Origin of the sequence: Reichenbachiella versicolor (genome assembly GCF_003171675.1) — a bacterium.
GTDB classification, from domain to species: Bacteria; Bacteroidota; Bacteroidia; order Cytophagales; family Cyclobacteriaceae; genus Reichenbachiella; species Reichenbachiella versicolor.
This window is the reverse complement of record NZ_QFZQ01000005.1, coordinates 288,357-346,027: the sequence shown is the minus strand read 5'-3', so window position 1 is coordinate 346,027 and position 57,671 is coordinate 288,357. Positions and strand designations below refer to the sequence as shown.

General features: G+C 36.2%; 46 protein-coding genes (2 of these 46 cut by a window edge). 31 read left to right on the top strand and 15 right to left on the bottom strand.

Translation table 11 applies throughout. The features are described 5' to 3' along the window. Together DKG80_RS11965 and DKG80_RS11960 are read right to left on the bottom strand one after the other, a co-directional pair. On the bottom strand, positions 1 to 6 hold the start of the coding sequence (locus DKG80_RS11965; protein ID WP_109831579.1) for an NAD-dependent epimerase/dehydratase family protein. 981 nt of this gene lie to the left of the window's left edge; only the first 6 of its 987 coding nucleotides appear in the window; it begins with the start codon at positions 4 to 6; the stop codon falls past the left edge of the window. A 22-nt stretch (positions 7 to 28) separates the two neighbouring features. Continuing rightward, positions 29 to 1,129, bottom strand: a complete 1,101-nt coding sequence (locus tag DKG80_RS11960) for a DegT/DnrJ/EryC1/StrS family aminotransferase (RefSeq protein ID WP_109831578.1) — start codon at positions 1,127 to 1,129, stop codon at positions 29 to 31. Positions 1,130 to 1,318: 189 nt separating this feature from the next. On the opposite strand from DKG80_RS11960, the gene DKG80_RS11955 reads away from it, so the two are divergent. Genes DKG80_RS11955 through DKG80_RS11915 form a run of 9 tightly spaced genes read left to right on the top strand, consistent with a single transcriptional unit; the run spans position 1,319 to position 11,469 of the window. Next, positions 1,319 to 2,569: a hypothetical protein gene (locus DKG80_RS11955; RefSeq protein WP_162555849.1), complete on the top strand. Its 1,251-nt coding sequence runs from the start codon at positions 1,319 to 1,321 to the stop codon at positions 2,567 to 2,569. Positions 2,570 to 2,577: 8 nt separating this feature from the next. Beyond that, positions 2,578 to 4,329 carry an ABC transporter ATP-binding protein gene (locus tag DKG80_RS11950; protein WP_109831576.1) on the top strand — a complete coding sequence of 584 codons (1,752 nt, stop codon included), beginning with the start codon at positions 2,578 to 2,580 and terminating at the stop codon, positions 4,327 to 4,329. Continuing rightward, positions 4,313 to 5,380, top strand: a complete 1,068-nt coding sequence (locus DKG80_RS11945) for a DegT/DnrJ/EryC1/StrS family aminotransferase (RefSeq protein ID WP_109831575.1) — start codon at positions 4,313 to 4,315, stop codon at positions 5,378 to 5,380. The genes DKG80_RS11950 and DKG80_RS11945 overlap by 17 nt, the downstream gene beginning before the upstream one ends. Before the next feature lies 1 nt (position 5,381). Then, positions 5,382 to 5,945, top strand: a complete 564-nt coding sequence (locus DKG80_RS11940) for an acyltransferase (RefSeq protein WP_109831574.1) — start codon at positions 5,382 to 5,384, stop codon at positions 5,943 to 5,945. Positions 5,946 to 5,969: 24 nt separating this feature from the next. Further along, on the top strand, positions 5,970 to 7,142 hold the full coding sequence (locus DKG80_RS11935) for a TDP-N-acetylfucosamine:lipid II N-acetylfucosaminyltransferase (RefSeq protein WP_109831573.1): 1,173 nt from the start codon (positions 5,970 to 5,972) through the stop codon (positions 7,140 to 7,142). Further along, positions 7,139 to 8,320, top strand: coding sequence for a glycosyltransferase family 4 protein (locus DKG80_RS11930; RefSeq protein ID WP_109831572.1), 1,182 nt, complete (start codon positions 7,139 to 7,141; stop codon positions 8,318 to 8,320). The genes DKG80_RS11935 and DKG80_RS11930 overlap by 4 nt, the downstream gene beginning before the upstream one ends. Before the next feature lie 38 nt (positions 8,321 to 8,358). Then, complete coding sequence (locus DKG80_RS11925; RefSeq protein WP_109831571.1) at positions 8,359 to 9,492, top strand: glycosyltransferase family 2 protein; 1,134 nt, start codon at positions 8,359 to 8,361, stop codon at positions 9,490 to 9,492. A gap of 9 nt (positions 9,493 to 9,501) precedes the next feature. After that, the gene (locus DKG80_RS11920; RefSeq protein ID WP_109831570.1) at positions 9,502 to 10,356 is read left to right on the top strand and encodes a hypothetical protein; all 855 of its coding nucleotides are present in this window, start codon (positions 9,502 to 9,504) and stop codon (positions 10,354 to 10,356) included. A 9-nt stretch (positions 10,357 to 10,365) separates the two neighbouring features. Next, positions 10,366 to 11,469 carry a glycosyltransferase family protein gene (locus DKG80_RS11915; protein ID WP_109831569.1) on the top strand — a complete coding sequence of 368 codons (1,104 nt, stop codon included), beginning with the start codon at positions 10,366 to 10,368 and terminating at the stop codon, positions 11,467 to 11,469. Here DKG80_RS11915 and DKG80_RS11910 read toward each other — a convergent pair. Both DKG80_RS11910 and DKG80_RS11905 read right to left on the bottom strand, forming a co-directional pair. Beyond that, positions 11,466 to 12,305 (bottom strand): D-alanyl-lipoteichoic acid biosynthesis protein DltD, encoded by an 840-nt coding sequence (locus DKG80_RS11910; RefSeq protein ID WP_162555848.1) that lies wholly within the window; start codon positions 12,303 to 12,305, stop codon positions 11,466 to 11,468. The two genes, DKG80_RS11915 and DKG80_RS11910, sit on opposite strands and share 4 nt — an antisense overlap. 88 nt (positions 12,306 to 12,393) lie before the next feature. Further along, positions 12,394 to 13,836 carry an MBOAT family O-acyltransferase gene (locus DKG80_RS11905; protein WP_109831567.1) on the bottom strand — a complete coding sequence of 481 codons (1,443 nt, stop codon included), beginning with the start codon at positions 13,834 to 13,836 and terminating at the stop codon, positions 12,394 to 12,396. A gap of 287 nt (positions 13,837 to 14,123) precedes the next feature. On the opposite strand from DKG80_RS11905, the gene DKG80_RS11895 reads away from it, so the two are divergent. The 6 genes from DKG80_RS11895 (at position 14,124) to DKG80_RS11870 (ending at position 23,122) form a co-directional block, all read left to right on the top strand. Then, the gene (locus DKG80_RS11895; protein WP_162555847.1) at positions 14,124 to 15,155 is read left to right on the top strand and encodes an acyltransferase family protein; all 1,032 of its coding nucleotides are present in this window, start codon (positions 14,124 to 14,126) and stop codon (positions 15,153 to 15,155) included. Then, the gene (locus tag DKG80_RS11890) at positions 15,152 to 15,970 is read left to right on the top strand and encodes a glycosyltransferase family 2 protein (RefSeq protein ID WP_109831564.1); all 819 of its coding nucleotides are present in this window, start codon (positions 15,152 to 15,154) and stop codon (positions 15,968 to 15,970) included. The genes DKG80_RS11895 and DKG80_RS11890 overlap by 4 nt, the downstream gene beginning before the upstream one ends. Before the next feature lie 84 nt (positions 15,971 to 16,054). Further along, positions 16,055 to 16,882, top strand: coding sequence for a class I SAM-dependent methyltransferase (locus tag DKG80_RS11885; protein ID WP_109831563.1), 828 nt, complete (start codon positions 16,055 to 16,057; stop codon positions 16,880 to 16,882). Between the two features lie 289 nt (positions 16,883 to 17,171). Further along, a complete protein-coding gene (wecB, locus tag DKG80_RS11880) occupies positions 17,172 to 18,290 on the top strand; it encodes a non-hydrolyzing UDP-N-acetylglucosamine 2-epimerase (protein WP_109831734.1) in 1,119 nt (372 codons plus the stop codon). Beyond that, entirely contained in the window at positions 18,287 to 19,516 is a 1,230-nt protein-coding gene (locus tag DKG80_RS11875; RefSeq protein ID WP_109831562.1) for a glycosyltransferase, read from the top strand. Before wecB ends, DKG80_RS11875 begins: the two co-directional genes overlap by 4 nt. 33 nt (positions 19,517 to 19,549) lie before the next feature. Beyond that, a complete protein-coding gene (locus DKG80_RS11870) occupies positions 19,550 to 23,122 on the top strand; it encodes a PKD domain-containing protein (RefSeq protein WP_109831561.1) in 3,573 nt (1,190 codons plus the stop codon). 10 nt (positions 23,123 to 23,132) lie between these two features. Here the strand turns inward: DKG80_RS11870 and DKG80_RS11865 are convergent, their stop codons facing one another. Beyond that, on the bottom strand, positions 23,133 to 24,479 hold the full coding sequence (locus tag DKG80_RS11865) for a DEAD/DEAH box helicase (protein WP_109831560.1): 1,347 nt from the start codon (positions 24,477 to 24,479) through the stop codon (positions 23,133 to 23,135). 200 nt (positions 24,480 to 24,679) lie between these two features. Here DKG80_RS11865 and gatC point away from each other — a divergent pair, with 200 nt between their 5' ends. Beyond that, positions 24,680 to 24,970 carry an Asp-tRNA(Asn)/Glu-tRNA(Gln) amidotransferase subunit GatC gene (gene gatC / locus DKG80_RS11860; protein ID WP_109831559.1) on the top strand — a complete coding sequence of 97 codons (291 nt, stop codon included), beginning with the start codon at positions 24,680 to 24,682 and terminating at the stop codon, positions 24,968 to 24,970. Positions 24,971 to 24,976: 6 nt separating this feature from the next. Further along, positions 24,977 to 27,688: a tetratricopeptide repeat protein gene (locus DKG80_RS11855; RefSeq protein ID WP_109831558.1), complete on the top strand. Its 2,712-nt coding sequence runs from the start codon at positions 24,977 to 24,979 to the stop codon at positions 27,686 to 27,688. Positions 27,689 to 27,697: 9 nt separating this feature from the next. Here the strand turns inward: DKG80_RS11855 and DKG80_RS11850 are convergent, their stop codons facing one another. The 4 genes from DKG80_RS11850 to rpsT all read right to left on the bottom strand — a co-directional run bounded on the left by DKG80_RS11850 (position 27,698) and on the right by rpsT (position 30,344). Then, positions 27,698 to 28,672, bottom strand: a complete 975-nt coding sequence (locus DKG80_RS11850; RefSeq protein WP_109831557.1) for a hypothetical protein — start codon at positions 28,670 to 28,672, stop codon at positions 27,698 to 27,700. Next, positions 28,669 to 29,277 (bottom strand): DUF1684 domain-containing protein, encoded by a 609-nt coding sequence (locus tag DKG80_RS11845; protein WP_109831556.1) that lies wholly within the window; start codon positions 29,275 to 29,277, stop codon positions 28,669 to 28,671. Before DKG80_RS11845 ends, DKG80_RS11850 begins: the two co-directional genes overlap by 4 nt. A 5-nt stretch (positions 29,278 to 29,282) precedes the next feature. Then, positions 29,283 to 29,978: a RadC family protein gene (gene radC, locus DKG80_RS11840; protein WP_109831555.1), complete on the bottom strand. Its 696-nt coding sequence runs from the start codon at positions 29,976 to 29,978 to the stop codon at positions 29,283 to 29,285. 114 nt (positions 29,979 to 30,092) lie between these two features. Continuing rightward, entirely contained in the window at positions 30,093 to 30,344 is a 252-nt protein-coding gene (gene rpsT / locus DKG80_RS11835; protein ID WP_109831554.1) for a 30S ribosomal protein S20, read from the bottom strand. Positions 30,345 to 30,607: 263 nt separating this feature from the next. On the opposite strand from rpsT, the gene DKG80_RS11830 reads away from it, so the two are divergent. The 4 genes from DKG80_RS11830 to DKG80_RS11815 all read left to right on the top strand — a co-directional run bounded on the left by DKG80_RS11830 (position 30,608) and on the right by DKG80_RS11815 (position 35,078). After that, positions 30,608 to 31,300 carry a DNA alkylation repair protein gene (locus DKG80_RS11830; RefSeq protein ID WP_109831553.1) on the top strand — a complete coding sequence of 231 codons (693 nt, stop codon included), beginning with the start codon at positions 30,608 to 30,610 and terminating at the stop codon, positions 31,298 to 31,300. Continuing rightward, a complete protein-coding gene (locus DKG80_RS11825) occupies positions 31,291 to 32,574 on the top strand; it encodes a serine hydrolase domain-containing protein (protein ID WP_109831552.1) in 1,284 nt (427 codons plus the stop codon). The genes DKG80_RS11830 and DKG80_RS11825 overlap by 10 nt, the downstream gene beginning before the upstream one ends. Before the next feature lie 159 nt (positions 32,575 to 32,733). Then, positions 32,734 to 34,287 carry an OmpA family protein gene (locus tag DKG80_RS11820; RefSeq protein ID WP_162555846.1) on the top strand — a complete coding sequence of 518 codons (1,554 nt, stop codon included), beginning with the start codon at positions 32,734 to 32,736 and terminating at the stop codon, positions 34,285 to 34,287. Positions 34,288 to 34,325: 38 nt separating this feature from the next. Further along, on the top strand, positions 34,326 to 35,078 hold the full coding sequence (locus DKG80_RS11815; RefSeq protein ID WP_109831550.1) for a Bax inhibitor-1/YccA family protein: 753 nt from the start codon (positions 34,326 to 34,328) through the stop codon (positions 35,076 to 35,078). An 86-nt stretch (positions 35,079 to 35,164) separates the two neighbouring features. On the opposite strand, the gene DKG80_RS11810 is transcribed toward DKG80_RS11815, so the two are convergent. The 3 genes from DKG80_RS11810 to DKG80_RS11800 all read right to left on the bottom strand — a co-directional run bounded on the left by DKG80_RS11810 (position 35,165) and on the right by DKG80_RS11800 (position 38,374). Further along, positions 35,165 to 36,385, bottom strand: a complete 1,221-nt coding sequence (locus tag DKG80_RS11810; protein ID WP_162555845.1) for an LVIVD repeat-containing protein — start codon at positions 36,383 to 36,385, stop codon at positions 35,165 to 35,167. Positions 36,386 to 36,597: 212 nt separating this feature from the next. After that, positions 36,598 to 37,839 carry an outer membrane beta-barrel protein gene (locus DKG80_RS11805; protein WP_109831548.1) on the bottom strand — a complete coding sequence of 414 codons (1,242 nt, stop codon included), beginning with the start codon at positions 37,837 to 37,839 and terminating at the stop codon, positions 36,598 to 36,600. Beyond that, positions 37,826 to 38,374 (bottom strand): RNA polymerase sigma factor, encoded by a 549-nt coding sequence (locus DKG80_RS11800; RefSeq protein WP_109831547.1) that lies wholly within the window; start codon positions 38,372 to 38,374, stop codon positions 37,826 to 37,828. Before DKG80_RS11800 ends, DKG80_RS11805 begins: the two co-directional genes overlap by 14 nt. Positions 38,375 to 38,522: 148 nt before the next feature. Between DKG80_RS11800 and DKG80_RS11795 the strand changes: the two genes are divergently transcribed. Then, a complete protein-coding gene (locus tag DKG80_RS11795; protein WP_109831546.1) occupies positions 38,523 to 39,791 on the top strand; it encodes a type IX secretion system plug protein in 1,269 nt (422 codons plus the stop codon). Positions 39,792 to 39,794: 3 nt separating this feature from the next. On the opposite strand, the gene DKG80_RS11790 is transcribed toward DKG80_RS11795, so the two are convergent. Then, positions 39,795 to 40,622 carry a sterol desaturase family protein gene (locus tag DKG80_RS11790; RefSeq protein ID WP_109831545.1) on the bottom strand — a complete coding sequence of 276 codons (828 nt, stop codon included), beginning with the start codon at positions 40,620 to 40,622 and terminating at the stop codon, positions 39,795 to 39,797. 158 nt (positions 40,623 to 40,780) lie between these two features. Between DKG80_RS11790 and DKG80_RS11785 the strand changes: the two genes are divergently transcribed. The 4 genes from DKG80_RS11785 (at position 40,781) to DKG80_RS11770 (ending at position 44,904) form a co-directional block, all read left to right on the top strand. After that, positions 40,781 to 42,424: an acetolactate synthase large subunit gene (locus DKG80_RS11785; protein WP_109831544.1), complete on the top strand. Its 1,644-nt coding sequence runs from the start codon at positions 40,781 to 40,783 to the stop codon at positions 42,422 to 42,424. A gap of 18 nt (positions 42,425 to 42,442) precedes the next feature. Then, positions 42,443 to 43,834, top strand: coding sequence for an aldehyde dehydrogenase family protein (locus DKG80_RS11780; RefSeq protein WP_109831543.1), 1,392 nt, complete (start codon positions 42,443 to 42,445; stop codon positions 43,832 to 43,834). 100 nt (positions 43,835 to 43,934) lie between these two features. Beyond that, complete coding sequence (locus DKG80_RS11775) at positions 43,935 to 44,258, top strand: Dabb family protein (RefSeq protein ID WP_109831542.1); 324 nt, start codon at positions 43,935 to 43,937, stop codon at positions 44,256 to 44,258. Next, complete coding sequence (locus DKG80_RS11770) at positions 44,248 to 44,904, top strand: peptide deformylase (RefSeq protein WP_221409116.1); 657 nt, start codon at positions 44,248 to 44,250, stop codon at positions 44,902 to 44,904. The genes DKG80_RS11775 and DKG80_RS11770 overlap by 11 nt, the downstream gene beginning before the upstream one ends. Here the strand turns inward: DKG80_RS11770 and DKG80_RS11765 are convergent. Together DKG80_RS11765 and DKG80_RS11760 are read right to left on the bottom strand one after the other, a co-directional pair. After that, positions 44,884 to 45,951, bottom strand: a complete 1,068-nt coding sequence (locus DKG80_RS11765; RefSeq protein ID WP_109831541.1) for a DUF4421 domain-containing protein — start codon at positions 45,949 to 45,951, stop codon at positions 44,884 to 44,886. The genes DKG80_RS11770 and DKG80_RS11765 overlap by 21 nt on opposite strands. After that, on the bottom strand, positions 45,952 to 46,560 hold the full coding sequence (locus DKG80_RS11760; RefSeq protein WP_109831540.1) for an HAD family hydrolase: 609 nt from the start codon (positions 46,558 to 46,560) through the stop codon (positions 45,952 to 45,954). 190 nt (positions 46,561 to 46,750) lie between these two features. Here DKG80_RS11760 and DKG80_RS11755 point away from each other — a divergent pair, with 190 nt between their 5' ends. The 5 genes from DKG80_RS11755 to DKG80_RS11735 all read left to right on the top strand — a co-directional run. After that, entirely contained in the window at positions 46,751 to 47,299 is a 549-nt protein-coding gene (locus DKG80_RS11755; protein ID WP_109831539.1) for a GNAT family N-acetyltransferase, read from the top strand. Positions 47,300 to 48,436: 1,137 nt separating this feature from the next. Further along, positions 48,437 to 52,813, top strand: coding sequence for a beta strand repeat-containing protein (locus DKG80_RS11750; RefSeq protein ID WP_109831538.1), 4,377 nt, complete (start codon positions 48,437 to 48,439; stop codon positions 52,811 to 52,813). 11 nt (positions 52,814 to 52,824) lie between these two features. Then, positions 52,825 to 54,726: a hypothetical protein gene (locus DKG80_RS11745; RefSeq protein WP_109831537.1), complete on the top strand. Its 1,902-nt coding sequence runs from the start codon at positions 52,825 to 52,827 to the stop codon at positions 54,724 to 54,726. Position 54,727: 1 nt separating this feature from the next. Beyond that, entirely contained in the window at positions 54,728 to 55,765 is a 1,038-nt protein-coding gene (locus DKG80_RS11740; protein WP_109831536.1) for a PorP/SprF family type IX secretion system membrane protein, read from the top strand. Positions 55,766 to 55,769: 4 nt separating this feature from the next. Next, a protein-coding gene (locus DKG80_RS11735) for an OmpA family protein (protein ID WP_162555844.1) crosses the window boundary here: on the top strand, positions 55,770 to 57,671 show its 5' portion. The gene runs 237 nt beyond the window's last position; only the first 1,902 of its 2,139 coding nucleotides appear in the window; the start codon lies at positions 55,770 to 55,772; its stop codon lies off the right edge, out of view.

The following is a 57,671-nucleotide window of genomic DNA, read 5'->3' as shown; positions in this document are numbered from 1 at the left end:
TGGCATGATTTAGTCTAAAGCTATGGTTTTAACTATAAAAGCCTTTAATGGTATCAATGACATAATCTTGCTCTTCATTGGTCAATTCAGGGTAAAGTGGTAATGATAATATCTTTTTACTCTGTTCATATGCCACTGGATAGTCTTTTGGTTTAAATCCAAGTTGTTGATAGCATTTTAAAAATGGTAACGCATTAGGGTAATGAATTTGAGTTGCTATTCCCTTAGCGGCAAGGTTGATTTTCAAGCGGTCACGATCTTTGACAGAGATGACAAATAGGTGATAGACATGATAAGATTCATCATGAACAACTGGCAATTGTATCTGAGTTAGGTCTGCTAAACCATCAAAATATCGCTGAGCCAATTCTCTTCGTCTTTCAGTCCATTCTCTTAAATAAGGTAGCTTGACATTAAGCACTCCTGCTTGAATATTATCAAGACGGCTATTCATTCCTTCTATATGATGACTATGCTTAACCAACCCTCCATGACGTGAAAACATCCTCATACGGTTTGCAAATTCTTCGTCATTAGATATTATTCCACCAGCATCTCCATAAGCTCCTAAATTCTTGCCAGGATAGAAACTAAATGTTCCAGCTATTCCTGTTGTACCAGCTTTTATTGCATCTCTTTCTGCCAAGTGTGCTTGAGCACAATCTTCAATGATAGGTAGGTCATGTTTAGACGCTATTTGCTTAATGCTTTTCATATCAGCCATTTGACCGTATAAATGCACCGGAATAATCGCTTTGGTCTTATTGGTGATTTTCTTCTCAATCAATTTAGGATTGATTAAATGATCTTCAGCTATATCAACAAAAACGGGAGTAGCTCCCGTCAGTGAAATTACTTCTGAAGTAGAAATCCAAGATTGAGCGGAGGTAATTATCTCATCTCCAGACCCAACTCCAATCATTTTTAAAGCTATAAAAATCGCATCCGTTCCATTTGCGACTCCAAGACAGTGCTTGGCTCCACAAATATTAGCCCAATCATCTTCAAAAGTGTGGATGTTTTTGCCCCCAATAAAAGTTTGTGTATCTAAGATATAATGGATTTTTGCATCCATTTCTTCCTTGAGTGATTTGTATTGCTTCTTAAGATCGACGAAGTGAACGGTCATGCATTCATTAGTTTTAGTCGAGGCAAAGATATTGGAGTACATCATTTTATAGAATAGAGTAGTAAACTGTTTTCAAATAACTAAATAGTTATAGTTTTACGATTGCAAATCAAACCCCTGTGCCCCTTGACCTATCAAGACTTAGTTATAACTCCCATTTGGTTTTTGCTGTTGCTAATACTGGCTTATGTGATTAGGCCATATGTGACTACATTAGAGACAAGGAAGTATTTCATCTGGGGACTTTTAGCCAAATTCATTGGGGCTATTTCATTAGGGTTGGTTTATCAGTTTTATTATGGAGGGGGTGATACGTTTACATACCATACACATGGAAGTGTGTGGGTATGGAAAGCTATGATGGATGATCCAAATAGTATATTTTCTCTATTGACTAATTCCATTGAAGAGAATTATCAATCTCATTTTTCTTATCTTTCAAAGATTTGGCAGTATCGGAGTACTCAATCTTACTTTGTAATTAGGATAGCTGCTTTTTTTGACTTGTTTACTGGAGCAACGTATAGTTCAACAGCGTTATTTTTTAGTTTATTTGCGTTTTCTGGTCAGTGGTCAATGTTATTGACGATCAATAAACTGTCCTTAATAGGTTCTCACAAGTTAGCCATTTCATGTTTGTTTGTACCATCTGTTATTTTCTGGGGATCAGGTATTTTGAAAGATTCCTTGACACTTGGAGCATTGTGTTGGATGACATCCATCCTTTTTGAAATAGCAGTTTTTAAAAAGTTGTCAATTTGGAGAGTTGTGCTTTTAGTTTTTATGGCTTGGGTTATTTTTTCTATCAAAGTTTATGTATTAATATGTTTTGTGATTTCATCTCTCCTTTTTCTCTTTGTTCAATACTTGTCTGATTTTAAAAATGTTTGGAAAAGGGTGATTATAGCTCCAATATTATCTATTGTTATTGTATTTATTGGGGCTTTTTTATTAAGTGAAATAGTTGGAGAAAACTCTAAATACGGATTACAGAATATAGGAGCTACAGCAAAGATTACGGCTTATGATATTAGATATGGTTGGGGTGGTAGAAATGGTGAAAATAGTGGGTATACTTTAGGGGAGCTTGATGGAACTCTATTGGGTTTAGTAAAGCTTGCACCTAAAGGTGTAATTGTTACTCTTTTTAGACCATGGTTATGGGAAGTAAGAAATACACTGATGTTTTTAGCTTCTATAGAAAGTTTAGTCATTTTTGGTATTACAGTTCGGGTGCTTTTGAAAAGTAGAACTTTCATTTTTGTAAAAATTTTTAAAAATCCAGTTTTATTGTTTTGTATAGTTTTCGCTTTATCCTTTTCTTTCGCTGTAGGGGTAAGTACCTATAATTTTGGGTCTCTAATGCGATATAAAATTCCCGTTATGCCATATTATTTAATTGGGATTTTTATCCTATCTAAGAATCGAATAGAAAGTTAAGTATTTTAATGTCTGGTTTTTTAATTACTACTCTGAGAAGAACTTATAAACTTCTTTCAAAAGAAATGAGGTCTAGAATCTATGTAGTAACAAGTCTTTCTCTTTTAAATTCCTTTTTTGACTTATTTGGACTTGCTGCTGTTTTACCAATTCTAGCTGCCTCGCTCAAAAAAAGAATGATTCATGAAAATCCATTTTTAGATTTTTTGTTTAGAAATTTTCATTTTACTAGCGAAGTGAAATTTTTATTTTTTTTATCTCTAATTCTCATTTTAGTCGTAGTAGCAAAAAATATTATTGGTTTGTATATTTATAAAAGGCAAGTGGCTTTTTCCTTAGAGGTATACCAGGATTTATCTAATCGGGCACTTGATTCAATTTATAAAAAAGGATATGGCTATTTGAAGAGGAATAATTCCAATAAATTATTAAATAAAGTAGTTGTAGTTCCTCATCAATTTGCACAGCTTTTATTAATACAATTATTTCAGTTGATAAATGAAGCTTTAATTCTTTTATTAATTTTAGTTGCAATTGCAATCTATGATTTTAAAATATTACTGATACTTTTTGTAGCCGTAGTTCCCTCGTTTTATTTCTTTTACGTTAGTAATAAGAAACAATTAAGTGTATTTAATGAAAGGCTCAATGAATTAGGTCCTGAAATAGCTAAGCCTGTTTTCGAAATAATATTCGGTTATGTGGATGTGGTCGTAACAAATACTTTTTCTTTTTTTAAAAAAAATCATTTTTTAGGTATAAACGAAGGGAAAGAGCTAAGGACCAAATTGAATGTTTTACAGCAAATACCTCAAAGGTTAGTTGAAACAAGTGTGATTATTACTGTTGTAACTGTTCTACTTTATGGTGTTGTAGCACTTGAGTCTTCAGTAGACTTGGTGGCTTTGCTTGGTGTTTTAGGCCTAGCAGCATATCGTTCATTACCTTCCATTAATAGAATGACTATGTCTTTGGTTCATATTAAAGGTCAGGCGTTCAATTTAGATGTGTTGGAAGAGATTATAGAACCCAATGAAAGGAGTGAGTCGATAGTGGACGTTTCTTTTGAAAACAGAGTAACTTTAGAATCATTAAACTTCAAGTTTTCTGATAGTGATCGATTTTTATTTTCAGGAGTGAACTTAGAAATAGAAAAGGGAGAAACTGTTGGTCTTATTGGAAAGTCTGGTTCAGGTAAATCCACAATCATTAACTTGATTTTGGGTTTTGTTAAACCAAGTTCGGGAAGGGTTTTAATTGATGGGATCGAATTAGATGGTTCTAACATTGATTCGTGGAGAAAAAAAATAGGTTATGTTAAACAAGACGTGTTTATCGTAGATGGTACTTTAGCTCAAAATATAGCTTTTGGACTCCCCGATGATCAAATTGACTATGATAGACTAAGTGATTCGATTCAGAGGGCACAACTATTTGAGCTTGTTACAGAGCTGCCTCAGGGTATTGATACGGAAATAGGAGAGAGAGGATCAAAGTTATCTGGGGGGCAAAGACAAAGAGTCGCTATAGCCCGTGCCTTATACCATGAGGCTAAATTACTTCTTTTTGATGAAGCTACTTCAGCACTTGATAGTGAAACCGAAAGAGAAATTACAGAGGCAATTGAAAAGTTGAGTGACGGTAGTCTGACTATGTTGGTAATTGCGCATAGGCATAGTACACTTAAGTATTGCAATAAAATTTATTCTTTGGACAATGAAGAGTTAAACTTATTTTCGACGAATGATATCAGTAAATAAGCCCTTTTTACCACCTCAATCAGAGTATTTAGAATTAGTAGAAGATATATGGAGTAGAAATTGGTTGACGAACGATGGCCCTTTAGTTAGAAAACTCGAAAATAAATTAAGGGAAAAGCTCGAAGTAGCAAATATGAGATTTGTATCAAATGGTACTATAGCTTTACAGATTGCAATTAAAGCACTTTCACTTTCTGGTGAAATTATTACCACTCCGTTTTCATATATAGCTACCTGCAATAGTATTTTGTGGGAAAATTGCACACCAATATTTGTTGACATTGATCCAAATACGTTTAATATAGACACCGACTTAATAGAAGCTGCTATTACAGATCGTACGACTGGCATTTTATCCACTCATGTGTTTGGGAACCCTTGTGACATTAGTTCTATTACGAAGATATCCCGAAAAAGAAATCTAAGGGTCATATATGACGCTGCTCATTGTTTTGGTACAAAATATATGGGGAAATCTGTTTTTAATTATGGTGACATAAGTACTGTAAGTTTTCATGCTACTAAAGTTTTTCATACTGTAGAGGGGGGGGGCATAGTTTGTAATCATGATGGACTTCTGAATAGAGTTACCAAAATGAGGAATTTTGGTCATGATGGACCTGAAAAGTTTACTGGGTTAGGAATAAACGGAAAGAATAGTGAATTTCATGCAGCTATGGGATTGGTTAATCTGAGATATATAGATAATATTCTAAAAGATCGAAGAAGGAAGTATTCAATTTATCAGGAAGCTTTAGCAAGCATAAGCGGGCGTTTTCAGCAAATTGAAGCAAATTCCGAGTCTAATTATTCGTATTTTCCTGTTGTGTTTTCGAGCGAAAAACAGTGTTTAAATATTAAACGAGCACTGGAGGAAAAAGACATATTTCCAAGGAGGTACTTTTTCCCCTCTCTTAATAAAATTTGCAGTGATACATCTAGTTTAAAAAATGCTGAAAGTGTTGCATCGTCTGTTTTGTGTTTTCCACAGCATTTTTATCTTACAGAGAATGAAATTAAACAAATATGTAAACTTACCTTAAGTTGTTAAAATGAGTTTTTTAACTGAAAAAGAGCTAAAAATGATGGGTTTTAAGTCAATAGGGGATAACGTTAGACTTTCAAAAAAAGCATCTTTTTATAATACCCAAAATATTTCTTTAGGAGATAATTCGAGGATTGATGATTATTGTGTTTTGTCTGCAGGTAAAGGGGGGATACAAATTGGCAATTATGTTCACATTGCAGTTTTTTGTTCTTTAATAGGCGATGGAGTCATTAAAATGGGGGATTTTTCTGGATTGTCGTCAAGGGTTTCTATTTACTCTAGCAATGATGATTATTCTGGAAATTACTTGACAAATCCTTGTGTGCCTGAACAATACACAAATGTGTTTTCAGGGAACGTTTGTTTGGAAAAGCACGTCATTGTTGGAGCTGGATCTATCATCCTGCCAAACATCCATATTGGATTAGGAACAGCCATAGGTGCATTATCTCTCGTTAGTAAAAATTGTGAACCTGACTCTATTTATATGGGACAGCCTGCAAAAAGAATAAAATCTAGAAGGACAGGTTATAAAGAACTAGAAGGTGAAATGCTTAAAGGAAACTAAAACTCTATCAACAGTAGGTAAAGTGTGAAAAATAAAGATATCAGATTTGTACATTTTCTTATAGATGAAAAGTTTAATGAATATATAGTTCGTCGGTTTGAAGAGGTAGGGGTTGGAAGACATCGCTATGTAGTTTACTGTAAACAAGAATTACCATCATTAGAAAAATTTACTGATCTGGGCCGCAAGATAGAGTTTCTTAATAAGGAAGAATGTATCTGCTTACTTTCAGAATATGAATATATTGTTTTTCATTGTGCAACGGATGAGAATCTTTACTTAATTAATCAACTATCAAAGAGAAATATATCTTGCCTAATTTCATGGGGGCCAGATAGGCATAATATAAAAAAATTAGGTACTACGCCATATGAACCTATCACACTTAGTGCCTATTTAGAAATAGCAAATAAGGGAATAAGTTGGAGTAAAAAACTAAGAAAACAAGTTTTGAAGCTTATTCCATTTTCGTTTACAGAGTACTATTATCACCTGAGGACTGGTAAGGATCATCCAGATAAAATGTATAGAAAAGCAATTGCTAAGCTTGATTATATATCCACAATCTTGGCAGATGAATTCCCAATATTATTTAAAAATGCTAAGGGCACATATCTTGATTTTTCATATGGTACAATAGAACAACTTGTTTCGGGGTTTCATGAAAAAGAGCCTGATTTAGGAGGAAGTATTCTGGTAGGACATTCAGGTTTTCTAATAAATAATCAGATGGATGTATTAGCTAAAATCAAGGAATCTGGTTTTGATAATACTATAGTTGTTCCAGTTAGTTATGGTGCAGATGATTATAACACTGTTAAGAATTATGCAAAGTGTCTGTTTTCTAAAGATTTAATGTTCCCAGAATACATGTCAAAAGAAAGTTATTTTGAACTGCTAAAGAGTTGTAATTCCATAGTGCTTAATAATATTGTTCAGCAGGGTATGGGTAATCTCTATACCGCCTTGGCATTTGGTCATAGAATTTTTTTAAACGAAAAAGGTCTTTTGTACAAATATTGTCTGGATAATTCATTGGTAGTCAATTCGTTTCAATCAGATTTTAGCAATGTGTTGGCAAAAAAACCTTTATCCAAAGAGGAAAAAAAACAAAATAGACTTACTGTATTTAAGCTCATTGGGCATGAAGTAGTGAAAAAAAGAACGCATTCTTTTATCAAGAAAATGGTCAAATGAAGATATTGATTTCAATAGCCAATTTAAAATTAGGAGGTGCACAAATTGTTGCATTAAGGTTAGCAAAGGCATTAGAAGATGAGGGGCATGTTGTGCATGTTTATGATCATTTTCCAGATGTAAGGGTTAGTGGAATGGTAGATGAACATTATCCGTGTATTAAGCTATATTCAATAACCGAAAATGAGATGTTAAGATGGTTTATCTGGAAGATAAATGTGTTTTGTATCTATTTGAGGTTTGATTTTTTTCGATGGATGAATATGGTTGTTTTTATGTTTAGGGCTAACATGGGATATGAGGTTATACATAGTCATATGTTCGATTCAGATGAGATTTTGTCTAGATGCAAATTCTGGCGTGTATCTCCCAAGTTGGTTGTAACGATGCATGGATGTTATGAAGAAAGGTTTGCCATATCTCAGTTAGACTATAGGAGGGGTTTCTTAAAGAAAGCAAAAAGAATCATTAGTAAAGTTGATAGTGTCTTCTTTTTAACTAAAAAAAATATTGCTTTCATCAATGAAATAAATCTGAAAAAATTGCCAAGGTTAATAAAAACATACAATGGTATTGATTTAGTAGGGTATAGCAATGTTGCACGAGATTTTGATATCGAAAATAAGCCTAATGTTATTTTGGGAATGACTGGGAGAGGAGTAAAGGATAAGGGCTGGGAACTAGCTATTAATGTGGTAATAAAGGCTAATGTACAGACTAATAGGTGCGTTGAACTATTTATTATATCTGATGGAGATTATATTTCTTACCTTGAACAGAAATATTTGCAATTCGATTATATAAAATTCTTAGGCTTTCAAGCAAATGTTATTCCCTATTTGAAAGAAATTGATGTTGGTTTATTACCGAGTAGAACTAAATCAGAATCACTACCTACTTCCATAATAGAGTTTATGGCTTTAGGGATTCCAATCATAGCTTCAGATGTTGGAGAAATAAAAAATATGATTTACACAGGGGTAAATAGTGATTATGCTGGAATTGTGATTTCTGAGCATGATAAGATGGAGTCAGAAATTGTTAGAGAGCTGGTCGCTCTGATAGGTTCATCATCGTATTACAAAACACTTTCGGACAATTGTAAGTTAGCAGTTAAAAAATTCGATATTAAAAAAGTCCTTAATGGTCATTTAGCCATATACACTGAAGAGCATTGAGTTGTTTGATATGCGCACAAATAATTTTCTAAAAGAGTATGAAGTTTGACCTTACAATTGTTTTCGGATATAGGAATAGAGAACTTCAACGTGTTCGAAGGTGTTTGGAATCTTTGTCTAAGCAGTCAGTAAAAAATTTTAAGGTTGTATTTATAGATTATGGAAGTGATTCCGTCATTGCAAAAGAAGTTGAGTCGTTGATCTCTTCATATTCTTTTTGTGATTATCATTATAATGATACTCGTGGATGGGTTTGGAATAGATCTCATGCTTTGAATACCGGAATTAGATTAGCAGATACAGAGTTCATAATGACTACAGATGTTGATTTAATTTATTCAGAAAAGTTTGTGGAAACTGTAATTGCTAATTTATCTAAGGATAAAGAACTACATAGCAATTCTTATGCTTTACCAAAGAGATTTAGGGAATGGGACAACTTAAATAAGGTTCAAAAAAACTTGTCTGCCAGAAACTTAACAGCCCTTGGACTTGCACAGGGAGTAAGTACTGATTTACATTATGAAATAAATGGTTTTGACGAACATTACTGTATTTGGGGTGTAGAAGATTACGATTTAAATCGGAGACTTGAAAAAAAAGGGGTTCAAACTAAATGGCTCGATCTGGATTCTTGTCCGGTTTATCATCAATGGCACCCGAAAAGTGGTGTGAGAAATAGCCAAACAATGCCGTTAGGATGGCAGAGGTATATGCAAGCATATTGCGATAGGATGAATGGTCTAGAGAAGCGAAATGATGATGAATGGGGCTCTATGCATACCAAAGCGTTAAGACCACTTTTTAACATATCTAAAGAAGTAAAGGTAGAGACTGTTTCTAAAATACCACATCAGGCAGTCTCTGATTTATTAGGGGGGTTTATGGCGTCTTCTGCCACAAGTTTGAAAAAATTCTTTTTTAGTGATAGGAATTATATACAAGGTAAGTCATCTAATGTCTTAAAGATCATTTCGGTTTTTAACAGTCTCTCGAATAGGTTTGACTTACCTGTGTTATTAACTAACGACGCCAGTTATTTTGGTTTATATTCTTCTCACTTGGAGTATTATTCAATGATAATGTATTGGTTAAGCTCTGAAAAAAAATCAATTTTAGATTATTATCTGGATGTCAAGGAGGAGGGAATAGAGTTAACATTATTGAAATAAGATAGGTTCATGAAAAAAGGAGTGCTGTATGTTGGAACTGGGAAAAGATACGTTGAAGAAGCGCTTGTTTCTTATAGATCAGTAAGAAGTATACATCCTGATCTAGAAGCAATTATTTGGACGGATATTGAAAATGTAACTTTGGCCTCTACCTTATTTAATAACGTAAAAGTTATTGAAAATCCTGTTTTTAATTTTTTGGACAAGATTGAACCATTACTCAATACTACTTTTGATAAGACTCTTTTCATGGATACCGACACTTACTTGAATGAGAGTATAGAAGGTTTATGGGAATTATTAGATACATATGATATAGCGTTTACATTTGATAATGGCCGGATAAATGACAAACTTGAAACTGTCCCAAATTGGTTTAGTGAGGTTAGTACAGGAGTATTACTTTATAACAATACGGAAGTGAATCAAGAACTCTTCAGCGAATGGAGAAAAGAATATGTTTCAATGAAGGAAAGGGAAGGGATTGTTTTTGATCAGACTTCATTCAGACAAGTCCTTTGGGAGAATAAGTCAAAAATTAATTTTTTTCTACTGCCAAATGAGTTCAATTTTTATACATTTTCGAATAACATCACAGCAAAAGGGTATCCGGTGAAAATATTCCATGGACGGTTCCATGATTTTAAAAAGGCTGCTTCATACTTAAATTCTGACAATCCAACTTTGTACGTAAATGACCTTAGGTTTTTAGAAGTAGATAACCTTAAGAGTTTTAATTACATTCAAACCCAGTCTTTTTTGTTTAGACTCTTCTTAATTGGTTGGAATTATTTTTACAGAATACTTCATAAGTTTAATTTGTCATCAAATTCTACCTATAAAAAGAAAAAAGGAAATGCCTAACCATTAGTTATGCTATTAACGGGTAAGAATATTCTTATTATTTCTCCAGAGGCTTGGGGTGTTAATTATGTTTCTAAGCACCACTATTCTGTAGAATTATCAAAAAAAAATAACGTATTTTTTTTAAATCCTCCATCTGATAGATTTGAAAGAAACGAGATTAGTTCAAATCTTGAAATTGTGGATTACGTTGCGATAAGAGGGGTGACTAGATTGCCTGATGCAATCAGTGGATTGATTATTAAATGGAGTATAGGGATTCTCGAAAAAAAACTAGACGTATCTTTTGATATAATATGGAACTTTGATAGTTCTCGTTTTTTCAATCTCAAATACCTTAAATCAAAGTTTAGAATATGTCATATTGTAGATATGGCTGAGAATATTAAAAGGCCTGTTTTAGCTGAAACAGCAGATTTGTGTTTATGTACTTCAGATTTTATTCATAGAGAATTAAGCCCTTTTAATTCTAATGTTTATAAAATTCATCATGGCTATAGTAGTGAGCGAAAAAAACAAAATGTAAAAGATGAATTTTCAGATAAGATACAAGTCGGGTACATTGGTAATCTTTCTAGGTTAGCAATTGATTGGGAGTCAATATTCAAGATGATAGAGCTTTTTCCTCATTGCCAGTTTAATTTTATAGGTAATTATGATTCGTCTAATCTGTCAAAAAAACCAATTGAAGAAAACGTATTAAAGAACTTGAAAAGTTACCAAAATGTTAGACTATTGGGAGCTCAGCAAAGCAGTTTAATTCCTAATTATTTAGAAAAATTTGACATTTTACTTTGTGCTTATAAGGTTGAAAATGAAGGCGATATAAAGCAGCATTCTAACCTACATAAGTTAATGGAGTATTTAGGTAGTGGAAAGGTAATTGTATCTAGTTACTCATATGAATATAGGAATGAAGTTCAATTGCTTGAAATGGCTAATGATAGAAAAGATATTGTTGATTGTTTTGATAAGGTCATTAATAATTTAGGTTATTATAACTCATCTGAAAAACAAAAGGAAAGAAGACTGTTTGCCCAAAGATATTCTTATGCGAACAATATTAAGAAGATTGAGCAGATATTGTCCAATTACACACCAGAAATGAACTAGTTTTTTATATAACTTAGAATTAACCTAGTTAATTCATCAGCTCCTTTAGTATTGAGATGTGTGTTATCTCTAAAAAAGTTAGGTTCTTTGGATATATAGCAATCTGATAAATCAAGTATTTCTGTCTTTTCTGTTTTTAGTTCATTTAGTTTTTGTACGAACTCAAATCTGTTTTCAATTTTTTCAAGGCCTTCTTTGAAGCATGGAGTGATTATAACGAAGCATTTAATATCCTTGCTATTCGCTATGGTAATCGCGGTTTTTAGTTTCTCAAAACTTCTTATTCCAATTTCAGTCTTGAAAGGAGGAATGTTTTTATTTGGTTTAATAGATTTATTCCCGTTTGGCTTATAACCATAATTAGTGATTTGAAATTCCCGATTGCTGTTTACTAAGGTTTTTCTGAAGTAGGGAAGTGCATGCTTATCATAACATGTAAGAGAATAAAAGGGAATGTATTTTATTTTTTTGACAGTTCTTTCTTGGATATCCAAAAAACAATTATCAATATGTTTATTACCGATGTGATGAAGCCAATTATGCAAGTCATGAAATTGGGTTCTATTTACCAGACCTCCATGAATATCAAGAGCAATAATTAAGTACTTGCTTTTTGAGGTATAGTCTAGAAATTCATATAATAAACCAGCATATTGGTCAATATTAGTACCATCTATTCCCATGTTAAATGATGTGATATTCAATGAGTCCATAATAATATGTGGATTAATGTTAACATAAGCGGTTGATGCACCCCATATGGTCAAATCAAAATCGAATTCATGAGACATAATGGCGTTAATCTTTCCTACAGTTTCAATTTTACATTTTTTCATTGTGCTCTCTAAAACAAATTCAGTAAGCCCAAGGGTGGAAATAAGACAAAAAATCAGTGTCCCGATCTTGATTAATCTATTTTTCATTTCAAAATTGAAAGTAAATGAATTCGTTTTTCTCAAAGCTTCCTAGAACCAGAATCGACCAGATACATACGGTGTAAAGAAGCAACTTGTATCTAAATCTTAGCATTTGAAAGTTGGATTTCTGAAGAAAAAAATACTCTATAAATGCTAGTGCTAGTATCAGTAATATTGATAGAAAGATGTCAATCGCGAATACAGTATTTTTTTCTGTTGGTACAATGTATAAATTCAGTTGTGAGAGGTGGTAGCCGGAAAAATCCATAATGTTGTTCAAAATATACATGGCATTTTCTAGAGAGTTAGAACGGAAGAAAACCCAACCAAGGCAAACAATAACAAAGGTTGTTGTTCTTTTTAACATGTAAACAAACGGGACTTTTGGTGTTTTTATTAGGCTAAAGTTAGCTTCTATTATCAGAGCTACCCCATGTATTGCTCCCCAAATAATAAACGTCCAGTTTGCACCATGCCAGAAACCGCTTATGATAAAGACAATCAGTATATTCATGTACCACCTTACTTTTGATGTTTTATTACCTCCCAGAGGGATATATAAATAGTCTCTAAACCACGTTGATAATGAAATATGCCAATTCCTCCAAAACTCGCTCAAGCTGGCTGAAAAATACGGGAGGTTAAAATTTTGCATTAAGTCAAACCCAAATAATTTGGCTGTTCCAATAGCGATTTCGGAATATCCAGAAAAGTCACAATAAATTTGAAATGCAAACAAAATAGTGGCTAAAATAAGGGTAAAACCATGGTATTCATTTGGAGAATTGTATATCTCATTTACGACTATGGCTAGTCGATCCGCGATAACTATTTTTTTGAATAACCCCCATAAAATTTGATTGGCTCCTGAAACAAATAGGCTATAATCTAATTTTCTTTTTTTAAGAAATTGAGGCAAAAGATGAGATGCTCTTTCAATTGGTCCGGCTACCAGTTGAGGAAAAAAGCTTACGAATGCTATAAAAGCAATGAAATTATGTGTTGGATCAATTTTTTTTCGATAAACATCTATCGTATAGCTTAAAGTTTGAAAAGTATAAAAACTGATCCCTACAGGTAAAATTACATTTAACGACTCACTTTCAAGTTTATAGCCAAAAAATGAGAATGCAGTAGTAAAGTTTTCAAGAAAAAAGTTGAAATATTTAAAGTAGAGTAAGATCCCGATGTTGAACGAAATACTTAAACCTAACAACAACTTCCGTTTTCTCTTTACGACAGATTTTACAAGGTTTCGACCAATTAAATAGTCAACTATAGTACTAGCAAATATTAATGTTAAGAATGTCCAGTTCCACCAGCCATAGAAAAAGTAGCTTGTAAAGGCTATGAAAAGATTTTGTAGTTTGAAATTGTTTCTGTCAATAATCCAATAGATAGTTAAAACTATTGGTAGGAAGATTGCAAAATCTATCGAGTTAAATATCATGAACTTGGATAGGAATACTGTTAAATGATAAGGGTAGAGTGTCTTACTCTGTCATTTTAATCAGATAGGTGAAGGTAGTTGATCTAACTGATATGATCAAGAACTGTTTTGGAGCCCTGTATAATTTTTAAAGTATCTCTTAAAGAGGTGAATTTGTTTAGTACATTTAAATCAACAAACTTAGAAGCTAGTTCGTAGTCTTCTGATTTTAACATTCTGATAATAATTTCTAGATTCGGAGATCTAAAAGAAGTGATCGATCTTTTACTATCATAACTATACATATTTTGAGAGTTGAACAGCTGACTTTTACGCGTTTCATAGCAGCTTTAATCGTTGTAATATTCCATTTCGGTTCAAATGTTTATCCTTTTAGTTTAGACTTATTTTCATTCTTATTTGAGCGTGGAGATGTTTTTGTAAGTTATTTTTTTGTGTTATCCGGTTTTGTTATGGTGTTGGCTTATAGTGAAAAAAAAATAGACTATTTCAAATATTTAAAAAGAAGGGTCGCCAGAATTTATCCTATCCATATTGTTAGCCTAGCAATATTATTTATTTCCTATCTTCTCGTAAGTAGAAACTTCCCTTTTTTTGAGTTCTTGATTCAATCAGCATTGGTGCACACTTGGTATCCTAAATATTCCCTGATTCTAAACTATCCTTCTTGGTCTCTTGCAGTGGAAGTGCTGTTTTATGTATTATTTCCTTTTATAATTCAATTTCTAAAGAATAATCAGGTTAATAATGGTGTGTTGGTTTTTGGTCTTTGGATGTCAACACAGATTATAAGCTACCTAATGGTATTATTTATGCGGGAAGATTCAGTTTGGTTATTTATCAGCTTTCACCCTTTAATGCATCTCAATGAGTTTTTGATAGGTTGTTTTACAGCATTAGTCTATTTATCTAAGCCTTCTATTTCTGATTCAATCAAAAATTTTAGCCTTATTTTTTCAGCGACAATATTATTGTTGTTGTTAAAGTATCCTCTCCTTGGAGTTAATTATAAAAATGGCTTTCTAGCGCCGGTTTTTTCAATCATTATATATGCTTTAAGTGGAATACAAGGACGGGTTAAAAAAATATTAAGTTTACCGTGCTTAGTTATATTGGGAGAGATTAGTTATGCTCTATATATATTACAGGTACCTGTTCACAACTTGTCTTATTATCTTTTTGGTCAGATTAACCTTCGAGACCCAGCGGTTAGCTTCTATCTCTATCTTCTTGTTTTGATGTTATGTTCATACTTGTCTTTCTTTATAATTGAGACGCCTGCTAAAAGATTTATTAACAGCTTGAATCTATTTAAATGACTTCTTTAGTATCTGTTATTATGCCTGCTTATAATTCAGAGAGTTTCATTGAAGAGGCAATAGAATCTGTTTTTTTACAAACTCATGAAAACTGGGAATTGCTAATCGTAAATGATGGTTCTATTGATAATACTGAAAAAATAGTTCTTTCTTTTAAAGACTCTAGGGTTCGATATTTTTCTCAGCAAAATAAGGGTGTTGGAGCTGCAAGAAATTTAGGTTTAAAACAAATGAGAGGTGATTATTTTTGTTTTTTGGATGCAGATGACATCCTTCCTAAAAGAGCAATTCAAGCTAGGTTGGATGTTTTTTTGACAAACGATGAAATAGCATTTGTTAGTGGTAAGGTTGTTCAAATGGATCAAGTATTGAATAAAGTACTTTTAACTCAAGTCCCCACTTATCGTGGGATGCCTCAAAAAGAAATCATTCGCTTGAGCTCTTCATGTTTGGTAACTATTAATTGGCTTATCAAGAGAGAAGTAGACATAGATTACATGTTTCCAACGGGTTGGACTCATAGTGAAGACATTGCTTTTTTTTTATCAATAAGTGAAGCTGGACTATATGATTTTACGGAGGAAGAAGTTCTTATATATAGAAGGAATGAAGGGTCAGCAATGAGCAACTTAAAAGGATTGGAACAAGGATATATTAATTATTACCGTTTTGTTTTGGAAAATGTCTCAAATCTTGATGAAGAAGATAGAGTTTATTTAAAAAAAAGAATTCGAAGAATAATGGTTCTATCATATTTACGTGGTTTCAAACTATGTGATGCTATTAGGTGCTTTTTTTACTTAACTAGAATGTGAAAAAGTAGATGTTATAATTAACTAGCTTACAGTTAAGAATTAAAAACGATTTCTTTGAAAGAAAGTCAGAATTAAAATTCATCAATGAAAAGCTTTATTAAGGATTTGCTTATCAATGCAGCAAGAGAAGATTATATTTGGTCTGTTTTAAAACCTCTATCCACCTTTGGTGTTTTTCTAAAAAATGCTCGTGCTCTCTATGAAAGTAAGCATGTAAACCCCAAGTATAAACAACTATTGTTCGACAGTTTACGAGTCCAAAATGGACCTTTTAAGGGGATGAAATATCCTCAAATCGATGCTGTAGGAAGCTGTAAATATCCAAAGCTTTTGGGGACTTATGAAAAAGAACTTTGGCCTGTTATTGAACGGTTTAAGTCTAGAAAATATTCTGATATTGTAGATGTAGGTTGTGCTGAAGGGTACTATGCCGTAGGGTTAGGATTGAGTTTGAAAGAGGCTAAGGTACATGCTTATGACATTAATGAGGATGGGCGAAAGTTATGTATTCAAATGTCTCGGCTAAATAACATCGAGGATAGAATCTTGATAAAGGCTGAATGCACTCCAGAGGATCTCGAAAATTTTTATTTTGGAGGTAGGGGATTGATTATATGTGATTGTGAAGGGTATGAAAAAGTACTTTTTAATCATAAAAACTTGAAAAATTTAACTAACTGTGATTTACTAATTGAAACACATGATAGTATGGACATCGAAATTTCGTCTTATATCAAGAATCTGTTTGGTGATACACATCATGTAACATCTTTAAAAAGTATTGATGATATTGAAAAGGCGCACACCTATATGGTTGATGGGCTAGAACAATTGAATCTTTATGAGCGAAAAGAGGTGGTTTCAGAAATTCGACATTCTACTGTTGAATGGGTAATCTGTGAAGCAAAGTAATGAGTAAATATTCATTGATGAATTGCACGAACTCGTTTCCGTAAGCACTCCTTTGCTAGAACCCAAAACTAACAAGCTTAATTAGCTATAATCTAGTTTACAAGGTGGGGTAAGAGTTTTGGAAGAGATTGTGCTAATTTATTGTCTTTCTACTTATAATATCTCCCGAGTCTTGTCAAAGGAGTCAGGATTTATTTAAAAAAGTAATTTGAAAAATAATGGTTCTATCATATTTGCATAGTCCCATATTTTATGATGTTATAGTATCTTTCTTTTACTTAATATGAATATGAAAAAAGTTGCAATAATTGTAGGTACAAGACCTGAAGCTATTAAGTTGATACCGCTGTTTCTATACCTGAAAAAAAACGGAGATGGGTTAGGGTTAAAACCTATACTAGTTTCAACTGGACAACATAAGGAGATGTTAGATCAAATCTTCCAATTCTTTGAGGTTGTTCCAGACGTCTCTTTATCGGTTATGTCTGCCAATCAAACGTTAGTTGATCTATCGGCATCTTTGATTAAAGCCTTGGGTAGAGTAATTGATGAAATGAGTCCAGATTTACTGATTGTCCAAGGAGATACAACATCGGCTATGATTGGTAGCTTGATTGGATTCTATTCCAGAATCAGGGTTGGACATGTAGAGGCTGGTTTGAGGACATACAATCGTTTTTCTCCCTATCCTGAGGAAGTAAATAGACAAATTATCGGCATCACTGCAGACTTCCATTTTGCTCCTACTCAAAAAGCATATGAAATATTGCTTTCAGAAAATAAAGAAATAGTGGTAAATGTGGGTAATACGGTGATTGATAGTCTAAATCTATGCTTGAAAAAGGTGTTGAAACAAAAAGGTCAATATGTTAAAAAATTCAAAAGTAAGTTAGATAAAGATAAATTAGTACTTGTTACAGGTCATCGTAGGGAAAACTTTGGTACTGGTTTTGAAAATATATGCAATTCATTAGCGATACTAGCTAAAAAGTACCAGGATACGCGATTTGTCTACCCTGTGCATTTAAATCCTAAAGTTAAAAATGTGGTGACAGAGAAACTTTCAGGGATTTCCAATATATCATTATTATCTCCATTACCATACGATGATTTAGTTTTTCTAATGAGCCAAAGCTATCTTATTCTTACTGATTCAGGAGGCATACAAGAAGAAGCTCCAACACTAAATGTACCTTTGTTGGTAATGAGGGATACCACTGAACGTCCGGAAGGTATTGATGCGGGATGTGCCATGTTGGTTGGTACGGATCAGGAATCCATAATAGGTTCGTTTGAGAAAATAGTATCAGACCGTTCATTATATGACAAAATGAGTTATGAGCCTAATCCGTATGGAGATGGAAAGACAGCTTCACGTATTGCTAAGTACTTGAGTGAACACCTATGACTTTGAAAGAGAATAAAAAACAGGTTGTTGTTTTTATATATAACAGCTTTAATGACCCTCTATTCAAAGGGCTTTTATATAAGTATATTACTAGAATATCTAAAAGCGGTATGTATCAATTTCACATTATCACATTTGAGCAAGAAAAGTATCTTATCTCAGATGATGATAAGGAGGGGATTAAAAAGAGACTAGCTGAGAATAATATTAATTGGATTCCTTTACAGTTTCACACTGGTAGATTACTTCTTCTTAAGAAGTCGTATGATTTTTTGCAGGCAATGTTTCAAATTGTACGTATCCAGTTTAAATACAGACCAAGAGCTATTCTTGCCTTTGCAAATATCGCAGGTTCTTTTTCTTATTTATTATCCTTGATTTTTAGGTGGAAAGTAATCGTTTTTTCTTACGAACCACATAGTCAATTTTTAGAGGAATTGGGTTTTTGGAAGAAAAAGTCACTTAAATACAAACTTCTTAATAATATAGAGAAGAGACTTGGTACTCGTGGGGATCATATCATCACAGGAACCCAGTATATGATTGATCAACTTCAAGAATGGGGAGCTAAATCTAAAACATATAGATTGCCGACAAGTGTAGATCAAACTGTGTTTCAGTTTTCAAAAGAGGCTAGAGTGCGTATCAGAAAAGACTTAGCAATCAATGACCGGAAAGTTGTTATATACACTGGGAAGTTTGGTGATCTATACTATAAAGAAGAGATTTTTGAATTGTGTAGTACGCTTTATCAGCAAGATGAGACCTATTTTTTTGTTTTTTTAACTGGTCATGACCGAAATGAGCTCAAAGAATTATTTGAAAAGTATAAAATTCCTTTTGGGGCTTTTCACATTGACAGGGTTCCTATGGAAGAGGTTCCACACTTTCTTTCTGCATCAGATATGGGGTTAGTAACCGTAGCCAATTTCCCTTCGAAAAAATTTTGTTCCCCAACAAAAGTTGGAGAATACTTATGTTGTGGGATTCCATATATTGTTACTATTGGTACATCTGAAGATGATTTGTATGCAGATAAGTACAATGTTGGGGTTGTTGTGGACAGTTTTCAAAAAGCCGATGTAATGAAGAAATTTCAACATATCGAATCGTTGATGAGCGAATCTAAGGATACTTTGCGCGCTAGATGTCGTGATGTAGGAGTTGAATATAGGGGGATGGGACAAGCCGTGGATACAATTTCTGGAATATTGGAAATAGTTTAGTGTTTTTATCGTTTTTTTGTGAAAGCTTAGGTTATGGCAAAATTAGCACCGCTATTTTTTTATCTTTTAATCATGTGTTTTTTAGCACATGCACAATGCCCTAGTATACTATTTTCTTCAAAAAATCAGGTTTGCTCGAACGAGAAGTTAATTATAACTAATACTTCTTCCGGCGCTGTTTCATATCAATGGGATTTATGTAGTGGTGAGTTGTTCAATGACCCAAGTATCGAAGAAATTATTGATATAAATGGTAGTAATATCCAAGGGTTGAGTATTATTAATGAAGATGGTAATTGGTATGGATTTACTACTGATCGTAATGGGAAAAAGATTTACAGACTATTTTTTGGAAGTTCGCTTGAGAATAGTCCTTCTGTTACAGAATTAAACCTGAATGGTGCAACACCTAATTTGGCGGTTACTATTCAAATTGTAAAAGATCATGACAATTGGTATGGGTTAATTCATGATGCTGCTAACATAATAAGGGTTGACATTGGAAGTAATCTAGATAATAATGATGTGACTCTTGTTACTGTTGTTGCTGGGATAGGGGCAAATGATGATCGCTTAGAACTTAAGAAAGATAATGGGGATTGGATAGCTATTTTAGCTCAAAATACTTCCTTTTCAGTAATTAATTTTGGTAATGATTTGACTAATATCCCTAATCCGATTACGGATATTATATCCTCTTCTAGCTCAGGAGTGGCTAGGTTCCTTGATTTGACTTTAATCAATGATTGCGGCAATTGGTATGGGTTTGCTGTTGGGTTTTCTGATAGAGGATTTTATCGTCTGGAATTTGGAGCTAACCTTTTTTCCTCTCCCGTAATTACTAAGCTGAGTTCAACAGTTTTTCAAGATCGGCCTGTTGGAGTAGATATAGCATTGCATAATGGTGTATTTATTTGCTTTGTTCAGGATTTTAGCGGGAATTTTTATCGGTTAGAATTAGGAAACGATTTGAATAATATTCTGATTACATCAGCTTCATATTTAGGATTTACAAATACTGGTGTCGTAACTGGGCTTTCCCTAGTACAAAATGAAGTGGGGCAGTGGATGGGAATGCAGGTGAGGAATTCAGGAGAGTTATATAGGGTTAACTTCCCCAATTCATGCGATGCTAATGTGGAGTATTCTAATTTGACATCAAACCCGATTGTTAAGTATACAACCTCAGGGTCTTATACTGTTTCTTTGAGAGGGTGTGATGCAGAAGGAAATTGTTCAGAGTATTTTCAGAATATTCAAGTTTTATCTGATAATGCGCATTCGGTTGGTTTCTCAGTGGAGAATAATGAATGCCAAAACATCGATATGGCTTTCACATCCACATTTACTTCTCAACCAGATCGAGACCCTCCAACCTACTCATGGTCCTTCGACGGAGGAACTACAATAGGAAGTACTGATCCCAACCCCGCTCACACCTTCTCACAGCCTGGTGACAGTGTAGTAATACTCACAGTAGACGACGGAACTTGTCAAAATACTGCGATAGATACCGTTAGCATTTATCCAGTGCCTCCAAAACCAACTTTTTCAGTTGAAACGGGACCTTATTGCTCAAACGATGAAATCTCCGTTTCAAACACAACCAATGACGATGCTTATGAAGGAGCAACATTGACCTATACTTGGCTTGATGGATCGACAGAATTAGTACAAGGTGAAACAGCTGATTTAGTATTTGATACGGATGGAAACAAGAACCTTACACTAAAGATGTCAATTCCAGGCTGTGGGACAGATTCAGATCCACAGGTACTGAATGTTGTAGAAGGACCAAATCCAAGTTTTAGTTTCGAGAATGACTGTTTTGGAGAAATACAAGAGTTCTCTAATCTTACTACAGGTAGCAATCTAGTCAATCCATCTTGGGACTTTGGAGACGGAAGCGGCACCTCTAACATAAATGAGCCTAATTATGAATATACAGGTTCTGGAGCCTATACAGTGAATCTGACTATGGAAAATATAGCTGGTTGTGTAGCTACTGAAAGTGCTGAAATATTTATTAATGGTAGACCAGAGGTGAATTTTTCTCCAACTACGGACTGTCAAGGAAGTATAATTCCCTTCGAAGATGAATCAATTTCGGGAGATGCTGTTAATAATATCAAGTCATGGGATTGGGACTTTGGAGGGCTAGGTTCATCAGATATTGAGAATCCTAATTTTATTTTTGAGAGTGAAGGCGTCTATGACGTGACTTTGACCGTCGTTAATGATGGAGATTGCGAGAATACCATGACCAAACAAGTACAGATTGAGGCTTCTCCTCAAACTAGATTGGTTAAAGAACCAGGTTGTCTTGATGGTGTTACTTTGTTTGAGGATAAGCAGTCCTATCCCGATGGTTTTATAGAGTTTCATAGATGGGAAATACAAGATGCTATTTATTTATCATCTAAAGCGGGTCATACGTTTACTACCCCCGGAGTTTATGATGCCATCTTAACTGTCGAAGCGGAAAATGGTTGTCAAACTATTGTCAACGAAACCGTTGAAATTTATGATCTCCCTCAGGCTCAATTTGAAGTTGATAATGCTTGTGATAATCAATTTGCGGAGTTTACCGATACATCGGTAGTTGATGATGCTTCAGGTTCACCAACTATAGTTTCTAGAGTATGGGACTTTGACGGTGAGAATACGTCGAATGGAAAAATTGCATATCACAATTTCAATGAGTCAGGATCATATGAAGTTTCGTTAGTAGTAACAGATCAGCGAGGTTGTCAAGATGAAATAGAGTCTAATGTGGACATTAACCAATCCCCAACTTCAAGCTTTGAAGTATCAGATAATTTTGGCGTTCCTCCTTTGACAGTTGATTTTACCAATCAATCTAAAGATGCAATTTCATATTTGTGGAAGTTCAATGACTCGGAAAATGCGACTTCCACTAATGAAAACACAGAGTTCGTATATGAGGATTTTGGAGATTTTGAAGCGGAGTTAATATCCTATAGTGCTGATGGCTGTGCGGATACCTCTTCTGTCAGGATTACTGCAGTTGACCCTTCTTTGGATTTACAATTGGTGAGTATTGTTTCTAAAGAGGAATCGGGCCTGAGATATTTTGATTTAGAAGTTCGCAATAACGGTAATGTTGACCTTATTGATTTTAATGTGAACATTAATCTTGATAACGGTACAAGGTTTATTGAGCGTTATTCAGGAATTGTTTCTAGACAATCAAGTGTTGAATATACCCTTGGAGTTACATTGCCACTAGAATCAAATACGAGTTTCTTATGTGCAAGAGTAGATTTGATTGATGATGAGGATCAAAATAAGACTGATAATGAAGGTTGTGTTGATTTTAAACAAGAGGTAAATGTATTACCTGCTTATCCCAATCCTTCGTCGGGTAGTCCAGTTCGGATAGATGTATTATTACCCAGCCAGAGTCCGGTAACTATTTCATTATTAAATAATTCTGGAAGAGTTATTATGACAAAAACCTATGAATCAGTAGAGACTGGGCTTAATTCATTTTATTTTGAAACCATATCCTTTGGTAAAGGAATATATATAATCAAAACCTCATACGATGGAGTAGTTGATACTCAAAAATGGGTTAAGTTATAGTGTGCTTTAGTTATTTCTTTCTCTTTTGCCCTCTCTTTTTAGGTTTTTTGTATTTGGCTTCTATTTTGCGCTTATATGAACCACCTAGATTTACTTTTTTGTTTTTATCCTTTTTTTCATGGGTAGATGGTCCGGCTTCATGAATTTTAGTTTTCCGATTAAAATTAGAGTACGCAACTCTTTTCTTCTCTTCAGGAATCTTTTGATCTGTTATTTTCACTTCTTCTGGCCAAGGAAGCTCTAAGATTTCTTGATCCATTAGCATCTCGATTTCTAGTTTTTGCGATTCCTCTTCTTCGTTGAACAATAAAATTGATTGGCCTTTTGCTTCAGCACGTCCTGTACGACCGATACGATGCATATAATTTTCTGGATAATTAGGAGTGTCAAAGTTGATTACATGCGAGATTTGATTTAGATCTAGTCCTCGAGAAATCACATCTGTAGCAATTAATACTTTCTTCTGTCCAGAGTCAAATTCTTCTAAAGAGCGTAATCTGTAATTTTGGCTTTTATTGGAGTGAATGACACAAGATTTTGAGCCTAATTCATCAGTTAATCTCAGATCAAGTCTGTCTGCAATTTTTTTACTGGAGACAAAAACCAAGACCTTTTCAAATGAAGGATTTGATTGGATGAAATGAATCAATAAGTTAGCCTTGGTATGAAAATTCTGAGCGTAGTAAGAGGTTTGCTCTATATTTTCAAGTGGAGTTCCGCTTACCGCAATAGTTATTTTTTTAGGAGAAATAAAATTAGTCTGTATTAATTCATCTACTTCTTCCGTCATGGTGGCTGAAAACATAATATTCTGTCTTCGTTCAGGCAATAACTCAAAAAGGTGTGCTAGTTGGGTTCGAAAACCCAGATCTAGCATTACATCTACTTCGTCTATCACTAATTTTTTGATGTCATTTAGCTTTAAGATTCTATTGACACACAAATCATATAGACGACCTGGCGTTCCTACTATAATATCTAGACCTTCAATGATGCTCTCAGCTTGAACATTGATATTAGCTTCGCCATATACCCCTAAAACACGAATGCTTTGATATTTAGAATAGGATTCAATATTCTCGACCACTTGGACAACTAGTTCTCGTGTAGGAACAAGAATTAATACTCTCGGTGAAGTTTGATTTGAGAACTTCAATTGATGAAGAATGGGAAGCATGTAGGCGAAAGTTTTACCAGTTCCTGTTTGAGATATACCAATAACATCTTTGCCAGATTTAATTACAGGAAATGCTTCAATCTGTATTGGAGTAGGGGTCTGATAACCTAGCTCGGTGATTGAATTTTTGAGCTGTTTATTTAAACCAAAATCTTCAAAAGTAATTTCCTGCTTGTTCATTAGGCAAAGTTAATTTATCAAGCTTTATAGCAGTCAAGTCAAAACAAACAATAGTAGAACATTTGAAATTGCTTAGACAAATAGTCTTTGTATTAGTGTTCTGTCAGTGTATTGAGAATTCACAATTTAAATTAAATTTGCCCTTTATTATTCTCTCAATTTGAAGAGCTTTTAGCTCAACTCTTAAACGCTATTCGGACATGTCTATAAGCAAAGAAACCGTACATAAATTGGCCCATTTGGCTAGATTAGAATTGACTGAAGATCAAGAAAATAGATATCAGAAAGATTTGGGCGAAATTTTGGATTGGGTGGAAAAGCTCGAGGAAGTAGATACGGAACATGTAGAACCTTTGACAAATGTGAATGAGGAGCAGGTTCCATTACGAGAAGATGTAGCTGATAACTATTTTAAATCAACCGAGGAAGCTCTGAAAAATGCGCCTGAAAAAGATGGAGATTTCTTTATAGTACCTAAGGTATTAAGCTAGAACTTAATGAGTAAGATTTCTTTTTGGAGTGAGTGGGGTAGGTTGTCTCAACTTGCTTTTAAAGTCCTTTCAGTTTTTACACTGCTACTGATTGCTACAGTATTAGTGACAGAACTAGGAGGACTTTCTTATTTCTATTCTTGGGAGATGACTGGTTATCTCGAAGAAGTATTACTACCTGTCTTTTCTGATCATTCTGATTATATAGAGAGTTCTGTCCAGTTTGGTGTCAATCTTCTTTTTCAAAAAGCGGGTGCTACTTTTCAACTACTTCCGAAGTGGGGGGCGTATGCATTTTTTGCAGTTTTTATTTTATGCCTGTCAGGGATTTTAGCGATTGTGTCTCACCTTAGCCGATTTTGGTTTATTGCTTCAATGGGCTTTTTGGTATTAGCATTGGCTAGTGCTGGAGTGGCTAAAATTGGTGTATTGGGATTGACAGGTCAATTGGCTGTAGGAACATTAACTATTCCACTCATTGCGTTATGTTATTTTTTCAATACTATTAGAAATGACATAGGAGTTGGGCTAAGATTCTTTCTGATATTAGACTTGTTCGTTGTGCTAATAATGCTAATAGCACTTACTTCAAGTGTACAATACCCAATTCTAACGTTAGCATATAATGTTTATTGGCCAGCATTAGCACTCTCAGTAGTATTTATATTCATGGTTGGACATGAAGTAATACATGCTATTTTAGTATTGACAACACAAGGAAGTAAGGAGGATGAGTCTGGAAACACCCTGCATTTTATAGTGTTTTCGGTTATCTACTTAATCAATGTAGTTCTACTTTATATGAGGAATGTGAGCTACATAGATTGGGATATATATTACTTAAATGACTTTTTGTTGCTGTCTGTGTCCTCTATTCTAGGTCTGTGGGGATTGAAGAATAGAGAACAACTATATCAAGGAGTTTTACCATTTAGACCACATTTAGTATACCTGTTTTTCGCTTTAGCTATCCTTACTTTTAGTACGATTTTGTTTGTCTCTATTGCAGGTAATGACAGTACGATAGAAGTATTTGAAGATGCTATTGTATTTGGTCACATTGGTTTTGGAGGAAGCTTTCTAGTCTATTTAATAGCTAATTTTATATCGCTGTTGATGAAGAATCTTCCTGTTCATAAAATAGCATTTCGAGAGGATAATTTCCCATATGCTACTAGTCGTTTAGTTGGATTTATAGTTGTATTGGCATTCTTTTTTGCCTCTAGTTATGCAGCACTTTATCAGTCGGTGTCTGGTTATTTTAATGGCATAGCTGATATGTATTTGATGACAGAGCAAAAAACTAAAGCTGTAGAATATTATCACCGTGCATCAACGTATGGCAATATACTTTACCAATCTAATAACAATCATAAGTCTAATCTTATGTTAGGAATATTGGAGCCAGAAGGTAAAAAAGCAATTGCTCACTTTGTCAGTTCTACTAAGAAACGCCCAACCCCCTATGCATTTGCCAATTTAGGAAGTGTCTATGAATCAGAGAATATGTTTTTTGATGCAATGTTTACTTATCAGAAAGCACTTAAGCTATTTCCAAATAACTGGGCAATAAATAACAATTTGGCTCTATTGTTTAACAGGACTAACGTTCTGGATTCAACCGTATATTATCTCACTAAAATCAAAGAAACAGATTGGAAGCAAAATTTGGTTGAGTCGAACTTGTTAGCAGTCAGAGCGAAACACGGAGGTAAGGTGGATAATATTGAAACTAACTTTGAGAGAGTTTCAATGATAAGTAATGCACTGGCTTATGATGTAATTAATCAAAATGAAGTTCGAGAACCTCAAATAATGGTGCATGAGGGTACTAGATTGAACTTATTTACTTTTAGTTATTTAAATAATCTGGGGTTGGTGTGTTTACAAAACGGTGACGAATCCTATTTATTGACTATCGACAAGTATTTACTTGATCCGAATAATGGGGATTATTATAAAACACTGTCTTTACTTAAAGGAGCCAACCTGTATGTGAATGGTAGAATGACAGAGGCATTTACTTTAATGAATCAGTTGCGTGGAACCAATAATGAAATGGAAGCTAAAGCAATAATGATCATGGGTAAATGGGCTATGGAGTTAGGACAGCCATTTTTAGCAAATAAATATTTCGAACTATCTAGAGAGGCTGGATATCCATGGGCTACCGCTGATTTAGCTCAGAGCTATGGCATGACTAATAATTCGTCCGTCGCTCAATATATTTTGTTTAATGAATATTCAAATCTTGATACTACAAGGTACTCTGTGGAGATAGAGCAATTAAAGAATTTGGAACAAGCTTTAGATTCGGGGTTAGTTGTTTGGAAAGGTCATCAATACGATTTTGAAAGAGAGGCAACCAAGCTACAGGCGATTATTTCTGATGAAGGTGGCAAAGAGGCGTATATTGCCTTAGGGTTAAATAATCCTTTTTATGAAGAAGGAGTAATTGCTACGGCCGAATTTTTAAATAAAAATGGCGAAAATGAGGAAGCCTATAATGTTTTGCAAAACGCTATAACTATTAACGAGTATTCTGAAGCTCTGATAAGAGAGTACATTGATCAGTGTTTTAAGATGGGGCTAACAAGCTATGCCGAATCTACGATATTAAGGTTGTATGATATTCTTCCAATAAATGAATACAACCTTTACGAACAAGAGTTTGAAGTAAAGAAATCGGAGTCAATTGCTAAATCGGAAGAATGGTAAAAGATAGATTTAAAACATTTCTATTATTGATTTCTTAGCCTTTCGCAAAGTGGTTATCCAAAGAGGAAGGTTTTCATAAGATATAATTGGGTAAATTTCTTTTGTAGCACCAAAGCTTTGATAATACTCGGCAACTTCTGGCGCATGATGAGGACTTTCAAAGTCAAAAATGAAATCTGAAACAGAGTATTCTAAAAGTAGCTGTTGGATGATTAATGATCTACCGTTAAGCTTACGATACTTGTTGTAAGAAGCACCTATTAAATATATTATCCTGTTTTTCCAAAGGATGAAGAATGCTCCGGCTCCTATTTGTTTATCGGGGTGTTGAGTATATAGTAATTTGCCAATTTTTCTATCAAAGCATTCTTTGGCAATTTTGGTAAGATATTCTTTTGTCTTCAGGTTTAGGCCTCCATCCAACTTTGGAGATACGCTTTCATTGAACATTTCGAATAGTTCAAAGATGTTTTCTGACGCTATGATTTTTTGTTCAATTTCTTTGGCTTTCCTGATGTCTTTTTTTCTGTCTCTTCTAAACTTTGATTCAATAAATCGATATTCTTCCCGTAGAGGAAGGATGTGATTTACAGCATTGGTTACATTCAGTTTTTTAGTGTTAAGAAAGTCATGTTCAGAAGACAAATTGTTTAAATGAAGAGGGTTAATGTAGTCAAAGGAATCAATCAGAGTTAAAAGTAGAGACTGAGAGTAGATTGATTTTACAGATCTAGAAGAAATGCCTAACTGTTGAGTAAATATGGGTTGTCGAACGATTGTTCGAGTGTATTTTTTGAAAAAAGGAACAGGGAGAATAGCTAGGTACTGATCGCTATTTTCTATTACGATTCCATACCATTGTTTTTCACAGACTATGTCTAAGTACCAACTTAGGTTATAAACTAAAGGATTGGTACAGTTTTCTACACAATCATTCCATTGCTGATCATTAATTTCATATCGCTCAAGTATTTTAGCTTTCAAAGTTTGTAATCCTTTTCGCCTGCAGTGATAGCTATTGGGAGTATGTTTTCTTTAGGAGGAAAGGGACAAGAGTAGCTATCGTTATAATTACAGTAAGGACTATAAGCTGTGTTGAAGTCAATAGTTATTCTATTCGCATTTTTAAAGTCTAGGTCAATATATCTGCCTGCACCATATGTTGATTCCCCACTAGTTGCATCAGCAAAACCTGTAAATAGACGTCCTCTTACATCTTTATAGTTTTTCAAGATAAGTAGCTTCATTGGCTTTTCATCTATCTTAAAATGAGCATATGCGTACTTAAGATACTTTATTGGAGCGCCATTTGAAGATCCTAAGGTTACATATTCCTTAGAGCCTATCTTTTCAATTTTAGCAGTTATTTTAAACTTCTCATTGATAGGAAAGTATTTCAGCTCTACGATAGTATCACCAAAAGAAGCGAAAGGAGATTCATGAGATGTGCTCATGAAATTATTTCTTTCTATTCTCTCTCTAAGGATTCTCTCTTTGTATGTCTCTAGAGTTTCTTGGTCATTTCCTAGGAAAGAGTAAGTCACTATTCCAAAGATTATTATAGCTGCTCCACCTATTGTTTTTTTCATGACTTTTATAATCTACCATTTTCTGAAAAGCTAAAGTAGCCATCATCTGTGAAAATGACATGGTCAAGAATCCTTATGTCAAGAGTATCTCCAGCTTGTTTTAGTTTTTGAGTAATATGATAGTCTTGTTTACTAGGGTTTAGATTTCCTGATGGGTGATTATGAATTAAGACTAAATAGCTTGACGTTTCCTCAAGTGCCCTTTTGAAAATAATTTTCGGGTCAACAACTGTTCCTGATACACCGCCTATACTGACAGGTTCGGCTTTAATAATAGTGTTAGACCTATTAAGATGGATGATCCAAAATTCCTCATGAGGCAAATCCATTAAGTGTGGTTTCATGTATTCATAAACGCTTTCAGCAGAATGAATTTTAACATGTTCGACTTTGTCTTGAGTTTTTCTTCGACGGCCTAGTTCCAAGGCGCTCAAAATTGAGATTGCTTTTGCCTCACCAATTCCATTAAATTTCATTAAATCCTTTAGGGTAAAACGAGCGAGTTGATTAAGGTCGTTGTTACACTTAGATAATATATGCTTAGAAAGTTCTACTGCTGTGAGGGTTCTAGTTCCTGATCCTATCAGAATAGCTATTAGTTCTGCATCTGAAAGGGCAGATTTTCCTTTTAAGATTAGTTTCTCTCTTGGGCGATCTTCCTCAGCCCATGCCTTTATAGACAGATTTTTTGAATTGGTCATGATAATTAGAGGTTTGGTTTAATTATTCAATGATACCTTAATTGGATAGAATACGAAAAAAGCCTTTCTGGTATGTCAGAAAGGCTGAAATATTTTCGAAAGACGAGACGGAGATTATAGAGAAGCTACCAGTTTAGTCAATTTAGACTTTTGGTTAGCAGCTTTGTTTTTGTGAATGATGTTGTTTTTAGCCAACTTGTCAATCATGCCAGTAACTTTTTTCAAAAGTTCTTCTGCTTCAGCTTTGTTCTCAGACTCTTTCAATCTCTTGATGAAAGTTCTTGTTGTTTTGTGCTGATATCTGTTTCTAAGTCTCTTAGCCTCGTTTGATCTAATTCTTTTTAAAGCCGATTTATGATTCGCCATCTCTCGTGTGTTAAAATTTTTCGGACTGCAAATTTAGAATTAATGTTTTGAATTGCAAGTCATTACTTCTAAAAATATTTAGCTTGTAAAGTGTTGCTGTTTTAAGTATAACTATCTCTCCCTTTAGCTTAGTGCAGAGAGAGTTAAGACTAATACTTTTCTATAAAATATCAGGTTTTCTAAATTGAACTCCTAAAGAGTTTTAAGTAAAGTAGATTACAGACTATCTTCATATTCTTTATTTAGTAGTCCAGCTTAGCTTTATGATAGATTCTACTTTAAAATCACTTCACGATTTATTGTTAGTTTTTGAACAAAATGCCGACACAGAAATTGCACGGCAACAAAAGGCATATATGAAAGGCCGTTTTGAGTACTTCGGTATCAAGGCTCCTGACCGAAAACAGTTACAGAAACCATTCTTAGTTAAAGCTTTTTTACCTAGAAAGAATGAATTGCAAGACATAGTAGAATGGCTATGGGGGCAAGAACAGCGTGAATTTCAGATGTATGGGCAAGAACTTGTCCAGAAGTTTGTAAAGGATTTTGAGCGTAATGATATCAAGTTAATGGAGTACATGGTGGTAACTAAGTCATGGTGGGATTCAGTAGATTTTATTGCATCTAATTTGATAGGTGAGTATTTTAAGAAGTTTCCTGAAGCTAAGGACTTTAATATTGATCGGTGGTTAAAGTCTGATAATATATGGCTTCAGAGAGTCTGCTTAATTTTTCAATTAAAATATGGTAGCGACACGGATGTCATGACGTTGATCAAGGCTATTGATTTTCTAAATGGTACCAATGAGTTTTTTATTAATAAAGCAATCGGTTGGGCTTTGAGACAGTATGGGAAAGTTGACCCTGATTGGGTCGTAGATTTCGTAGATAACACCGAGCTTAGCCAACTCAGTCGCAAGGAAGCACTGAAATTGATTAGTCAAGCATGCGGATAGTATTTTTTCTAGTTTTAATAAATTTTCATAGTTGGGCGCAAGATTCATTAGCTATTCATTATTCGGAAATTCAGCAATATGATTCTTTATCGTTTTTAAATGAATTAGAATTAATTGTTAATCAGGCAATTGATACAGGTGCTTTCCCCGGCTGTCAAGTTTTATTGGCCAAAGGAGATGAAATAATATTTAATCAATCATTTGGGTATCATACTTATGATAGCATGCGAAAAGTACAAAATGATCATTTATATGACTTAGCATCAATTACAAAAGTAGCTGGAGCTACTATGGCTTTGATGAAACTATATGAAGAGGGTAAGCTTGATATAGATCAAACTTTAGGTTTTTACTTTCCATACTTTGCGAATTCAGATAAGGCTGATTTGAAAATGAGGAAACTATTGGCTCACCATTCAAGGATGAAAAACTGGATTCCATATTATCAAGAATGTCAAAAAAAGAGTGGTAAGTATAAATCAAGAACTTTTACCTATCAATTAGCTTCGAAATATCCTTATCAAATTCCAGGCTCTCAATTATTCTTATTTAGAGATTTCTACAAAAAGAAACTACTGAAAATGATTAAGAAGTCACGTCTATACGATGAGGAAGGATACATATATTCTGGATTGGTTTTTTATTTGATTCCAGAATTAGTAGAGAGCTTATCTGGAAAGAAATATGAAGATTATTTAAAAGAGCATTTCTATGAGCCTTTAGGTGTTAAGAGCATAGGGTTTGAGCCATTAAAAAATGGGTTTGAATTAGATGAGATTGTACCGACTGAAATAGATAATTTTTTTAGAATGGATACGCTTCACGGCGTGGTTCATGATGAAGGCGCAGCTGTGATGTTGGGAGTATCAGGAAATGCAGGTCTATTTGGTACAGCCTCTGATTTGGCTAAAATATTTCAAATGTTGATGAAAGGCGGAGAGTATGATGGTCGTCAATATTTCAAAAAAGCAACAATTGAAGAATTTACAAGATGTCAATATTGTGAGCAAGGTAATCGAAGGGCATTGGGTTTTGATAAACCTTTGATAGAATATGACCCTATTAAATCTTCAGTAGCTAAGAATGTTAGCCCAAATAGCTTTGGACATACAGGTTACACTGGTACTCTAGTTTGGGCTGATCCGGATAATGATCTTCTTTTCATTTTTTTAAGTAATAGAGTATATCCTACCAGACAAAACAAACTGATCTATCAACTGAATGTTCGTCCTAATATTCATGATTTAGCCTATGATGCACTCATAAAAGAATAGAATGATTAGTTAAGTATAGAAAGAAGGTCGCGGAAATTTATTAGCGTCCTATTAAGCTTGAACAACTTATTCAATAAGCTTCTGTTTTCTGGAATAAACTTTGTTAGCAAGTGATAGGTCATGTTTCATATCTTTGTTGCCCTTGACAGTTTTATCCCTATGAATCGAATAGCAATTCTATTTTTTTTACTGACCAGTCAATTGAGTTTTTTTCAATCGATAGGTCAAGTTCAAGTCTATAGTGATCAGATTCCAGCTGATTCTATCATCAATTCTATTTATAATGAAGGCAATGTGGTACTAAGTCCTGATGATAGTTATTTGTACTTTACAAGAGCGAATCATCCTGAAAACCTTGGAGGAATAAATGACGATGGTGATATATGGATGGCAGAAATCGGACTTAATGGGAATTGGGGTGAGCCTAAGAATGTAAAATCCTTAAATGATATTGGACTAAATCAAGTAATAGGTTTTGTAGACCCTAGGACTCTTTTGGCTAGAAAAGGTAATTCTTTAGTTAGCTACTATTATTTTAATGGTAGGTGGTTTGAACCAAAAACAGTAGATATACCATATTTTAAACCTAAGTCATCACATATTACCGGTAGTGTTTCTCATGATGGAAACTTTCTTGTAATCGCTATGGAGTCGTTTGGTTCACATGGGGTAGAAGATATTTATTACAGCCAGAAGAAATCAGACGGATCTTGGACGCCAGTCAAAAATTTAGGAGAAGGAATAAATTCTAAATTTCAAGAGATTACGCCGTTCTTAGCATCAGATAATAAAACATTATTTTTCTCATCTAATGGATATGGAGGAGAAGGTAGTTTTGATGTTTTTGTCTCTCAGCGATTAGATGACACTTGGAGAAAATGGTCTGAACCAGTTAATCTCGGTAATAAAATAAATACACCTGGACGAGAATCCTCTTTTAACTTCAGTTCAGAACAAGCGGAAGCGTATTTGGTAAGTACACAAAATAGTGAAGGATATGGTGACATTAAAAGAGTAAAGATTAAGCCAGATATTGGATCCCCAGATCCAGTAGTCAAGCCTAAAGGAACTGAGAAAATACCTGAGCTTAAGGAAATGACTGTTGAGCTTAAGGGTAAGGTAACAAACAAAAAGACAAATAAGCCAGAAGTCAATGTTGAAGTGATTGTTTATAACCTTGACAGTACTTATGTATACAGCGATATAACTAATGAACAGGGGGATTATAGAATGAAAGTCGCTTCTGGGTTGAATTACAGTATTCATGGTAGAAAGAAACTCTTTTTTTCTATTGATGATGATTTTTACATTGGCTTACAGCCAATATCTGAATATTCATTTGAAATGACTCCTGTTGAAGAGGGAACAAAAATGGCTCTAGAGCATGTTCTTTTCGAGCAAGGGAAAGCGGTATTAATAAAGGAGTCAATGGATGAGTTAAATCTGATTGTGGAGATGATGAAACAAAACCCAGAAGTGAATATTTTCTTGGGAGGACATACAGATAATCAAGGGAAAGCATCTAGTAACCTTAAACTAAGTAAGGACAGAGTAGCTACTGTAACGCACTATTTGGTTTCACAGGGAGTTTCTACAGACCGTATATCAGGAAAAGGTTATGGAGGTACAAGGCCAAGAGCCAGTAATGCTAGCCTTGAAACAAGAAAACTTAATCGACGTGTAGAAGTCACGATTCATCTAAAAAATAATTAGGTTGCACTCATTTAGTAAGTATTTTAATCTAATTCAGTATGGCATTTTACAAATCAAAAAATCCAACTTTAGGTGTGGACACCTTTACCTCAGTTTCAAGGTCAGTTGAGGAAACTGAAACAATGACTATTTCGGGAACTGTTAATAAAACAGTATTACTAGGACTCTTAGTATTTGCCAGTGCTGGCATTACTTGGAACAGATTTTATAGTACCATGGACTTTGGGTCGGTCCAAGGGTTTGTGATGGGAGGAGCTGTCATAGGACTTGTTTTGGGAATAGTAATTGCTTTTAAAAAGACTACTGCTCCTTATTTAGCACCTGTTTACGCAGTTGCAGAGGGGTTAATGCTTGGGGGAATATCTGCGTTTATGGAGATGACATATCCAGGTATAGTACTTCAAGCTGTCTCATTAACTTTTGGAGTGTTATTTGGCTTGCTGGCACTGTATAAAATGAAGGTCATTCAAGCAACTGAGAATTTCAAATTAATAGTAGCGTCTGCAACTATGGGAATTGGTTTTTGCTATTTGATTTCTTTCATTGGAAGGTTTGTAGGCTTTGAGATGCCTTTGATTCACGATAGTGGCACATTTGGAATTGTATTTTCGCTTATAGTTGTTGCTGTTGCTGCATTGAATCTTGTAATGGACTTTGATTTTATAGAAGAAGGAGAAAAAGTAGGAGCTCCAAAATATATGGAATGGTATGGTGCTTTCGGTTTGATGGTAACTTTGATCTGGTTGTATATCGAAATACTAAGACTATTATCCAAACTTAGAAGAAACTAAGTTTGAGTAATTCCTCTTTGAAGTTATAGACATAATAGCTTCGAAGAGGTTTATCTAATTACCTTGACTCTATGAGAAAGGTTAGATTACAAGGAAAGCTGACTAATCTTTTCAAATTTACCCTCACAGTCGTATTCATATTGTACGAGACCGTCATTACCAATTAGCATTAGTACCTCAGCAAGCGGAATAACGTCAATAGCATGAACGTCCTTATGATGTGCAATCATATTTTTATCAATTTGAAAAGGATCAGATATATTGAATGACTTAATACCATATTCTCCTTCGGTTATAAATAAACAGTTGTCAATAACTCCAAGTCCATGAGGGTTTAGCATTTCATACTCAGTAATCGCTTTTGGTTTAGCAGGGTTGCTTACGTCTACTAATTCTAGTTGATTAATTATGTTTTGACAGTTTGTACCTGATCTTAGTGTAACATATGCAATATCATCCTTTACCACGACTGGGTCACAACTTACAATGTGTTCATAGGTAGAAAGATGTTTAGGTAGCTCGGGGTTGCTCTTGTCATATATATGCATACCCCATTCTGATCCTAGAAACAGTAAATTTTCGTAAGGAAATATAGTCTCTATTCCCCAGTTTAGATCAATTGGGTCACCAACTGATTTTGCCTCTATATTCGAAATATTGAAAATTCTCATATCATGGCTAGAGACTGAATAGAGGTAGTTGTCTGAGATTGTAAACCTTGCAAGAGAGCCTCCAGTTCCAATATCACCTGAGGCTGCATCTTCAAGTGCAAAATCATGTTGGTTATAGTCGAGCCATTCTTGATATGAAACGGGTTTTTTATACACATCATAACCAGTAACGATACTGTCACCGGTAGCTGTTTTATAGAAGTAAAAATCATCGCTAAATGGATTTTCAAAAACATCTTCTGTTCTTGATACTTCGTGAATATTATTAATGTCGGAAATGTCAATTACAACCAAATCAAAGTAGCTGTCTGCATAAAGTAAGTTTCCTTTGATAGCTAGGTTATTTGTTCCAGGTAAGTCAATGAATCCAATGAGTTTAGGGTTGCTTGTCGTTTTATTATCTATAATGTGAATACCACTGTCAATTTCGTTGATGTATACATATTCTCCCTTAGTGTATATTTTGCCAGGGTTATTTATAGCTATAGGTTCAATTAGTTCTGGGGATGTCATTAAGTCCGCTTTACTAATCACTATTGGACGGTAAGTAGGTATAGTATACTCTTCCTGATCATTACAAGATATACCACTCACTAAGATGGATGCAAAAAGAATAACTAGGTTGACTCGTTTCATTTGGTAGATATAAAAAAGCCCCAAATTAATCGAGGCTTTGTAGTGTTTCAAAATCATTTTGGAATATCCAAACCGGATACAGGTCATATACCCTGACCCAAAATGGTAAATAGTGCAGCCAAGATGGTGCTTAGAACAATAATTTTTCTAATGCTCTTTTCGTGGTTTTTATTATTTGATTTAACCGTTGTAGTGTTCATTAGTTCAGAATTTTAAAAATTATAACGCACACCCATTGAAACGCCGAAATTTCGAGGTTTGCCTGAGCTTACATTGTTAGTGTTTGTGAAATCACTGATAGCCTGATTATAGTTAGGTTCCACAGTGAACAGATAGCGTTCTTTCAACATGTATCCAAATTCAACACTTGAAAGAAAATTGAAATAAACAGGTTTGAAGTCTTGAGAATTATCTTTTTCAAAAGTTTCATTACTGGATTGCATATCTGCATTCATCAGTATGTTTGAGGAAACTCCTGAATTTAAAGTGATATTAAATTTCTTATCCAAGATGACATATCCTGCCTTGATAGGAATAGTCAAATACTGGAATTCATTACTAGTAGTTACTTCTTCTGTTTCTGCTGGTATTGATAACACCCTAGCATTAGGGTCATCAGCAAAAGAAGCGAAGATGGCAGGTGTTACTTGGTATGTGCTATTGGCGTTTCCTGTATTGATGGCGTTATAATGAAGGCCACTACTTACTACAATTCTACTAGCTATACGAGTTCCTACACTTAGTCCCCCAGAGACAGCATTACCAGTTGAATAGTTAGTGGATAATTGATCCTCATTTGTAACAACATCTTGAGAACTACTGTTCATTCCAGGGTCAAATGAGCCGGCGCCTAAGCTGACGCCTGCCCATAAGCTTGCATAGCTCTCATCATAGTTATATACATCTCTTTGATATGCCACTCCATACATCCAACCATCTATAGCGTCTGGTAAATATGGCTCAGCAGCATTTTTGGGTTCAACTCTATTAATGGTAGCAATATTTATGTTTTGTGATGGGGTTTGATTCTTAAGTAAATTGTTAATTCCATTGTTTTCAGAAGGCTCAGCTGCATTCAACAGGAGTTTGGTGTCCTGTTTGATAAATTGGGAGTTTCTTGTATTATGTGAGTTTTTGTTTGGGCCGGTTTTGTTGACATCATTGGAAACAATACTTACGCCATCACTAGAATTAGTAGTCTTTTGTTCTGTAAAAGTTATTTGATCGCTGCTTCTAAATTGAACAGACCACATAAAAGCTGAAACAGACGTAGCTAAGAATATACAAGCAGCAGCAACCCATTTGTATAAATTGGCTTTGGACTTGTATGCAGCTACTTCCATTTTGGATAACTCAGCATCCACACCAGTCCATACATGAGATGGAGGAGCAATTTCCTGTCCATCTAAGGCTTGGCGCCATTGGTTTTCGAATGAGTTATTATCCTTGGCCATATTTGTGGCTTATATCTGTCATTTGTTCTCTTAACAACTGTTTCGCTCTAGCATATTGAGATTTTGATGTCCCAATACTTATTTTGAGCATGTCTGCGATTTCGTGGTGTTTGTAACCTTCCACCGCATACAAGTTGAATATGATCCTACTACTTTGAGGTAGTTTGTTGATCATGTTCATCAATTCCTCCATCGAATAATCACTAGGCTCGCTGCTTTGAGAAGTTTCCTCTTTCATTTCGTTTACATCCACCATTGGGAATAGATAGAGTTTGCTTCTCTGAGAATTGAGCGCTGTATTGATCACGATGCGTTTCATCCAAAAGAAAAGTGAAGACTCACCTTTGAATGACTTCAACTGTTTGAAGATTTTAATGAAGGATTCTTGTAAGATATCTTCAGCTTCCTGTTGTTCTTTAGAATACCTCATACATACCAAAAACATCTTACCCGCATACAGCTTGTAAAGTTCTTCTTGAGACTTTCGATTTCCATCGATACAGTCACGAATAAGTTTTTTTTCTACCGGCTTCATGCAAGGGGTAGGTTTTGTTTTTAGATGGTACGCTTATATGACACAGCTATTTAGAAAAGGGTTGGAAAGACCTCAATTTTTTTAAGACTTATTTTCCGCCCTATATTGCAGACGCATTCGCAAAGGAATATAAAAATCACTTTAATAGATGAATAATCTATCTATATACGTCGTATTCGCATTTTTATTGAGTTTAGTTTTTTCGAACCTTCAGGCTCAAAGGAGTGAGGAAAAAGTTTTTGATAATGAGAACTTTAATAGAAAAGTAGGCACCGTTCAACTCATGCCCATGTCCGCGCAAGGAGGAGCTCCATTTCAGCCTGCAATTATTCCATTGAGTGGAGGGCAGCTTATTTTGAGATTTGATCTATTAGAGGAGGAATACTCTACCTTAAGCGCTAGACTCATTCATTGTGATGCAGGTTGGACTAAATCAGCATTAAATGATATTGATTACTTAAGACAATACAATGCGTTTGATATTTTAGATTTTGACTATTCGATGAACTCACAGAAAATGTACGTTCATTATTGGTTTAGAATTCCTAGGGTTTTAAAATCAGGGAATTACATTGTTCAGGTCTTTCAAGATAATGATAAGCGTAAGGTGCTTTTTCAGAGAAGGTTTGTCGTTTATGAAAATGTAGTTGGGATTCAACCTACAGTAAGGGTTTCTACTAGTGCAAAGTTTCGGAGAACTCATCATCAGATAGATTTTTCTGTTTTTTATAAAGGTGTAGGGAAAGTTGCTAGTCCGATGACAGAATTTAAGGCTGTAGTGAGACAAAATAACAGATGGGACAATGCACTATCAAGCCTAAAGCCATCCAATATGAATGTGGCTCAAAATAGAATTGATTATAAGCATTTTGATGGTTCAAATAATATTCTGGCTGGAAATGAGTTTAGGTTTTTTGATTTAAGAACCTTTTCTGTAAGAGGGCTCTATGTACAGTCAATTAATAGAAGAATGAATCCTGTTCATGCTCAGATCACTCCAGGAGAGGCTAGAGGTCGCTTTTATTCACTTACGCCAGATCAAAATGGATATTTCATTATTTCAACGAGAGAAGCGGGTGCAAGATCCTTGGAAGCAGATTATCTGAATGTCACTTTTCGATTGAAGTCTGAGCCAATATTGGATCCAGTTTATATTACAGGTGCCTTTAATGACTGGAAACAAGACGAAAATAGTATGATGATGTATGATCCGCAGTCTAAATCATACTTTAGAACCATTTTGTTGAAACAGGGACAGTACGATTATCAGTATGTAGTAGGAGGGGATAAACCGTTGCAGTTTGAAGGGACTTTTCTGGAGACAAGAAATGACTATGATATCCTAATTTACCACAGGTCTTTTACTGATCTAGCTGACAGAGTGGTTGGTTATGCCACTTTTAAGTCTGAATTATAGTCATCAATCGTTTTGAGGAGAGCGATATTTTTGGAAAGGCATAGCTAACAAATTACTAATCTTCGAGTGCTCTTTTGAATCCATATGTGTGTCTATTCCATATCTGATGTTTTTCATGTCATCTACATATGCAAACGTTCCGAATAACCTATCCCAAATTGAAAAGATATTTCCATAGTTAGTGTCCGTAAGAGGAAGTCTATAGTGATGATGTACCTTGTGCATATTAGGTGTCACAAATAAATAGGATAAAGGTTTATCGAGCTTTCCAAAGATTTCTACATTAGCATGCGTTAAGTGAGTAAAAAGCACCGACAAGCTTTGATAAAGCATGACCATTCCAATGGGTGCACCAATGATCATTGTGGCCAAAATGGTAAAAGAAATTCTTAGAAATGTTTCGAATGGATGATGTCGTAGTCCTGTAGTTACATCAACGTTGGTGTCAGAATGATGTATCAAATGTATTTGCCAGAGTCTTTTTACTTTGTGTTCCAACCAGTGTATAGAATATGCTCCAATCAAATCCATAAGTAAGACACTGAAAACTACTTGTGTCCATAGCGGTAACTCGATCAGATACAACAAGCCAATTCTATTCTCAACGACATAATCTGAAGTCAGCAGGAGTAGTCCAGCCATGCCAAAGCCTATAACAATGGATGCTAGTGTAAAGAAAATATTCACCCAAGCATGTTGCCATTTCTTGTATTTGACTCTATGAAGAGGAATTATTCCTTCTACAGTCCAAAAGATTACTAACCCTCCCACGAGCAAGGTGGCTCGGAAAGAGGTAGGAATATTGGTAAAGAAATCTATAAGTTGCTCCATTTTAAAGGCGTGTCCGATTTTAAAAGATAACGTATTAATTTCTCAATCGATTAAAATGAATTCTTAAAGTGTACTGTTTACGACGAAATATGCAGGGATATTTGTCATCTGCTGGTTAATCACTAAATTCAAAATTCTTAAACTCTACCTCAATATCTATGACAAAAGCATCTGATTTATTTATTCAGGCTCTCGAAAATGAAGGAGTCGAATACATCTTTGGTATACCCGGAGAAGAAAACCTTGACCTGCTCAATTCATTAAAAGATTCACCCATTAGACTTGTTTTAACTAGGCATGAGCAAGGTGCTGGTTTTATGGCAGCAACTTACGGTCGTTTAACAGGGAAACCAGGTGTTTGTCTATCAACATTGGGTCCTGGAGCAACCAATTTGGTGACACCAGCTGCTTATGCTCAACTTGGTGCTATGCCTATGATGATGATTACAGGCCAAAAACCAATCAAGAAAAGTAAGCAAGGGCGATTTCAAATATTGGATGTTGTAGACATGATGCAGTCACTTACCAAGTACACCAAACAAGTGGTAAGTGGTAACAATATTCCATCGATGGTGAGAGAGGCATTCAGATTGGCTACCGAAGAAAGGCCAGGGGCAGTTCACATAGAATTGCCAGAGGATGTAGCAGCCGAGGAGGCTGTTGAGCAGGTATTGCCAGTGAATCAGACTCGAAGACCGTCTCCTGATATAAAAGCTGTCAAGCATGCTGTCAAAATGATAGAAGCAGCTAAGATGCCTTTGCTACTAATAGGTGCAGGTGCAAATCGAAAGAGAACTCAGGATGCCTTGCAGGAATTTGTTGAAGAAACTAAGATGCCATTTTTTACCACTCAGATGGGTAAAGGGGTATTGGATGAGCGTCAAGACCTTTACTTAGGAACAGCAGCATTATCCTCAGATGATTATTTACATTATGCAATTGATAAGGCAGACTTAATTATTAATGTTGGTCATGATGTAGTTGAGAAACCTCCTTTCTTCATGGAGCATGGAGGTAAAGAAGTCATTCATATCAATTTCTCTTCAGCAGAAGTTGATCAAGTGTATTTTCCACAGCATAGTGTGGTAGGAGATATCGCTGATTCGATTAGAAATGTTACCCGTCAGATTGATAGCCAAGATCATTGGGACTTTGGGTTCTATCATAAAGTCCATGATGAGGTCAACAGCCATATTACCAAGTACTTCAATGACAACCGGTTTCCAATGTTACCGCAAAGAATTGTTCATTTGATTAGGGAAAGTCTACCCGAGGATGGGATTGTGACATTGGATAATGGTGTGTATAAAATATGGTTTGCTAGAAACTATGAATGTTATCAACCCAATACACTTTTATTGGATAATGCTTTGGCGACTATGGGGGCAGGTTTACCCTCTGCAATGGCCGCCAAATTGATATATCCGGATAAAAAAGTGGTCTCTGTTTGTGGGGATGGTGGATTTATGATGAATTCGCAGGAGTTAGAAACGGCTGTACGAGAAAAAATTGATGTCGTGGTGATCATTCTCAATGATAGTGCATATGGTATGATCAAATGGAAACAAGAAGGGATGGGATTTGAAAACTATGGATTGGATTATAAAAACCCAGATTTCGTTAAATATGCTGAAAGCTATGGAGCTAAAGGGCATAGAGTCGATAGTGATGAAAGCTTTACGAAAATATTGAATGAGGCATTGAGCGAAGGTGGAGTTCATTTGATTGATTGTCCAGTAGATTATTCCCTCAACCATTCCATCCTAAATGTAAAAATTAAAGAAAAGGCAGATTTGCTGTAACTCTGATAACTATTGAATATGTCAACATTAGATGTTTATTCACCATTTGATCAAAAACTAATTAAGTCAGTTCCTTTGGCTACTGCCAAGGAAATGGATGAAGCTATAGATAGAGCTTATAAGTTGTTTAATAATCAATCGAATTGGTTACCAAAGCATAAAAGGTTAGAAATTCTAGAGAACATTGCCTTTATCATGGATGAGCGTTCTGAAGAGATTGTTCATATTTCTGCTTTGGAAGGAGGGAAGCCTTTGATAGATACTCAGGCGGAAATGGCTAGGGCGATCAACGGAGTCAAACTCGCTATCGAAAATATGGGGCACCTTAAGGGAGAAGAAGTAGCGATGGGACATACGGCTTCTTCTATTAATCGAATGGCTTATACCATGAGAGAACCTATCGGAGTAGTGGCTTCAGTGAGTGCATTCAATCATCCGATCAATCTAATTATACATCAGACTATTCCTGCGATAGCTGTAGGAGCACCTGTAATAATTAAGCCAGCGCCTACTACCCCATTGACATGTATATTGCTCACTGAGATATTTGAAGCTGCTGGTTTACCCGAAGGCTGGTGTACTCCAATGGTTTGTGACAATGATGTTGCTGAGAAACTGGTTACTAGTCCAAAAATAAACTTTTTGTCCTTCATAGGTTCGGCTAAGGTGGGTTGGTATTTGAGATCAAAATTAGCCCCTGGAACGCGCTGCGCACTTGAGCATGGTGGAGCAGCTCCTGTCATTGTGGAGCCTGATGCTGATATCTCTCAAATGATTCCTGCTCTGGTAAAAGGAGGGTTCTATCATGCAGGACAAGTGTGTGTGTCTGTTCAGAAGGTTTATGTACATGAGTCTATTCTTCAAGAGGTAGTAGCTGAGATAGATACTATGGCAAGGGCACTTATAGTGGGCGATCCACTTGATGAAAAAACAGAAGTGGGGCCATTAATATTGCCTAAAGAAGTAGACCGAGTTCACGAATGGGTTCAAGAAGCCGTTACTGGAGGTGCTAAACTTATCTGTGGAGGTCAGAGGATATCTGATACATGCTATGCCCCTACCCTTCTAGTCAATCCTCCAGAAACTGTCAATGTTTCTACAAAAGAGATATTTGGTCCAGTAGTTTGTGTCTATTCATATAATAATAGAGATGAAGCGATAGATAAGGCGAATAGTCTCGAATTTGCGTTTCAGTCATCCGTATTCACCAAAGACTTAGATATTGCATTAGATACTGTTAAGAAACTCAATTCTACTGCGGTAATGGTCAACGACCACACAGCCTTTAGAGTAGATTGGATGCCGTTTGGTGGGCGAGATTCTTCAGGACTAGGATTAGGTTCCATACCTCATACAATGCATGATATGACTCGTGAAAAGATGATGGTTATTAAGAGTAATGTACTTTAGCCTTTGATTTAGTTATCCTTCCCCTATAAAGATTTGAACTTGAATTGGTTCGGGGAATGAAAACTACTCTGCTAATGCTAATACTTTGAATATTTAATAAATGAAAGAAGATCAAAATTACTTTACACACTTAGTTCTATTCTGGTTGAAAGACGCTGATAAGGATGGCGAGACACTGTTGGCAGCATTAAAAAAGCTAGTCGCAGAATCTAAATACTCTAAGTTTGGTCATATTGGAGTGGCTGCTGGTACAGATAGACCAGTGGTAGACAATTCGTATGATTACTCGCTTTTAGTAACTTTTTCATCTCAAGAAGATCACGACCAGTACCAAACTGAGCAAGCTCATTTGGATTTCTTAGAAGTTTGTAAGCCTCTATGGGAAAAAGTTCAGATCTATGACGCATTGAGAGTTGAAGACTAAAGCTTTATTAGTTATTGCGATAAGCCCTTTACTTCTATTTTATGCTTGTCGCAATACGAAGACCATTCCTTCAGACTCTATTTTAGGTTTTTCGGAAGAACAAAAACAATTAATCCTCAGTGGTGATACGTTGACACCAATGAGGATTTTTCTTATTACAAAAGAAGACGACTCTATTCTTTTAAGAACTAGATCTAAGTCTATAGACGCTGATCCCAAAGACGAAGTGCTTCAACACTTTGTGAAAAGGCTCTATAGAACAGTAAGAGATAGTATGTCAATGGGAGTAGGAATAGCAGCTCCTCAAGTAGGTGTTCTTAAAAATATCATTTGGATTCAGCGATTTGACAAACCAGAGATGCCGTTTGAAGTTTATCTAAATCCTGTTATCAAGAGTTATTCTGACAAGAAGTTCCCATGTAGAGAAGGTTGTCTATCGATTCCAGATCGACGAGATACTACTCAGATCAGAGCCTATGAAATTGAGCTTGAATATGATCTGTTATCTGGTGAACATCAAACTGAAAATGTAAAAGGGTTTACCTCAGTAATATTTCAGCATGAGATCGATCATTTGAACGGTATTCTATACATCGATCATTTAGCGGAGGAGTCAATTAGTCCATCACATGATGCGTCTAAGTAACTTGGGAGGCTTCATTCTATAGCCAATGTGTAATCTGACATTGTTTACTTCTCTCTCTATATATGATGTGTTTTTATCTCTAGACCCTCCAACACCTAAAAATGAGGAGACTCCCCAAAACCACTTGTAGCCATTGTACCCTATTCCGACACGAAAAATTCCAATCGTTTCGGATTCTACATTTCTTTCGGAAGGTCTACCATCCAACTCGGGTACATTTTCCAATACTGGCCCTAACCCTACTACTAGAGTCGCAGATATATATAGGTGCTTTAACAATATAAGGTTATAAGCATAACCAGCAGCTGCCCCCATAGAAATATATCTTGTCCCTCTAAAATCTGCCGTAGTATCAAACTCGTCTCTTACTTGATAGGGGATTAAAGAAGAATCGGCAGACATCTTATAAGTACTGAAATATGCCCCTGCAATAAATGAACCAGCACTTCTTTTTTGAATTTCATTGAAGGTGAACGCATGGCGGTAGGAGAATTTTTCATGATTGAAAATGTACAGGGTTGAGAGACTTAGGTTTTTAGTACCAATATCAGACCTAATAGGGTATATAGGGTTTTGAGAGTCAAATTCAGGATCATATGATTGAGGATTGTTACCATAATATCCTCTGTATCTTAAGTAAGCAGCGTCAATGACGAACTTATGTAAGAATATTTCCGCCTGTAGATGAAGACGCTCAGTCTTACCAAATAATTCATCGTCATTGTTGATAGATGGTAGGCTGACATCAAAATCAAAAGCAAGCCATTTATAAGATACACCCAATCCTAGGTTTAGGTCATCGTTAGGTTTATAAGTAATATCTCTTCGTGTAAAACCATCATGGTGAGTGATTTGATTACTTCTTTGAAGCGTGAATAGTTTTAAACTTAGATCATTGGTTAAATCAATGATGTTGTGAGATTTGTCCCATTTGCGTCTTTCTTTTTTTTTGGTCAATGAATCAGGAGGAGTATGTTGTGAATGGGCAACTCCCACGATGAAGAAAGAGATAAAGACAATTAGGTTGATTCTTAAAAGTAGTATCATTTATACGTATTGAGTGATATCAATGACTTTCATTCCAGCAGATATTGCTGCTTCCATACCTGGTTTGCCATCTTCGAAGACCAAGCAGTCTTTAGGGTCTATGTCGATTAGCTCTGCTGCTTTAAGAAACGTCTCTGGGTGCGGTTTGAAGTTTTGAACGTCAGTGGCAGTCACACTATGTTCGAAATATTTATTCAAATCAAACATCTCAAACATGGCCGTTACCGTCTTTCGATTGCTACCTGTTCCTACTGCCATAGGTAGAATACTCTGATATGCCTTTATCACTTCCATCGTCGGCTCTATCAATTTCATTTGGTCGATTTTAGTATCGACATATTCACGCTTTCTTTTGATGACTTCTTCCAAATCAAAGTCCTCTATGCCGTTATCTTTAGCGATCATGAGCAAAGTATCTTTAGTAGGGATTCCTCCTCTACTAAAAAAGGTCTCTTCATCGTATTTTATCCCATAAGGCTCTAGACAGTAGTTATATGCTTTGAAGTGTAATGGCATAGAATCGATAATAGTACCATCTAGATCGAATATTAAACCTTTGATTCCTTCAGGAATAGGAATGGCGGTAGAGGGGACTTCTGTTTGATACATTTAGCTTATTTATGTTTTCAATTGCAAACCTACGAATTACCATTTCGTTTTTAAATCATCCGAATAAATTTGCGCACATATTACAATTCATTCTACAGATAACAATAGTCGAGAGTGTTGTAATTAAGAAGGCGATTAGGTTTGGTATTTTGACAGGGAGAGGTAATCTCTATTACAAATAGGTGGTTTAATGAAGAGGGCGAGTTATTACTATATCGATGGACTAAAATCTGAGAGACTTGAGACTAAGTTTCTAGAACCAGACGATTGGAAGTATTGGGCTAAGTATTTTGAAAGAGACGGTGGCAGGTTTTCAAAAGAGTTTGACAAAGAGAAAAGCGAAATGAAAGCAAAGATGTGGATCAATCATCAGCTTTCTAGATATCAAGATCAGTCTTATGGGATGCAATGGATCATTCATCGTGAAACAAGCGAACGAATAGGACAATGCGGACTTCTACTGCAAAACATAGACCGAGTGATGGAGCTAGAAATCGTTTACCATACCTTTCCTGAGTATTGGGGAAACGGCTATGCAACCGAAGCCGCTAAACTCTTTAGAGACTTTGGCTTTAGGTCTTTGCCTATTCGATCCATCATTTCATTAGTTGACCCGAAGAACTTTTCCTCTCATCGAGTAGCAGAGCGCAATGGTATGATCCGTGGAGCCTTTAGAAAATGGAAAGGTGTAGAATACTATGTGTACCGGATCACTCGCAAAGACTGGGAAGAGTTGTAATTGACGTTTTAATCTCAATGTGAAGTATTGAAATTTAGCCTTTTGATTTAGAGCCCTGACATTTTTATCTACTTTCTTCAAGCTATCAAGTAGAAACCCTATCTACTGACTGTGCCTATTTTGAAATACTTTATAGGTACTTATTCCTCCTCAATATTGGTATGGAGACTTTGTAAGTCGTTGTGCCCAAGTATTTAAGCAGTCATTAGCTTCTTCGAAGAGTGATGACATAGCGATCATCAATACGGTATTCTATTGGTACCGTTCAAGGTACCAATAGGCACGACACCTGCACACTATAGTGTACGACACCTGCACACTATAGTGTACGACACCTGCATACCATAGTGTACGACACCTGCATACCATAGTGTACGACACCTGCACACCATAGTGTACGACACCTGCACACCATAGTGTATGACACCTGCGCCACATAAGGCACGACATCTGCGCCACATAAGGCACGACATCTGTGTCACATAAGGCACGATACCTGCACCACATAAGGCATGATACCTGTGCCATATAGGGTACAACAACCAGACCTTGCCAATCATAATATTTGTTCGCCAAAGGGGAAGAGTTTAGCTATGCATAGTTGTAGCTATTGTCTTTTGATGTTCCACATCATGATGCACTTTATCTTGTAAGATAAGGATGTCGAAAGGAGGCTTTCTTCAATCATTATAGGTATTAGATGCTACTCTTTTAATTCTTGCAATAAGTAATCTAATTCTAAGTGTCTATATCATTTAACTTAATTTATGATCTTAAATATTGTGTTTTGTATTTAAAAACTATAATTAAAATAAGTGTCTTGTTTTGGGGAAATATGCTCAGATTTTCCTTACACGCGGCGATTAGCTTGATGCTTCGTCTTAGAATAAAGCGTGTTCATCGAATAGTTTGAGAGCCAGATCGTTCTGTTTTTTGATTGCCTCACTTAACTACTAGTTTTAAGCTGGAATAGAAGGTAACGATCCACAATATCCTTTTATTCTATTGAGTGTGATTAAAAAAGCATATCAATTTCTACCGTGTATTAATATCCCCAAGAGCTAATGCTCTGAAGAAGTTTATTAATGATTAAATTAATAGGTGATGAACTCCTATTGACTAACAAACAATTGTATTATGATAAAGCAACTAGTACTCTCGCTTGTTTTTATGACAACTGTGTCTCTGGCAGTTGCTCAGAATTCTGTAGGTGTAAATACCGATACACCCAACCCTAATGCCGCAATCGAAATACGTCCAGTCGCTGGACAGGCTCAAGGTATCCTGATTCCAAGATTAACTACTGCTCAGCGAACGGGAATGGCTTTAGCTGTAGCTGACAATGGCTTGATGGTCTTTGACAGTGATGATGGTAAGCTCTACATCTGGTTTGGTGGAGCATGGACCCCAGTACAGACTGGTACAGGAGCGATAGGTGACGGATCTATTACTGAGTTAAAGCTTGCAGATGGATCAGTTTCAAGTTTGAAGATCGCAGATGGTTCTATAACTGATGCAGATATTGCGGCTGGGGCTGCTATAGCTTGGACGAAGATCGCAGTACCTGCTGATATATTAGATGGAGATGATGTAGGCGGTGATTTCCTTGCAGATGGTACCGTTACAATGACAGGAGCGCTGAATATGGGTGCTAATAATATAAATACAACCGGAACAGTTACAGCGGGCAATTTTGTAGGAAGTGGAGCAGGTTTGACAGGTATTGCAGTTACAGAAAGTGATCCAACATGGACCACAGATAAAACCACTCTAGGTACTGCAGGGACTATTAATACAGCTGCTAACCTCATACAATGGAGTCAGTTGAAAGGGGTGCCAGCGGGTATTGCAGATGGTACTGATGATGTAGGTGGCGATATGTTAGTTGCGACTTACGATCCGGGAGCTATCGGCGGCGACGCATTCAATATGAGTAATCACACTACAACAGGAACTCCAGGCACAGGCGACGTACTGAAATGGGATGGAACTAAATGGGACGTAGGAACTGATAACCTAGGCGGCGATATGTTAGTTGCGACTTATGATCCGGGAGCTATCGGCGGCGATGCATTTAATATGAGTAATCACACTACAACAGGAACTCCAGGCACAGGCGACGTATTGAAATGGGACGGAACTAAATGGGACGTAGGAACTGATAATGTAGGTGGCGATATGTTAGTTGCGACTTATGATCCGGGAGCTATCGGCGGCGATGCATTTAATATGAGTAATCACACTACAACCGGAACTCCAGGCACAGGCGACGTACTGAAATGGGACGGAACTAAATGGGACGTAGGAACTGATAACCTAGGCGGCGATATGTTAGTTGCGACTTACGATCCGGGAGCTATCGGCGGCGATGCATTTAATATGAGTAATCACACTACAACAGGAACTCCAGGCACAGGAGACGTGCTGAAATGGGACGGAACTAAGTGGGACGTAGGAACTGATAACCAAGGTGGTGATATGATAGCTGCGACTTACGATCCAGGAGCTATCGGCGGCGATGCATTTAATATGAGTAATCACACTACAACAGGAACTCCAGGCACAGGCGACGTGCTGAAATGGGATGGAACTAAATGGGACGTAGGAACTGATAATCAAGGGGGGGATATGTTGAGTGCGACTTATGATCCGGGAGCTATCGGCGGCGACGCATTCAATATGAGTAATCACACTACAACAGGAACTCCAGGCACAGGCGACGTGCTGAAATGGGATGGAACTAAATGGGACGTAGGAACCGATAATCAAGGCGGTGATATGTTGAGTGCTACCTATGATCCTACTGCAGTAGGTGGTGATGCTTTTGATTTAGGGAATCATACTGGAACAATTACAAATCTTCAAGTGACTGGACTAGGAACAGCGTCTACAATCAATGTAGGTGCTGCTGCTAGCCAAATTCCACAAATTGATGCCAATGGAGACTTGATAGTCAATGGGGGAGCACTACAAGTAGGAGCAGTAGGAGGAACTGCGGCTGCTGGTATGATCCAGTGGACAGGTGCTAATTTGGAATATCATGATGGGACAAACTGGAACTCAGTTTCCAATTCTCTAGTTAGTTTGACTGATGTAAATGTCTTAACGCCAGCCGATGGAGAGATATTAAAATATAGTGCGGGCGATTGGGTTAATTCAGCTCCCACCTTTGAGGATACAGAGTTCATATTGACAGATGATGGTACCGGAATTGCAGCGACTATAGAATTATCTAATTTGACAGCAGCACAAACCTATACACTTCCTGATGCCAGCGGTACACTACTTACCAATAACGATTTGAAATGGACTGGAACTACAGATATATCATATTTAGGAGGGAAAGTAGGAATAGGAGTTGCAACACCACAAGTTACTCTAGATGTCTCGGGTACAGACGCCATTCAGATCCCAGTTGGAACTACAGCAGCAAGACCTACTGCCGCAGACGGTCTCATAAGATACAATACCGACTTACAAGTATATGAAGGGTATAATTCTCTTCTTACAGATTGGGAACCCTTTGGTGGCGGAGGAAGCCCTTGGGTAGATAATGCCGGAGACTTAAGTTATTTAGGAGGAAATGTTGGAGTAGGTACTTCAGCTCCCGTGTCAAGCTTTCAAGTAGACGGTAGTTTCGGCATGTCAGAATTTGCAAACGCTACTGAGTCGAAAACGGGAAATATTCTTTCTTCAAATGTCTATGTGGACAAAACCAATGTAACAGACAATGACATCGTAAGATTAGATGGGTCTACTGCCAGTTTCGTGTTTTTTGAAGATGGCGGTGATATTTCATTTCTACATACAAATACAGGTGCAGCAAATAGTGCCTTGAATCTCACTACAGATATTACTTCTTCCTTACAGTTGAGAAATGATGGTACAGTAGAAGCTAGAACTCTTTTTATCGAAGCAGATATGACAATGAAAGAAGGGTTTCAAAAAATCGCAATCGATCCCTCTGCTACAGGGGCTGGAGGTAATTTAAGTATTGAAGCAGGTGATGGGTTTACAGGATTTATTGGAGGAAATATAGAGCTTAGACCAGGACTAGGTTCAGGTGCGGAGAATGGTTTTGTAGATATTATAGGTAATACTGCCCTTAAGTTACCCATTGGCCCTGATGGTGCGAGACCGACTTCTGCGCAAGCAGGTATGATAAGGTACAATACGGCTAGCAATGCTTATGAAGGGTTCAATGGAGCATCTTCTTCATGGGAACCACTTGGAGGAGGAGCATCACTGACAGATATCACTGGTGATATAACCTTTGAAGGGAATGCTAATAGAGAAATAAGAGTTGAACAACCCACAACAGGACCTGGAAATAATTTAAGCTTGAAAGCTGGCGATGCAGCTGGGGGTAGTGGAATGAATGGAGGTAACCTTCAGTTGAGAGGAGGGATTGGAGATTCATCTCCTGATGGATTAGTAGAAGTACTTGGAGGAACATTATTTCACGGAGACTTAGTTTTTCAAGAAGGAGCCATGCATCAGGTTGTTGTCAGACAAGCTCCAGGTGCGAATGGCAATGATTTACAGATAAGAGCAGGAAACGGAGACTCTGGTTTTACAGGAGGTAATTTGATACTCGCTCCTGGAGGGGGACCAAGTCAACCCGGATTCATTGATATGGCAACTGTCTCCGCAGTCAAGTTACCATCAGGAGGTGATACAGACAGAGATAGTTTCACCCCAGCTATAAATGGTTTAATCCGCCATAACTCTGATAATAACCTTATTGAAACGAGAGTAGGAGGAGGATGGAAAAACCTACTTTTAGATGGAGGACCAATTACTGCTAGTACTATTAATGCCACAGGTACTACCTCCTTAGCTGGCGGCCAATTCAATATAGATGGAGTTACAGGTAATCTGACATCTGCTGGAAGTATATCAGCTAATGCATCTTCTATAACTGCCTCATTCATGCAGATAAGTGGTACTACTTTTATCAATGGAACTAGGGACCTTATCAATATAGCTGGAATTACAGCAAGTGGCGGTTTGAGCCTTGGAGGAGATACCGAAACGGCTGGTAGTATCTATTTTGATGGAGATAGTGGTAACAAGTCCATAATTGTTAATGCTAACAGTACTACGAATGGTGCCAATCTTACCATTCAAGCTGGAGCAGCAGCGACGGGGCCAAATGTAGGGGGTAACTTGATACTAGAAGGTGGTAACGGAGATACTAACAAAGGTTATGTAGGAATAGGAGGTAGGTTAGTGACTAGTGTGAGCACAACAGATCTAGGAGGAGTTATAAAGCCTGATTTCCATATCATTAAATTAAATGCGGATGTCACTGGAATACAAAACGGCGTGTCAGGTCAGGAAATTATCTTAATTAATGTATCTGGAGGAAATGTTAATATGGCAAATGGTGGAAACATAAGGTTGCTATCAGATACTCCAACTATCATTAAAGACGGAGAGTCAATTACCCTGACTTTCATAGGTGGAGGGCCTGATACTTGGTACGAGACAGCTAGATCAATAGGACCTTAATTTAGACTATTATGAAGAAGTTAATAATAGCTCTATTAGCAATTCCAGTATTGGGTCATTCCCAATCCATTCAATTAGGAGCTAACTCTGAACTAAATGTAGGAACCAATACTATCATGTACTTTGGCGGAGGAGCACAAGTAGATGGAGTGTATAATAATGAAGGTGTCACAGTAGTAGAGCAAGATGTCAGCCTAGCAGGTACACTGACCAATACAGGTACGTTTCAAGTGAATGGAGAAAGTGCACTTGGAGATGGGCTAAATGACGAAGTAGTCATGGTCAACAGTGGGAATGTATTGATAGAAGGTAATACGAGTGTTTCCGATATGATTACAAATGATGGTAGCCTTTTCATCAGAGGAAATGATGCTAATGTAGTCGATGGAGATATTGCCAATACAGGTGATTTAGTATTTGCCAGTGACGTGTCGATCAATAGTGCAATTGATAATCAAGGTATCTTAGGTACTCAGCAAGCTAATGCGACAGTAGCTGGAACGATAACAACATATCCGACTTCAGAAACTATAGTCGATGGAGATCTGGTACTAACAAGTCCATTGATCAATAATGGTCTCTTGGGAGTAACTGGATCGACCGATATGAGTACTGACTTTACGAATTTTAGTGAAGCCAATTTCGTAGGAGAAACAAGCTTCAACGGATTAGTTGACAATCAAACAGACGCTGACCTAGTATTTGCATCAGATGTCACATTTGCAAACGATGTCTTGACCAACGATGGTCAAATATCAACTGTAGGAAGTGGAACAATTGACTTCACTAATAATAAATATGTGGGAACGATCAATGCACTTGACGGAGTAGCAGAGGATGGTACACCACTCATCATTGATGAAGTAATCCTCCTCAGCTCAGCAGATACCTTGATAATAGATAATCTTAGTCTCTCTACTCAAGGAAAAATAACCCTACCACAGAATCCATTGTCAATTGAGACTTCGCTCAATATTATAAGTGGAGTAGTAAATGCTGCCAACCAAGAAGCATTCATAGTGAAAGGAGAGACAAATGTGGAATCTAATGAGTTGACTCCAGCCTATATAGAAGGTAAAATGGTAGGAGTTACCACAGAAAGAGCTAAAGTATTCCCTATGGGGATTAATGGCAATTACAATTTCATCACACTCAATAGTTCTACTCCAGGAGTAATAGTGAAAGTAGAATGTAGAGAACTAGAGGGAGATGAAACGCAAACTGATGATGAAACACTTGGCTTGGCCAAAGAAGTGGAATGGACAATACAAACTGTCAATCCCGGAGATACAGCTGTCGTATCTGTGGGTGTAGAGTTCTCAGGAGTAGATCTACAAAACTCAAGTAATTTCGTCCGAGCAAAAGCCTACGATGCCTCGCTTCAGTTGTATGATACTTTGGATGCAGTATTTCATTCCTTAAAAACCCTTGGGGAACCAGAGACAGATGCAAGTATCGATCTCAATGACGATATAGAAATCCCTTCTCTAGGGATTATCAAAACTTCTAACAATCTTCAGGTGACCAATACTCCTGTGAGATTTGCTATTGGATACTCACCCATCTTATTGCAACCAGAATTTTACATTCCGAATGCTTTTGCACCACAAGGCGTCTTTGAAGAAAATCATGTATTCAGACCCTACATAAGTGGAGCAACTGTCTCTAGAGTAGACATAAGAATATTAGACTCCTATAAGTCAGAAATTTACCGCACAAGTATGAGTGATGAAACGGGTGAGGGACTAGATTTAAGTAGCGTAGGATGGAATGGTACAGTAGATGGTGGGTTAGATGCTCCAGAAGGTGTATATTATTATAACATTAGACTTGATTACATAAGTACCATAGATGGAGCCGACCAGAGTTTACAAACCAAAAACGAAGCAGGGTCTGTAATTCTTGTAAAGTAATATGAAGAGATTATTGCTATATATATTTCTAGGAATACCTCTAACTTCTTTTTCACAAGAAGGTCAGTTTTCGCAATACTTTGCAAGTGGGTCTCTGATGAACCCAGCTTTTGCAGGTACAGTCAATACCATCAATTTCAATGCAAACTTCAAGCAAGCAGGAAAACCAGAGCAAGATACCTATCAGCAATTGATGCAGGGGACTTTCACCTATCCTCTTAGAAGAATAACGACTCGAGAAGAATATTTTGGAAGTATAGGAGCCACATTCTTTAGTGAAAAAAGAGGCTTCCAAGGATTGTTTAGACATCAAAAAGTAATGCTCAATGGCGCCTATACACTTGACCTATCAGAACTTAGAAATCAAATGTTGGTATTTGGTCTGCAAGGAGGTGTCGTGCAGCAAGATTTATCTAGTAGTGCTTTTCGATGGGGATCTCAGTATAACCAATATTATGGCTATGATGACACCAGAAGCGGGGAGGCACTTTCTACCAGTCCAGTATGGTATCCGGTTTTCAATTTTGGAGTCATTTACTCCACGTATGATAATGACGACCTTAAGATCAGAGATTATTCTTTCACAGCGGGAATAAGTGCAGATAACCTAAACAGCCCCAATGTAGCCTTAATAGACGGGGATGAGTCTAAGAAGCCAATGCTCTTCAAGGTGTTTTCATCCCTTCAGTTTCCCTTGGGAGCAAGGTTTTATGGACACCCTTCTGCCTATGCACTGTATTCCAACGGAAGTACCCAACTCAATGTAGGAATGTATATATCCACTTTCGTCAGTACATCTAGATCCAATTTAGGGGTAGAGTTGCAAACAGGCGCATGGTACAGAGTAGAAGATTCGTTTATTGCCTTGGTAGGTGTCAAAGTAGAACAAATCAAAGTTGGATTCAGTGTAGATATGAATGCCACTGATTTGGGATTAGAGCAGGATGCAGGAGGCAACTTTTCTGCATATGAGGTGTCATTGACCTATAATTTTGAATTACATAAATCGTATAGAAGAATTTCCAGTCCAATATTCTAAGTATATGAGAAAGGTTATTGTGTTAATATGTTGGTTACTAGTAGGTCAGGCTTTTGGACAGTCAGTACCTCAGTTATTGAAGTCTGCAGACAAGCAATTTGAAAATAACCGTTTCTTAGATGCCATTCCCTATTATGACAAGGTCTATGGCATAGACAAGAAAAATGCTTACGCAGGTTACCAATTGGCGCTATGCTATGAGAAAACGCTCCAGTACAAGGATGCGATGAAGAAGTATAAAAAGCTAAGTGAAACCACTACTGGAGAGTACCAGACCAAGTCCATCTATAAATATGCGACACTTAATAAACTCGAAAGCAATTTTGAAATAGCAGATTCCATTTATCAAGAATTAGCCAAAATCTCCACTATCGAACCGGCTCTGTTAGAATTAGCGAATAGACAGCGAGAAGGTTGTTTGATAGCCATGAGAGAAAAGGAACAGAATAGAAATTTCGAAGTCCGATATATCAAGAAGCTAAACGATAACTTCCACGATTTTGGAGCGACTGAAAACCCTGTCAATGGTCATGTAGTGTTTGCAACTACACGAAATCTATCCGGAGAGCAATATGTAGGGAGTCAGTTCTCAGGACTATTGCCTGATATGATGATGTTTGAAAAGAAGAAAAATGGTAGCTATAGTAACATCAGTAACAAGCAACGATTTGATAAACTGAATACCAAATGGTCAGAGGGTTCAGGGTGTTTCAATCAAGACGGCAATAGGTTCTATTTTACATCTTGCGAGAATGAAGGCAATACGGGATGCAGAATCATGGTGTCGGTATTAGAAAATGAAAAATGGAAGAAAGCAAAGCCTCTCAATGCCTACATCAACGAAAAAGATTCGGAAAACAAACAACCGTCACTATCAGTAACAGGAGATACACTTTTCTTTTCCTCTAATCGTCCAGGAGGATTTGGAGGAAGTGATATATGGATGAGTTTGAGAGGAGATTCGATAGACGCATGGACTCCTGCCATCAATATGGGAGATATTATTAATACACCAGAGAATGAAATATCGCCGTATTACTCTTCAGCTCATGAAAGCCTTCTTTTTAGTAGCAATGGACATGTAGGCTACGGAGGCTATGATATCTATGGTGCAAAAGGAGCATCCTTTTTCAAGCCAGATTTATTCAATGTAGGTTATCCTTTCAATTCCACTTGGGATGATACCTATTTCAATATTTCTGACTCTACAGGGTATCTCTCATCTAATAGAAAAGACAAGGAAGTCTTGAACCTATATGATTTCCATGTTCCAGATGAGAAACTTTTCTTGTCACTAGTTTATGCTGGAGAGATGATGGTAGACGGTCAGATAATTTCCAAATTCAGTGACGCTGATGCGATTGATTTGGTCACATTCAGAGCAGAAGACTATGAAGGCTATGAGTTGTTTCAGCCAGTGATTGCTAAGAAAAAGGATCTTAGGAAACTCTTCAATGAATCCGATGTAGCAGGTAATTCTATCGCCTCTAATTTTGGCCCTACGAGATCAGATGGTACCAAGAAATCGGTGTCTAGTACTATAAAAAGAACCAAAAGAAGAGTCAAAAAGTATCGAACTTTTGATAATGTAGAAAGGTTATACTTTGATTACGGGCAGACAGGTCTAAGAAAACAATCAAAGCAGGCACTTCATGACTTTTACGACAACCTAGGAAATCAACCTTATACAAAAGTTAATCTACTGTGCTATGCGGATCATCACGGTTCTCATGAAAACAATATTAAACTCAGTGAGCGCAGAGGAAAAGCAGTCAAAGAATACTTGGTATCCATGGGAATGCCAATTGAGAAAGTACATGTATTGGCAAGAGGAGAAGCTAGAAGTGCGGAAGAAAAAGACCACTGGTTTAGAAGAGTGCTGGATCGAAGAGTCGAACTCCACGTA

Coding starts and splice junctions, on each gene's coding strand:
- DKG80_RS11960 (WP_109831578.1), bottom strand. CDS start 1,129: ATGACCGTTCACTTCGTCGATCTTAAGAAGCAATACAAATCACTCAAG.
- DKG80_RS11950 (WP_109831576.1), top strand. CDS start 2,578: ATGTCTGGTTTTTTAATTACTACTCTGAGAAGAACTTATAAACTTCTT.
- DKG80_RS11945 (WP_109831575.1), top strand. CDS start 4,313: ATGATATCAGTAAATAAGCCCTTTTTACCACCTCAATCAGAGTATTTA.
- DKG80_RS11940 (WP_109831574.1), top strand. CDS start 5,382: ATGAGTTTTTTAACTGAAAAAGAGCTAAAAATGATGGGTTTTAAGTCA.
- DKG80_RS11930 (WP_109831572.1), top strand. CDS start 7,139: ATGAAGATATTGATTTCAATAGCCAATTTAAAATTAGGAGGTGCACAA.
- DKG80_RS11925 (WP_109831571.1), top strand. CDS start 8,359: ATGAAGTTTGACCTTACAATTGTTTTCGGATATAGGAATAGAGAACTT.
- DKG80_RS11920 (WP_109831570.1), top strand. CDS start 9,502: ATGAAAAAAGGAGTGCTGTATGTTGGAACTGGGAAAAGATACGTTGAA.
- DKG80_RS11915 (WP_109831569.1), top strand. CDS start 10,366: ATGCTATTAACGGGTAAGAATATTCTTATTATTTCTCCAGAGGCTTGG.
- DKG80_RS11910 (WP_162555848.1), bottom strand. CDS start 12,305: ATGAAAAAATGTAAAATTGAAACTGTAGGAAAGATTAACGCCATTATG.
- DKG80_RS11905 (WP_109831567.1), bottom strand. CDS start 13,836: ATGATATTTAACTCGATAGATTTTGCAATCTTCCTACCAATAGTTTTA.
- DKG80_RS11890 (WP_109831564.1), top strand. CDS start 15,152: ATGACTTCTTTAGTATCTGTTATTATGCCTGCTTATAATTCAGAGAGT.
- DKG80_RS11885 (WP_109831563.1), top strand. CDS start 16,055: ATGAAAAGCTTTATTAAGGATTTGCTTATCAATGCAGCAAGAGAAGAT.
- wecB (WP_109831734.1), top strand. CDS start 17,172: ATGAAAAAAGTTGCAATAATTGTAGGTACAAGACCTGAAGCTATTAAG.
- DKG80_RS11875 (WP_109831562.1), top strand. CDS start 18,287: ATGACTTTGAAAGAGAATAAAAAACAGGTTGTTGTTTTTATATATAAC.
- DKG80_RS11870 (WP_109831561.1), top strand. CDS start 19,550: ATGGCAAAATTAGCACCGCTATTTTTTTATCTTTTAATCATGTGTTTT.
- DKG80_RS11865 (WP_109831560.1), bottom strand. CDS start 24,479: ATGAACAAGCAGGAAATTACTTTTGAAGATTTTGGTTTAAATAAACAG.
- gatC (WP_109831559.1), top strand. CDS start 24,680: ATGTCTATAAGCAAAGAAACCGTACATAAATTGGCCCATTTGGCTAGA.
- DKG80_RS11855 (WP_109831558.1), top strand. CDS start 24,977: ATGAGTAAGATTTCTTTTTGGAGTGAGTGGGGTAGGTTGTCTCAACTT.
- DKG80_RS11845 (WP_109831556.1), bottom strand. CDS start 29,277: ATGAAAAAAACAATAGGTGGAGCAGCTATAATAATCTTTGGAATAGTG.
- radC (WP_109831555.1), bottom strand. CDS start 29,978: ATGACCAATTCAAAAAATCTGTCTATAAAGGCATGGGCTGAGGAAGAT.
- rpsT (WP_109831554.1), bottom strand. CDS start 30,344: ATGGCGAATCATAAATCGGCTTTAAAAAGAATTAGATCAAACGAGGCT.
- DKG80_RS11830 (WP_109831553.1), top strand. CDS start 30,608: ATGATAGATTCTACTTTAAAATCACTTCACGATTTATTGTTAGTTTTT.
- DKG80_RS11825 (WP_109831552.1), top strand. CDS start 31,291: ATGCGGATAGTATTTTTTCTAGTTTTAATAAATTTTCATAGTTGGGCG.
- DKG80_RS11820 (WP_162555846.1), top strand. CDS start 32,734: ATGAATCGAATAGCAATTCTATTTTTTTTACTGACCAGTCAATTGAGT.
- DKG80_RS11815 (WP_109831550.1), top strand. CDS start 34,326: ATGGCATTTTACAAATCAAAAAATCCAACTTTAGGTGTGGACACCTTT.
- DKG80_RS11810 (WP_162555845.1), bottom strand. CDS start 36,385: ATGAAACGAGTCAACCTAGTTATTCTTTTTGCATCCATCTTAGTGAGT.
- DKG80_RS11805 (WP_109831548.1), bottom strand. CDS start 37,839: ATGGCCAAGGATAATAACTCATTCGAAAACCAATGGCGCCAAGCCTTA.
- DKG80_RS11800 (WP_109831547.1), bottom strand. CDS start 38,374: ATGAAGCCGGTAGAAAAAAAACTTATTCGTGACTGTATCGATGGAAAT.
- DKG80_RS11795 (WP_109831546.1), top strand. CDS start 38,523: ATGAATAATCTATCTATATACGTCGTATTCGCATTTTTATTGAGTTTA.
- DKG80_RS11790 (WP_109831545.1), bottom strand. CDS start 40,622: ATGGAGCAACTTATAGATTTCTTTACCAATATTCCTACCTCTTTCCGA.
- DKG80_RS11785 (WP_109831544.1), top strand. CDS start 40,781: ATGACAAAAGCATCTGATTTATTTATTCAGGCTCTCGAAAATGAAGGA.
- DKG80_RS11780 (WP_109831543.1), top strand. CDS start 42,443: ATGTCAACATTAGATGTTTATTCACCATTTGATCAAAAACTAATTAAG.
- DKG80_RS11775 (WP_109831542.1), top strand. CDS start 43,935: ATGAAAGAAGATCAAAATTACTTTACACACTTAGTTCTATTCTGGTTG.
- DKG80_RS11765 (WP_109831541.1), bottom strand. CDS start 45,951: ATGATACTACTTTTAAGAATCAACCTAATTGTCTTTATCTCTTTCTTC.
- DKG80_RS11760 (WP_109831540.1), bottom strand. CDS start 46,560: ATGTATCAAACAGAAGTCCCCTCTACCGCCATTCCTATTCCTGAAGGA.
- DKG80_RS11755 (WP_109831539.1), top strand. CDS start 46,751: ATGAAGAGGGCGAGTTATTACTATATCGATGGACTAAAATCTGAGAGA.
- DKG80_RS11750 (WP_109831538.1), top strand. CDS start 48,437: ATGATAAAGCAACTAGTACTCTCGCTTGTTTTTATGACAACTGTGTCT.
- DKG80_RS11745 (WP_109831537.1), top strand. CDS start 52,825: ATGAAGAAGTTAATAATAGCTCTATTAGCAATTCCAGTATTGGGTCAT.
- DKG80_RS11740 (WP_109831536.1), top strand. CDS start 54,728: ATGAAGAGATTATTGCTATATATATTTCTAGGAATACCTCTAACTTCT.